Genomic DNA, 57,671 nt, shown 5'->3' with positions numbered 1-57,671 from the left:
ATAGCGTATTAGCCATGGCATCAAGTCCGAGTTATGACCCAAACCCTTTTGTTAACGGCATATCTAGCAAAGCCTACCGTGCCTTACTCAATGATCCAGCTCACCCACTTGTAAACCGTACAACGCTTGGCGTTTACCCTCCTGCTTCTACGGTAAAACCTTTTATGGCTGTCGCTGGGCTTGAAGAACACGTCATCACACCAAGTACCGTGCGCAACGATCACGGCCTCTGGCGTATTCCTGGCTCTAAACCAAATTCAAAAGCATGGCGAGATTGGAAACGTTGGGGTCACGGCAACGTGGATGTCACCAAGGCAATTGAAGAATCGGTTGATTCCTTCTTTTATCAGACCGCATTTGACCTTGGGATTGACCGCATTTCGAAATGGATGAATAAATTTGGCTTTGGCTTGCCAACGGGCATCGATATTTACGAAGAAAGCAGCGCAAACATGCCGACACGAGAATGGAAAATCGCACGTCATCGCACCCCTTGGTATCAAGGTGATACGGTGCCTATCGGTATTGGGCAAGGTTATTGGACAGCAACACCAATGCAGATAGCCAAAGCAACATCATTCCTCATTAATCATGGCGAAATGAAAGCGCCACACCTTCTCAAAGCCGTGATTGAACATGGGGAAGACTTCGAAAACCAAGTCGATGTTAAACCAAAAGTGCTGCCTTCTATCGAAGGAGTACCAGAGAAGTTCTGGGATATTCCAATCAACGCCATGCGTTTGGTAAATAATGGGGCTCATGGTTCTGGTCGCCGTGCATTTAGAGGCGCAGAGTACAGCAGTGGCGGTAAGTCAGGGACTGCGCAGGTATTTGGCCTGCGCAAAGACGAAGTCTACAACTCCAAAAAACTCGCAAACCACCTACTCGACCACGCATTGTTTACCGCGTTTGCACCATACGATAAACCCAAATACGTGGCGACCGTGGTTATCGAGCACGGTAATGGTGGCTCTAAAGTGGGCGCGCCGTTCATTCGAAATGTGTTTGATCACTTGCTTGTCCATCACGACAAAGACGACAGCAATAAGGTGAAGTCTTAAATACGCCAGAACAACACCCAATAAACAAAGCCTGAGTGGATGTCCTAGCCACTTGGGCTTTTGTTTGTTTTCCAGCACAACCCCACCCACCTAAATTCTATAAAATACAAAAAATGTGAGATAAATCAGAAGCGAATAACAACGAGAAGAACATCACTATCAATAACCACCCTTTCGTTTGCTAAAACGAAATCATCAATAGCTCACCCCTCATCACTAAGAAAATAAAGTTTTTGGATTTCACTCTTTTTAAATCGAAAGACAATTTGCGCAAATTGGAAAAGCAGAAGATTTGTGACAGCAAGCTCAACGAAAACAGGGATGGTGATTTCAAATGTAAGAGCAATAAATAATCAGTAAGGGAAAATCGATGAACTACAAGACTTTGAAAGCTAGTGGGTTGGCGGTTATAGTCTCGGCAGCTTACATAGGGAATGCGTACTCAATGGAAATAGCCAATGATGCAATGGCAATAACATTTGATAATAACTCAGGTGTCGTGTCATTGATCAATAATAATACGGATGAACAAATCACCCCAACTGAACTTTTCTTCATTACTCTACCGAATGAAACAACACTTCATACCAAAGATTTTAAGTTGGAAAAGTACAAGAAAGATGGTGACAGCATCAATCTCACTTTTGTTCGCAATGATTTTGAAGTGGATGTCACTTTGAACGTAATCAAACAACGATATGTGAGTGTTGATTACAAAATCAAAGCTGTTGGTAACGATCGCAAGATCAAAAAAATCACTTTCTTGCCAACCAAAAAACAAACGCAAGCGCCTTATGTTGACGGTAGCATTAACAGCTCACCAATTATCGCGGATACGTTCTTCATGCTGCCGCGTAAACCGATTGTAAATACCTATGCTTACGAAACGAAAACCAACCTCAATATTGATATTGTCACTCCAATAAGCACAAACGCCCCATTAAAATATACAACTTATATCGGTACGTTTAGCGAAGTCAGTCAATTAAGACGCGACTTCAACAAGTTCATTGAAGCAATGCGACCACGTCCCTACAAACCATATTTACATTACAATTCATGGATGGATATTGGCTTTTTCACTCCTTATACAGAAAGTGACATTAAAGGACGAATGAAAGAGATTTATCATGAGTTGGTGGAAAAACGCGGCGTAGTTCTTGATGGGTTCTTACTTGATGACGGCTGGGATGACTTAACAGGAAACTGGGATTTTGGCTCAGCATTTGCTGATGGGTTTGGGAGCGTAAAAGAGCTAGCCGATTCAATGAATACTAGTGTGGGTTTGTGGCTTTCCCCTTGGGGAGGCTATAACAAGCCACGTGACATTCGCGTTTCACATGCAAAGGAAAATGGTTTCGAAACGGTGGATGGCAAGTTTGCTCTCTCAGGTCCGGTGTACTTCAAAAACTTCAATGACAAAATCACCAATCTGATTAAAAACGAACATATTTCATCGTTTAAACTTGATGGAATGGGCAACGCAACATCTCACTTAAAAGGCAGTCAATTTGCTTCCGATTTTGATGCGTCAGTTCAGTTGATCGAGAACATGCACAAGGCCAATGATAAAGTATTTATCAACCTAACGACCGGGACCAACGCAAGCCCATCATGGTTATTCTTCGCTGACTCCATTTGGCGCCAAGGTGATGATATCAACCTTTATGGTGATGGCTCTCCAACACAACAGTGGGTCACTTACCGAGACGCTGAAACATATCGTTCGATTGTCCGTAAAGGTCCATTATTCCCGATGAGTTCGATAATGCTTCACGGTATTGTCAGCGCCAAAAACGCTTATTATGGACTTGAGAAAGTACAATCCGATCAAGATTTTGCCGATCAAGTATGGTCATATTTTGCAACTGGCACACAACTACAAGAAATGTATATTACGCCAGATATGCTCAATTCAACTAAATGGGACACTCTTGCAAAAGCAGCTAAATGGGCAAGAGAGAACGCCGATGTTTTAGTGGATTCACATTGGATTGGTGGCAATCCAACTAACTTAGCGGTGTATGGTTTTGCGTCATGGAATGAAAACAAAGCCGTAATTTCGTTGCGTAACCCATCGGATAAACCACAAAAATATTACTTGGATCTCAATCGTGATTTTGAATTGCCTACAGGCGCAAATGGGCAGTTCAAGCTAAAAATGGCTTACGGTGAAAACAACACAATTCCATCTCACTACACCGACCCAGTAGTTATAACCCTGCAGCCACTACAAACTTTAGTCATCAACGCGAATAAATAACCAGTAACCAAAGAAAAGGCACTGTTATGGTGCCTTTGTTCGCTTTTTCTCAGACCTTAATACCATCAAATACGATAGAGCAACGAGTGCTTAACGTATTCTTCCGGCAGATAACTTCACTTCCCCGATCGCACAGTTTTACTAAAAGTTTGTGCATCCATAAGTAGCTGTTTACAATGGTGGGATTATTGCTTTTCTCACTGGGACAGTGAGCTTTGCCTACGGGAAGTGCACATGGCAACACTAAAAGATATCGCTACTGAAGCTGGCGTCTCACTCGCGACCGTATCGCGCGTGTTAAATGATGATCCGACTTTGAGCGTAAAAGAAGAAACCAAACACCGCATCTTAGAAATCGCAGAAAAGCTGGAATACCGCACCAGCAGTTCCAAAAAAGCCACCAAAGAGGCAAGACAAAAACACCACTTCTTAGCCTTGTATAACTACAAGCAAGAAGCCGAGGTGAATGACCCTTATTACTTGTCGATTCGTCACGGGATTGAAACCCAGTGTGACAAATTGGGCATTACGCTAACCAATTGCTACGACAGCATCATCGATGTAGAAACGCAAAAGATCACCGGTATCCTTCTGGTCGGTAAAACTGACAGCGCCGTGATTCGTAAATTGCCTAAACGTCTTACTGACAGCATTTGCTATATCGACTTCTCTGACAGCGATAGCACATACGACTGTGTTGATATCGATCTTGCGCGAATCAGTAAACAAGTGGTCGACTTCTTTGTTGAACAAGGCTACGCACGGATTGGTTTTATTGGTGGTCAAGATGAACCAAACACTGCAGACATTCGTGAAAATGCATTTGTAGAATACGGCAGCTTAAAAGGCGTGGTGTCAGAAGACGATATTTATCGCGGCGACTTCTCTAGCTTATCTGGTTACGATTTAGCAAAAGCCATGTTAGCAAAAGGCGATTTTCCTAAAGCGCTCTTTATCGCTTCAGACTCAATTGCAATTGGTGTTTTACGCGCGATTCATGAATTCGGTTTGAACATTCCACAAGACATTGCCCTAATCAGCGTCAATGACATTCCAACCGCCCGATTTACCTTCCCACCACTCTCAACTGTGCGCATTCATTCTGAGATGATGGGTATTCAAGGGGTAAATTTATTAGTAGAAAAATACCGCGACGGTCGCGCACTGCCTCTACAAGTGCATGTGCCGAGCAAATTAAAACTCCGCGGCACCACTCAGTAATTCCCTTCACATTATCAAATTTATAAAGCACTGAATATTCAGTGCTTTTTTATTATCCCCTCTTTAAATCTAGCTATTTTTTATCCACTTTACCTAAGAAATCGCCTTGGGATGCCATTCCTTTATCCTGATCACATCTTGTTCAATGATCGTCCAATAAAACGTGACCAAGTTAAAGTTAAAAGTTTTCACTAATTTATTTTAGTAAAACTTTTACTAATATCTTTTCCTAGATAATTCATCACTCTTTTTCAAATGACATCGGCTGCATTTCTTTTGGATAACTTCAAGCATTGGACTCCTCCTTTGCCTGCTACCAAACTAAGCCGAGGGGAGAACAAACGTGAACAATTGGGAAAACTTCCTTCACCTGCATGAGAATCGTATGGCACCACGTGCTTACTTCTTCTCTTACGATTCAATTAAAAACGCACAAACATTCCAACGAGAACTGAGCAGCCGCTTCAAACTGCTAAGTGGTCAATGGACATTCAACTACTTCACCAATCCTCTCTTGGTGCCAGAAGAGTTTTACTCACAAAAAATGGAAGAATGGGGACAAATTACCGTTCCAAACATGTGGCAAATGGAAGGTCATGGCGACCTTCAATACACAGATGAAGGCTTCCCATTCCCTATCGATGTGCCTTTTGTTCCGACAGATAACCCGACAGGAGCTTACCAACGCACGTTCACTCTGGGTGAAAACTGGAACGACAAACAAACCATCATCAAATTTGATGGCGTTGAAACCTACTTCGAAGTTTACGTAAACGGTCATTACGTTGGCTTTAGCAAAGGCAGTCGATTGACCGCAGAGTTCGACATCTCTTCTTATGTACAACAAGGTGAAAATTTACTGTCTGTACGTGTGATGCAGTGGGCAGATTCGACTTACATTGAAGACCAAGACATGTGGTGGACGGCGGGTATCTTCCGCGATGTGTACCTTGTCGGAAAAGAGCACGTTCACGTCCAAGATCTGACTGTTCGTACTGATTTCGCCGACGATTACCAAAGTGCCACCTTAAGCTGCCAAGTTGAACTGGAAAACCTATCGACTACGGTTGCGTCTGGTTACACGCTGGAATATGCCCTTCAAGATAAAAGCACTGTGGTTGTAAGCGGTCAATGTGATTCACTGACTATCCAAGGCAACAGCCAAGCAAGCTTTGCCATTGATGTGGTGAACCCAACCCATTGGACAGCGGAAAATCCATACCTTTACCAACTGTTCATTACACTAAAAGACGCACAAGGCAATATTGTCGAAGTGATTCCGCAACGTGTTGGCTTCCGAGACATTAAAGTGCGTGATGGTCTGTTCTACATCAACAACCAATACGTGATGCTACACGGTGTAAACCGTCATGATAATGACCACCTAAAAGGTCGCGCTGTTGGCATGGATCGCATCGAGAAAGACCTGATCTTGATGAAACAACACAACATCAACTCAGTTCGCACCGCGCACTACCCTAACGACCCACGCTTCTACGAGCTGTGTGACATTTACGGCTTGTTCGTAATGGCAGAAACCGACGTAGAAACCCACGGCTTCGCTAACGTTGGCGATCTCAGCCGCATCACCAACGATGCAGCATGGGAAAGTGTGTTTGTCGATCGCGCAGAGCGCCATGTTCATGCTCAAAAGAACCATCCTTCGATCATCATGTGGTCACTAGGTAACGAGTCTGGTTACGGCTGCAATATCCGCGCTATGTACAGCGCAACTAAGGCGATTGATGACACTCGCTTAGTGCACTACGAAGAGGACCGCGATGCAGAAGTCGTCGACGTGATTTCTACCATGTACTCACGTGCTCAGCTCATGAACCACTTTGGTGAACACCCGCACGACAAGCCTCGCATCATCTGCGAATACGCACACGCGATGGGTAACGGACCTGGCGGTCTGACGGAATACCAAAATGTGTTCTACAAGCATGACCACATTCAAGGTCACTACGCTTGGGAATGGTGTGACCATGGCGTATTAGCGCGCGATGAAAATGGTCAAGAGTTCTACAAGTACGGCGGTGACTACGGCGATTATCCAAACAACTACAACTTCTGTATGGATGGTTTGATTTACCCAGATCAAACGCCGGGACCAGGCTTAAAAGAATACAAACAAGTTATCGCACCAGTGAAAATTCACGCGGTGGAAGGCACAAAAGACCGCTTTACCATAGAAAACAAATTGTGGTTCACCAACCTGAATGATTACACCATCACTGCAGATATCCGAGCGGAAGGTGAAACGCTGCGCAGCGTGCAGTTTAAGGTCGAAGAGCTTGCAGCGAACAGCGCACGTGAAATCACGATTAATTTGCCTGAACTGGACGAGCGTGAAGCCTTTATTAACTTCACCGTGCGTAAAGACAGTCGAACTCTGTACAGCGAAGCAAACCACGACATCGCGAGCTACCAGTTCCAGCTAAAAGAAAACACAGCAAGTGAAGCCGAGTTTGTTAACCACAATGCGCAAGCGTTAGTAACGACAGAAAGCCGCTTGGAACACGTGATTGAAGGCCACAACTTCACGCTGATTTTCTCTAAAGTCAACGGCAAGCTGACCTCTTGGCGCGTCAATGGTGAAGAGCTGATTCGATCTGAGCCTAGACTGAACTTCTTCAAGCCAATGATTGATAACCACAAACAAGAGTACGAAGGTTTGTGGCACCCAGCACACTTGCAAATCATGCAAGAGCACTTCCGCACGCTGCAAGTCGAAGCAACCGATGATTCGGTTTCGATCACGACCACCAGCATCATTGCACCGCCGGTGTTCGATTTTGGCATGCGCTGTACCTACCGCTACCAAATCAACGCACAAGGGCATTTAAATGTGGAACTGAGTGGCGAGCGCTACGGCGATTACCCGCATGTTATCCCTGTGATTGGTTTGGATTTGGGCATCAACGGCAGCTTTGACCAAGTCAGTTACTACGGTCGCGGTCCTGAAGAAAACTACCAAGACAGCCGCCAAGCCAACTTGATTGATGTTTACCACAGCACGGTAGCCGACATGTTTGAGAACTACCCGTTCCCACAAAACAACGGTAACCGCCAACACGTTCGTTGGGCATCACTAACGAATCGTCACGGGACGGGGTTGTTGGTGAAACCACAACAAGAAATCAACTTCAGCGCGTGGTTCTACACCAACCAAAACCTGCACGAAGCGCAACACACCATTGAGCTAGAAAAGAGCGGCTACATCACGCTCAACCTTGACCATCAAGTGATGGGACTGGGCTCAAACTCGTGGGGAAGCGAAGTGCTCGACTCATACCGCGTGTACATGGATGAATTCCGTTATGGCTTAACGCTGATACCGCTTCAAGTTGGCGATTGCAGTGCACAAGCCATGGCAAACCATGATTTCGACAATGCGTTCTTCACTCAATCCAATACTCAAACAGCAAACGAGGCGTAATCCATGATCGTGTTAGACAACTTAGACCAATTCAAAGTCGTGTACCGCAATGGGCGTAAATGGCAGCGCTGTGTCGAGGCAATTGAGAACACCGTAAACCTTAAAGATGGCGTGATGTATTCCATCGGAGACTCCTTGGTTTACATGATTCAAGACGGCACAAAACAAACTGAAATGTTTGAAGGCAACCGCCGCTACTTCGACGTGCATTACTACCTTGAAGGTCGCGAAACGGTGGAGTTCGCTGACAAGAAAAACCTACAACCTGAGCAAGCTTACCAAGATGAAACTGACCGCGAGTTCCTTTCCGGTCAAGGGGATACTCGTGAGCTTTGTGAGGGCCAAGTAGCAATTTTCGATAACACCAAAGCCTACCGCTTCCACGGTGATAACCGCGTTAGAAAGGTCGTGCTGAAAGTCACTATCGAAGATGGCTACTTCTTAAATAAATAACAAAAGCAAAGAACAAGAGAAGGGCTGCGCTCACAGCAATGCAAGCCCTTCCTCCCTACAATTCCAACGTGATTCATCGGAGATAGAAAATGTCTGAATCCAAACGTAATACGATAGGCAAATTCGGGTTGTTGTCCCTTACCTTTGCCGCGGTCTTTAGCTTCAACAACGTAATTAATAACAACATTGAGATCGGTCTTGCTTCAGCGCCAATGTTCTTCTTGGCAACCATTTTTTACTTTATTCCTTTCTGTTTGATCATCGCAGAGTTTGTATCGTTAAACAAAGACTCGGAAGCCGGCGTGTATGCATGGGTAAAAAGCTCACTTGGCGGACGTTGGGCGTTTATCTCTGCCTACACCTACTGGTTTGTTAACCTATTTTTCTTCACGTCATTGCTGCCTCGCGTTATTGCTTATGCGTCATACGCGTTCCTTGGCTATGAATACATTCTGACCCCACTCACCACAACAGCACTGAGTATGATTCTGTTTGCGTTCGCAACTTACGTATCAACTAACGGCGCGAAGATGTTAGGTCCAATTACCTCAGTCACTTCTTCTTTGATGCTGCTACTGACTATGTCGTACATCCTGCTTGCTGGCGCTGCATTAGTCGGTGGCGTTCAACCTGCTGACCCAATCACGGTAGAAGCCATGGTGCCAGACTTTAGCTGGGCATTCCTCGGCATTACCACTTGGATCTTTATGGCAGCAGGCGGTGCTGAATCGGTGGCGGTTTACGTAAATGACGTGAAAGGTGGCTCAAAGTCTTTTGTTAAAGTGATCATCGTTGCAGGTATCTTCATCGGCGTACTTTACTGTGTCGCTTCAGTGCTGATTAACGTATTCGTACCTAGCGAAACACTTAAATACACGGGTGGCTCTGTACAAGTATTTGAAGGTTTAGCGGCGCACTTCGGCTTGCCTGAAATATTGATGAACCGCTTTGTAGGCTTAGTGTCGTTTACTGCAATGTTCGGCTCTCTGCTAATGTGGACAGCGACACCAGTGAAAATCTTCTTCTCTGAAATTCCAGAAGGTATCTTTGGTAAGAAAACCGTAGAGCTAAATGAAAACGGCGTGCCTGCTCGTGCAGCTTGGTACCAATTCCTTATCGTTATTCCACTGATGATCATCCCGACTTTGGGCTCGAACACAGCGCAAGATCTGATGAACACGGTCATCAATATGACGGCTGCGGCTTCAATGTTGCCACCACTGTTTATCATGTTGGCTTACCTAAACCTACGCCTAAAACTGGACCATCTAGAACGTGATTTCAAAATGGGCTCTCGTATGACAGGTATCGCTGCGGTTTCTGTGCTTATCGTTATCTTTACTGTGGGCTTCCTAGCGTCAACCTTCCCAACTGGCGCAGACATCATGACGATTATTTTCTACAACGTTGGTGGCATTGTGATTTTCCTTGGCTTTGCTTGGTGGAAGTACAGCCAATACGAAAAATCACTCGACCAAGAAGAGCGCGCCAAAGAAGCAGCGCCAGCAACTCAAGCAATGTAAGCCTTACACATAACGCTTGATAGCACCTGACCACATTCGTCAGACCAAGGGCACCCATCGGTGCCCTTTTTTATACCCAAGTAACCTCGAAATGCTAGGTTCAGCGAGAGTGCGTTGAAGTAACGATATCTGCCACCAGCTGACGTAGCCACATCCCTTTGTCTTCATTGTTACGACTGGTGTGCCACAGCATAGCAATATCAAAATCGGCAACCGCAATCGGCGGCTGCACTGACACTAAGCCATCTGAAAAGCCTTCTGCTGATGCCATTTTTTCCGGCACAATGGCAATCAAATTACGTTGTTTAAGCAGGTTACGGATCGTCAAGAAGTTACGTGAAGCTACTGTTACCTTGCGGCTTAAACCATGTTCCGCGAGTTTTTTGTCTACCTGTGTACTTAAACTGCCATCCGGGCTCACCAAGGCTTGTTCAATATTGGCAAATGCTTCAATCGATAATTCAGTCTCACCGTTTAAAACCTGCTTATCGCATAGGCACACATGCTTTTCAGTGTAGAGATATTGGCTATCAAAGTTGTCATCGAGTACGGGCATGCTACCAAGAATGACATCGAGCTTGTCATGTTCAGTAATGGCGACATAGTTGCTACGGTTAACATTGATAAAGCTGATTTGCGCTTCTGGCGCACGCTTGCGGATTTCATCATAAAGTAGGGGTGCGAAGATGAACTCCGCGTAATCGGTAAGACCAATGCGACACACGCCAGTGTAGTTTTCTGGCTGAAACTCGGACTTAGTCAGCAAGTCTTTGGCAATGGAATCCAATAGATGATGCACTGTTGGCGCAATATGATGCGCGTGCTCAGTCGGATCCATTTTATGCCCTTTGCGTTCAAACAAAGGGTCATCAAACAGCACACGCAAACGCGATAAGCTGTGGCTCATGGCGGACTGACTGACAAAACTCTTCTCGGCAGCCAAACTCACACTGCGATAGCGATACAGATAAGAGAAGGTCACCAACAGATTCAAATCGATGTTACGCCACTGAATATCATCTTTCACAAATCACCCAATCCCATTTCATTCATAGATGAAATTAAAACTATTAATTTGAGTCATCTTAGTACATTTCATACATTAACTGGAGTGTTATTGGAGATTTAACAGGCTCAATATGTTTACCATTTTTAAAACCTTTTTTTGGCTTGGTTGGATCAGTTTCGGTGGTCCTGCAGCACACATCGGTTACTTCCGCCAAACGTTCGTAGAAAAACTCAAGTGGATTGATGATAGCGAATACGCACAAATCGTGGCGTTGAGCCAATTTTTACCGGGACCAGGGTCAAGCCAAGTTGGCTTTGCATTGGGTTACAAACGCGGAGGTCTGGGCGGCGCTTGTATGGCGTTTCTTGGATTCACGCTGCCTTCGGTGATCATCATGTTGGCACTTGCAATGGTGAGCAGCCAAATCACGGATACGGCACTGTTCCAAAACATCGTACACGGCTTGAAGTTACTGGCTGTTGTGGTGGTCGCCGATGCGACATGGGGAATGTACAAAAATTTCTGCCAAAGCAAACTAACAGCAGGATTGTGTGTAGCAACCGCAATAGCGCTATTGGTTGCACCTAGCATCATGACACAAATGTTGGTCTTAGTAGTGGCAGGCTTGATTGGTACTCAATATCTAAAGAAAGAATCAACCGCACCAGCAGAGCCGTTTAAACCGACTATCGCTCCACTCGCTCTGTTTGCCGTACTTCTCCTTGGCTTGCCTGTGGTGGCTCACACGCTACCGATGCTGGGGTTATTTAGCGACTTCTTCCAAGCCGGCAGTTTAGTGTTTGGTGGTGGTCACGTGGTTCTTCCATTGCTGCAAAACATCGTTGGCGATCAGCTCAGCCAAGATGCTTTCCTAACGGGCTACGCAGCAGCGCAAGCTGTACCTGGACCGATGTTTACTTTCGCAACTTACATTGGCTATGAGCTATCGGATACACCAATTCTAGGGGCGCTAGTTGCAACACTGGGTGTCTTTCTTCCGGGCTTTTTGCTGTTACTTGGCGTGCTGAAAAACTGGCAAGCTCTAGCTGGTAAACCTGCGGTATCTGGCGCAATTAATGGCGTGAATGCCTCAGTAGTTGGTTTACTCTTAGCGGCACTTTACCAACCAGTATTCACTAGTGCTGTGATTGCTCCGATTGATATCGCATTAGTCATTGCCGGTTTCTACCTACATAAAAAGCTCAATCTATCTGTACTTTGGATGATCGTATTCTTTGTCGCAGCAGGCATTGTGACCGGCATGATGTAGAGAGTGGCACAGACTTAATCAAGCAATAAACAACGGGCACTCAAACACGAGTGCTCGTTTTCTCAACTACGCTTATAGAATGTGGGAAAAATCAGGATGATGGACCATCTATGGCGCAAAACAATAACTATGACCTGCAACTTAACTGGCAACAGAAAGTTTCTCTTTGGCTTAGCGAACTGAAAGCAAACTTGCTCAAAGACAAAATTCTCTACTTCTATTGTGCTTCAACAACATTCCTCATCTTTTCGTGCTCTCTGTATCTTGATTCACCGATTCGTTATTCACTCACCACTTATTTCGAAACCATTGGGCTAGCAAGCTATGTCACCTTCTTAGCATGGTGCACTTATTACTACTTCTCTCTCATTTTTCGTAAAGAGCCTCATCCTGCTAAACAATTTCTCAATAAACTTAGACGGATGTTTTTTCCTCTTACCAGAACGCTGTCTGTCATCGCACTGTTATTGGTTCTTACCATTGTGTTTTCTAACCACACGTTCTTAAAGTCACTGATCCCGATATTTCACCCGTTCTCCCTCGACAGCGCATTTATCGATATTGATCGCTTCCTGCACTTTGGCATCGATCCTTGGGTTATCACCCACACAATATTGCCGGGTCCGTGGGCGTCGCTGGTTATCAACACGGCTTACAACGCATGGTTTTTCTTTATGTGGGGAATGTTGATCTTCTTTCTGATCTACAAAAAGCAACCGCTACTTCGGCAGCAGTTTTTTCTGACATTTGTGTTGTCATGGATGGTGATTGGCTTCGTGCTTGCCACGTTGTTGTCCTCAGCAGGTCCCTGCTACGTTGAACCTTTAACGGACAACACCTACTTTTCGCCATTGATGCGGACGCTACAGGAACAAAGCCAATATCTACAAGACATCCAAGTGGGTCAGTTGTGGGCGCTTGCCACGCAAGATCACCTATGGAATGACTATATTGAACAATCAAATGGCATTGGCTCAGGCATTTCAGCAATGCCGAGTATGCACGTATCCATTGCAGTATTACTGGCTCTGAGCATCTATCAAATCAATAAAGTGGCAGGTTACATGGCTTACGTATTTGCGCTGTTAATTCAAATAGGTTCCGTTCATTTGGCTTGGCATTATGCGATTGATGGATACCTTGCCACAATCCTTACTATATTGCTTTGGAAAGCCGTAGGAGCGTTTATCCATCGCTTTCCTCAACTGTTCGCTTGATAAGCCTGTCGACATAAAAAAGCCACGCTTACTAGGGCGTGGCTTTACCGAACTATTGCTTTATTGAAGGAATGCCGTAGAGGTGTCTTTTTGCTCTCTGACCATAGAAAGTGCACGCTCTAAGTTTTTATTGGCTAAATCATAATAAGCAGGGTTTTTATCAATGGCTTGTTGTAAGTAAGGGATGGCTTCATCCGGCTTACCATTGAGGATTAGGAAATAACCAACGTTATTTAACGCTTCAGGTTCAGTCATATGACGACTAAAGATGTTGAGTGCCTGTCGTGGTTGATCTTTTGCAATCGCAATTAACCCTAGGTTGTTTATCGCTTTTTCATTACTTGGTTGCAGCCCCAAAGCGGCTTTCGTAAAGTGTGTCGCTTTTGAATACTCTTTTTCCATGTAATAGGAGTAACCTAAACTCACCAATGCATTGACGTTTCGTGAATCAACATCCAACGCTTTTCGAAATAGAGTCTGAGCTAAATCGTGGTCCCCTCGAATATCGTACAAGACACCCAGCCCGGAATAAGCACCAACGGGTGATTTATCATCATAACGGTAGGTGGCAATGCTCTCTTTAGAAATGTTGTCTTTGGTGATGTTTGGATCACCACCTAAACGGATTTGATCAGCATTGAGCGCTCTTAAGTAATAGCTTTTACCTGCCTCTCGATCACCACGTTTGGTGTACATCGCGCCAAGCTCTTGTAGCGAGCCTACGTTGTCTGGGTTTTCAGCAAGCGAAGCACGGAACGATTTATCCGCAAGCTCTAAGTTATTACGTGCGAGGTGGATACGCCCAACGGTGTACAGTGTTTTGTCTTTGTGTTGCGCATTGGGGAAGGACAAAGAGCGAATATACTCGTACAGCGCTAGGTCCGCATTTTTATTACTCAAAGCGATATCACCGCGGGAAATCGCTTCTTCTTCTGTTTTCGGTGGCTCATCATTGGTCAGCGATTCAACTGGCTTACCGGAGTAGAGTTCCGAGTCAAAATCCGATGATGTATCGGTTGTTGAACATGCTGTAAGCAATAACAACGAAATAATGGCAAATCTCTTAATCCACATAACAAATCCCTTTTCTGCTCTTATTTAAATGCTTCAGCCAGTGAAATCAGCGCCGGACCTATCGCCACAATAAAAAAACATGGCCAAATAAACAGCACCATTGGAAACATCATTTTCACTGGGATTTTGGCAGCTACCTCTTCCGCTGCTTGTTGGCGCTTATCCCTATAATCTTCGGTGTATTCGCGTAAGGAGTTGACTAGGCTCCCCCCAATTCTTGATGCGTGACTGAGCATACTCACCAGCCCCATCAACTCATCTAACCCTGTTCTATAAACCAGTTCACGAAGTGCTTCAGGCATTGGCTTACCGGCCTGAATTTTGTTACATACAGTATCTACCTCGTCAGCCAACTCAGGGTGAGAAATGACCAGCTCATCTGCAACACGGCGTAACGCGGCATTAAAGCCGAGACCAGACTCTGTACACACCACCAGCAAATCCAACATATCTGGCACCCCAGCACGAATGGCCTTTTGGCGACTATTGATCATGCGGCGAAGAATAAAGTCTGGAATGACAAGTCCGACAAACACCGCCAATGCCATCAAGGTGTAGAGATATTTAGATTCTGGAATGGTTAAGTAAACGAGCACTGCGACCATCACTCCAAAGATGGTGGTCACTGACTTAATGGCGTAGAACATCGACAGCGAATTACTTTGGTGAAAACCCGCATGCATCAGTTTATTACGTGTTGTTTGACGTTCTTTTTCGCTGGTTGGAGAAGTCAGTGGAGCCAATGACTCAAGCGTGTCTGCTACTTTGCTGTTTGTGGGGGTAGCCTCTCTCTTATCACCAGACAGCTCAGCAAGTTTTCTCTTGATCGGCGAATTGACACCAATAACAATCGAGCCAACAGTCATCACCACCAATACCGTCGTAATCAAGATCAATGCAAATAACAGAGTCTCTTGATTTACAGCGAGGTCACTCAACCATCCTTGAATATTTTCTATATCCATAGTTACACCTCAATGTTGACGATTTTTCGAATCCACAAGGTACCAACAAACAAAGACACCATGCCCCCCACGACCATCTTGACTCCCATAGGCGTGGTATGAAGCAATTCAATGTATTCAGGACGTACAAGTGAAATGATGACGTAGAGCCCAAATGGCGCGAGTACAAGCACCCAGGCAGACATTCGAGATTCCGCAGAAATGGTTTTGATTTTTCGCGCCAGTTTGAAACGAGCACGTAAGATTTGAGAAAGCTTCTCAATGTTCTCAACCAAATTACCGCCGGTTTCTTTTTGCAATAGCACCGCACTCGAGAACGCCAGCATTGATACAGTGGGGGTACGCTCTGACATTTGCATTATGGCTAGCCTCAAGTCATAGCCATAGTTTAAGAGGTTGAACGTATTAAGGAACTCAGGTCCAAGCGGTGCACTCATTTCTCTCCCTACCTCACCAAACGCTTGGGTAATGGGTTGACCCGCCTGCAATACACGTTTGATGATATCCAGTGCCTCTGGCAGTTGTTCCTCAAATTTCATCAACCTATCGGCAATCATTTTTTGAAGATAAAAGTAGATAGCAACCCAGCACGCAATGGTGACGCCAACACACATGTACCAGACCTGACCAAACAAGAAGATAACCAGACCAACGGCGACACCTGCAAGAAAAGACAAAAATAAGAAGCGTGTAAAGCCCATCGAAATGCCCGCTAGTTCGAGCTTTTTCTTCAAACCATCGAAGAGACTAAAATTCACTAACCAACGCTCTAACGGAGAAAGGTGCTTCAGCGAGTTCTCTCTAAGTAACGAGATACTTTCTTCATCAATGTGCTTGTGGCTATCGTGAATCCGTTTAATTAGTTGTTTATGTTTTACTTTTTTACCTGCAGACGGAAGTATTAACGCTTGGCTAATAAAGAAAACAGACAAAAATAACAGCACAAGAAAAAGTGGGAATTGGCTTTCCATAGCGCACTCTCCTAACGGGCTTTTTCGTTAAAGATTTCGAATGGTACGTCTAAGCCTCGTTTAACAAGATGATCGTGACAGCTAGGGACAATCCCTGTGGCTTCATAGTCCCCAAGAACGTTGCCTTCTTTGTCTACCCCTTTTCGACGGAAGGTGAAGATTTCTGACATGGTGATCACTTCTCCTTCCATACCATTAATTTCCTGCAAACTGACCATACGGCGCTTACCATCTTCTTGTCGTTCCATCTGGACAACGATGTTGATTGCTGAAGCTATCTGCGCTCTTAAGTTTTTCGTTGATACGTTCCACCCTGCCATGGAAAACATGTTTTCAATTCGACTCAATGCATCACGAGGGGTGTTAGCGTGGATCGTCGCAAGAGAACCATCGTGACCCGTATTCATTGCCGAAAGCATATCCACCGCCTCAGCACCACGAACCTCACCAATAACGATACGATCAGGGCGCATACGCAGTGAGTTTTTAACGAGATCACGCTGAGAGATTTCCCCTTTTCCTTCGATATTCGAAGGGCGCGTCTCAAGGCGAATGATGTGTGGTTGTTGCAATTGAAGCTCCGCTGAATCCTCAATCGTCACGATACGCTGATCACTTGGGATAAACCCAGAAAGAATGTTCAATGTCGTCGTCTTACCTGAACCTGTACCGCCAGAGATCAAGATGTTCATTTCCCCAACAACAGCGGCATTGAGAAACTTACCCATTTCTGGCGATAGCGAGTTCAGTTCAAGCAAGTTATCCATGTTGAGCCTTTCTACGGCAAAACGACGAATAGAAACGGAAGGTCCATCAATAGCTAAAGGAGGGATGATGGCATTGAAACGAGAGCCATCCTTCAAGCGTGCATCCACCATAGGTGACGCTTCATCAATACGTCGACCTACTTGACTTACAATACGGTCAATAATATTGCGCAGGTGGCGCTCATCTAAAAAGGTGTGCGGCGTTTTCTCCAGCTTACCGAAGCGTTCAACATAAATGTTTTTCGGACCATTGACTAAAATATCGGAAATGGTTGGGTCATCTAAAAGCGGCTCAAGTGGACCAAGACCAAATACTTCATCCTCAATTTGGTGAATCACGCGGTTACGCGCTTCCGAGCTTAAGGGGTGAGTTTGGTCTTCCGCAATTAATTGAACTACAGCTTCCCTAAGCTCTTCTTTTGCTCGGTCTTCTTGCAGGTGGGAAAGTAGACCTAGATCCAAAGTATCGAGTAACTTTTTATGATAGTAATGTTTGATGGCAAGATCTTGTTCCAGCAGTTTTTTCTGCTCTTCAATCGCTTTTAGCTTAGCTTCAACCGGAGACATCGATGCTTTCTCTGCGCTCGATTCTTCACTTTCGACACGTTCAACGTCTTCATCTTTTGTTTGTGACTCTTTTTCGGCATCGACCTGACCAAACGCACTTCCGACGCTTTTTCTTTTGAAAAACATGACTCCCCCTTATTAAGAAAATAATTTCTTAATCCAACTTTGATTTTCCTTGGTTGGGCTTTCCAATAAATGTGAGATTTCAGCTAACGATGCTTTTATCGCACTGTTTTTCTTAGATTGAACAATTGGGTTACCTAAATTTGCACTCTCAATCGCGATAGCGAAATTATTTGGAACTAAGTGTATTGAGTGCCCACCAACAGCATTTTCAATATCTTTCAATGAAATGGTCGATTTTTTTTCGAATCGATTAACGATAAGTTCGACCTGATGATTATTTAAACCATAGTCCAGTTCTAAGGTTCTAATGTAATTTACTGCGTGTTTTACCGACGTGACGTTCTGTTGCATGACCAAGAATATATGGGTCGCCGGAGAGACAATCTGTTGAAAAACATGCTCAACACCATGAGACATATCAACAATAATATGTGAATAGAACTGTCTAAGAATCGGTAGTAATTTACTCACATCACTGGCATATCTATGATTATTCTGCAAATTACCCTGCTCGAAGCATAAATAATTTAACCCTGAAGGGTGCTTATGGACGAGCCCCTCTAATGAGAGTTCGTCCAAGTCATTAACGGAATCGATAACATCATGGATATTATATTTTGGCTTGCAGTTTAGGTAATCAGCAGCGTCACTGAACTGCATATCGAGATCAACCAGCAACACGTTACTCTTCGCATAACTGGATAGCTCGATCGCTGTATTGAGCGCTAGTGTTGTTGCACCTGAACCGCCTTTGGTATTGATAAATAAGGTTAGGTCACCCATTTTCTTGTTATAGACTTTTTCTTCTGCAGTGGATTTGAGCAGCGGGTAAAGCTCACCTAAATCAACCGTGCGTGAGAAGTAATCTGTCGCCCCTAATCGCAGCGCCATCTTTAAAGAGGCGGTGTCCGATTCATCACCAAAGACGATCAATGCAGTATGGTTGTGCTGCAAATTACTATCGCTAGAATAAACATGAGCGACCTTCTGAGCCCAACTTTCGCCAGTTTCAATGTAAATAAGATCTGGAATTTGCTTATTCTTAACCAAATCAAGGTTAAATAAACTGAGTTCAATCCATTCAATATTAACATTGACACATTGGGACAACTCATTCGTTAAATGCACTTTGAAATTGGACGTAGAATATACAACCCAAACTATCAAGTTTGTCTTTAAGTTTTTATAACTATCTTGGTTCATCTTTATTGACTTAAGCATATTCCCACCCCATCAGCAATTCTCTTTTACGCTAGTGCCTTCTGGTCTTAAAACACCCAAACTTTCAGCAGGCAATATTGTTTCAAAAGCAGGTGTTGTTCCTACAGCATTAATTAAAGCAGCCAAAACAAAAAACTGAAAAGTATAATTAACCGCTCGTGCTCTAACGTATTTAATCTGAGAAAACTGAGAGTTCAATGTTGCACTGTCTGCCGGTGGATTGGACAAAAAACCAGATACGTCGACATTACTGCCGTTGGAATCAAGATACGCTATCTCTAAATTTTCAGCTGTAAAACCAGAAGGATATAAGTCCGAAACTGCAGGCAAGTTTGGGATATCATCTCGATCAGCAATGTAACAAACCGTCGCTAATCGTGCCGCTCTTCTGGTGACCTCATTTACCATCTGAACAGAGAAGAAATAGAGGGCAAATTCCATAATCAAAAACAGCACCAAAATGACAGCAAGTGCAATAATGGAAAACTCTACTTGAGTGACTCCTTTCTGCTTCTTTTTCATTCGAATCATGGTCCAGTCCTCATACTTGAAGATGCCCCGATGCTGAACTGCAAAGACTCACCAGAAAAAGGCAAAGACGAAAATATAGGCACATAATCATATGTAGCTGAAACGGTGACTTGTTTTGTCGCTGCTGTCGGTTGTGTAATCGTGATATCACCTACACCAATATGATCAATTACTGGTGTCCCTCCTCCTGTAGGCTTTCCGTATACAACCACATTTTTGATACTGGACTCATCCGCTATCGCACTAAAGTCTAGCGTGCCGTAAGTATCAACCAGTGCGTACCTTGCACCATTTTGCAGCGCTTTATTTACCTCTGTGTATTGGATAAATGCACGGCATACATCGATAATTAGAACACTCATAATAAGCAATATAGGTAATGCAATAATAAACTCGATGATCGCAAGCCCCCTTTGCGATGCCATGATGTGTTTTGGTGACGAGCTGAATAGCTTTTTCATATCATGACGCTCCCGAGAACGGGTCTTTATACAACTGAATCTTGTACAGCCCTTTATCTGTAGGGTCAGTTCCTGTAGAGCCATTGTTGATCACGCAATCTTCTAAGAATTGACCAAATATTTGGGATTCATTACCTTTTTGCTTCACTTCTTGAAGAAGAAAGAAGCATCCTAACCCCAACACCGTAACTGATTGCTTACCGCCAGTAGTAGAGTCACAATCGATAATCGGAACTCTCAAAATCCTGCGACCACTGGAGCCATCAGCGTCATAATGTGAATTGTTACAAGCTCCACCAGACTCACAACTGGCTAGAGCGGCAACATAATCAGCGTAATAAAAACTACTGTTTTGGAATGTGTTCTCATTAAGATTAGGTGACGGTTCCTCAGTGTATTTATCGCTTTTAACCGTACCACCTTCTTGAGTCGGTCCATTAAACTTACCAAACCTAGTATTAATACCTTGTGCAACAGGTCCAGTCCCTTTACCCGTTTCTGTATCAATGTTATTCCCTATGGTAATGCAGTTGTTTGTAGCACCAGCAAATGCATCACGAACAGCATTTTTACCCGATGTACCAAGGTCCAATAGATGAAAATTACCTGGACCAATTCCTCCACTCTTGTGATCGGCAGGTTTCATTTGGTAAAGCGTGCTAGGAATTCTATCCACGGTAGGATCATAACCAGGTTGCGGAACATAACCCCAAGTTGTATTTGGTGAACTCGTATCAGCACACATAGCTATTGGTGATATGTTGCAAGTATATGTGATAGCAGCACTACGCCCCGCCACAGCACTTGCAGATACGTTTTTATTAATCCCGAAGAGATCACTCAGATACTGCATTAAACCAATATCTGTCACTGCTACTCGGACATAAATGTCATACTCACCTGAGATTGGAGGCGTAAAACTCGCAGCACTCACAAATGTCGATCTATCTGTCGAAAACGTCACAGCAGTATTACTATCTGTGAAGGTTAATTCCGCATTTCCTTCAGACGCTGAAATGCTCGTTAATGTTGCTCTAGCCGCATTCTCAGCCGCTGAAACATTTCCGTTATCATCAACGACAACAGCACCAGCTAGTGCTGCAGCATCAACCGCATTTTGTAAACGCGTTTTGTTTAAGACTTGGTGGTTAAGGTCAATACCAAACGCCGCCATGCCCAATAAAATCAGCAATACCATGCTGATCAACACCAAGGTAATCCCTTTTTGAGTTCGCCTTGTTGCCCTTTGCATTTTCCGTCGCATAGCCCCTCCTAAGTGAGAAAATCACTTAATCATCTTTGGCTACCCCGTTGTTGTCATATACCTCTAAACTGGTCTGCGTACGTTGTCCGCTCCCTTCTGGCAGATACCCAAGATTCTCGTACCATGCTTCCGGATTCAGTGTTTGTTCTGCACGTAGCTGACTAACAGAGATACCAAGCTCAGGGTCATTCGCACAGCCAAACAAGCCGAATGAAGTAAAACAAATGGTCATTATCATTATGTTTTTCATCTTATCCTCCACTTATAGGCTGTGCCCGAATTTGCCCTCAGAGCCACCTTCTGACGAACCGTATTGATCAAAACGATTGTTTGTTTCTTCTTCTCTAATTTCATTGAGTTGGTATCGATCAAAATCCAACTCGGCACCTTTACCTAACAGATAAAACTCCACATCGTTAGGACTAACAAAACCATCCGTCGGCAAGGTAATTCGACGGCGGTCAATTGGGGTCGCGAGCCTTGGTGTCACTAAAATAACAAGCTCGGTTTCACCGGATGTAAACTCTTCACTCTTGAACAGTCGACCTAGAACAGGAAGATCACTCGCTCCAGGGATACCATCAGCAACATTACGCGCGTTTTCACTCAATAAGCCTGCAATACCAATGGTCTGCCCATCAGCAAGCTCAATTGTTGTACCTGCGCTTCGTTTAGTAATTGGCGGGATAAAGAAAGTCGCATTGACTTCATTCGGGTTGAAGGTCAATACACCAGAGTTGGAGATTTCACTGACGTTGACATTCATCTTCAAGTTAATACGCTTATCGCTAAGGATGTACGGCACGAAATCGAGTTGAACACCGTATTCTTTGTAGTCAATTGTGATGCCATCTTCATTTGGTACTGGGATAGGAAATTCACCACCAGCAACAAATTCGGCTTGTGTTCCACTCAAAGCAGTAAGGCTTGGCTCGGCAAGGACTTTTGCAACACCATTTTGTCTGGCAACGTCTAATGCAAACGTAAACAGTGTATTGCTATCGATGAATGAACCAAGGAAACCAAAATCTTCCACTGTTGGCACGTTCAAAATAGGACCGATATTATCGATACCGCCACCAGCAGTGGTTGCTCCCCATGTAAAGTCGCCACTCTTTTGAAAGAAATGAAAGTTTGAGTCAAAACGACGAACCAGTGTGCGTTGAACTTCAGCTACCGTCACTTCAAGCGTCACTTGCTGTGCGCCACCAATGCTCAAGAGATTGATCACCATACTGTCATCTCTTGTATCATCCTCATCTTCTTTTTCATCCGCGGCATCACCTGCTGCAAACGTTTCTGCAATCTTGACGGCGATATCCATATTTTGCTGATTGCTGACTAAGCCCCTTAGTACCACTTTTTCCTGCGCACTGTGGACCTCAATACTTTCGTCTGGGAGGAATTGGTAGAGTTTCGATTTCAACGTGTTGAGATCATGGGTCACTTCGACATTAAACTGCTCAATTAAACGTCCTCTGCTATCCCAAACTGAAACGTTCGTGGTGCCAAGCTTTTTACCGACTAAAAATAGCTCGTTGGAACGCAAAACAATAATGTCTAATACCTCAGGGTCCCCTAATGTCACCTTTTTCGCCTTACCAGAAATAATTAACTGGGTTGACTGGTGATGAGCAACACTCACCACTTTCCCTGACTGCGCCGGTGCTGCATTCACAGACAAGCTGACAAAAAGTAACTGGCTAATGAGTAATATTATTCTTTTCATAAATCACCTAATTACTGACTCGGACATTGGATGCCTGAGATCCCTTAATAATGGTCACACTAGGTCGCGGTGTGTATTTTCGTGCAACGGGTGGTTTATCGACTTCATGAGGGTTGCGTAAAGCAAGCTGAATCGTGCCTTTGCTGTTTTCGGATAGCAGCTTTTCCGCCTCTTTCGGTGTCACTTCTAACGTCACAGCACGCACGATTACAGGTTTGTTATCATTGGTTTTCGCGGTTTGGTCTACGGCTAGAACTTTGATGTTTTTTAAGACTGTTTTGGTGGAAGCGTTTTTGCCTTTACCAGAACTGATGGTATTGAGAATATCGACTTTATTCCCAGGCAAAAGGAAACCGGCAACCCCAATAACGTCATTAACTCGAATAGTAATCGCACGTTTGTTCTCTGGGATTAATGCAGCGAGCGTCGCCCCTTCTCCCGGCTGAGCAAGTCGATTTGGATTCACCATTTCTCCTGAATAGATGGTGTTTGCAACAATGCGACCAACCGCTTGCTCCGGTACTTTTAATGTTTCTTCTTTAATCCAATCCACTTCCATCAATTTGGTGGTTAGGTGCTTTGCTTCTAAAACAGTGCCAGGCTCTAGTTCCATCGCAGCCACCAGTACCGGATGTCTTTCGACTTCTTCGAGTTCTACTGTTGGTTGGTTTTGACCATCAATCCATTGTTTTGCAATCAAAACAGCGGCAAGACCAAACACAATGGAGAGCAGCAATAACATGACAACTTGAGTCTTACTCATAACTAAATCTCCCTATTCATCCACTGTAAAATACAGCGCCCAAGCTCGGGTTAACGTGTCTGGAGAGACAAGCTTCTTTTTATCTTCAAACACTAAAATATCGCGACTGATTCCCAACAAATCTTTCGGTAAACAAGGGAAGAAAGGAACATGATTGTCGCGGTGTAATTGATGTAATGTGTCAAAAAAATCAGGACCAAGTGCCATCTTGAGGTCGCCAGATAAAGACAACCACAGAGCTTTGTAGTCTTCAGGGCTCAAAGGCTTAAACTCTATTTTGTAACCGAGTCGACGCAAGAAGGCTGGATCGGCCAACTGGCTCGGTGCAAAGTTAGAAGAGAAGGCTAATGTCAGCATGAAAGGAACAGTGACTTGTTGACCATTGGGAAGTGCTAGGTGGTCGAATAAATATTCCATCGGAACAATCCAACGGTTTAACAACGCGTCAACTGGCATAGCTTGGCGACCTAAATCATCAATGACGAGAATTCCGTTGTTAGCCATCATCTGCAGAGGGGCATTCCAGACCCGATTATGCTCACTATGGTTAACTTCCAGCATGTCCATGGTGAGCTCGCCACCAACTTGAATATTTGGTCGCTCACATAAAACCCAACGCTTGTCGTAATGGGTTTCAAGCTTTACAAACACTTTGGAATGAGAGTTATCCAGTCGGCGATGGTGTTGCTCAGAGAAGACTTTAATGATGTTGCCGTCTGCATAAACTGCATAAGGGATGAACACGGATGTACTCATGGCATTGAGAACTCTCGCAGCGACAAAACTTTTACCCGTACCAGCATGTCCATATAACAACATTGCTCGACCTGAATTGATGGCAGGACCTAGAATGGGGATTAGACGCTCAGAGCCAAAAACATCTGAAAGTGCGCGCTCAACATCGGCACGAGTAATGGGATGCTTGCGAAGATCTTGCCCTTCGACCACCTCCCAATATTCTTCCAAGGAAACGGGTATCGGACCAACATAGGCATCTTTTCTAAACGCAATATCGGCTTCCGCCAGACCAAGCTCTGTCAGGCTATATCGAACGTTTGTGTAGGTGTTGCTGAGCTTGTCACTGGTCGGTTGATAGACCTCAACCCAACTGCGCTTTCTCAGTTGTGCTAGCGCTAAATCTACAATCGTGGAGACCACTCCCAACCGTTGAGTCAACTCGACTAAATCGATTTTAGGATATGCAGACAAGTGTTTTAACACTAAATTTTCGACAACCGAAACTGGTATGCCAAGCCCTTCAATATTTGATGGGACTTTCGGCGGCGTTATTTGCGGCACAAGTTTTTCCCAATACACAGACCCCATTACAATTCCCCTCTGTACGTTGCCTAGTCAACTGAATATCTAACGCCAGTCTTTGTAATTTTTGTTGTTTTAATGTGTGTAGGAGAAATACGCTAATCCAATAACGATTACAGGTGCGAAAGGAATAACCAGCGGTTGTGCCGATTTCAATCCGGGAGTCACTTTGTATAAGCAATATCCCTTCACTTGATCTGAAAACTTCACGTAGGAGGATGAAACATGGAGAGCTAAGTAAAATAAGCTCACCACTCCTCCAGCAAGAATGATTCCGATAGATGCGTCCCCTAAATTACTCAACCCTATCCAAGCCCCTAATACGGCGAGTAACTTAACATCTCCTCCAGCCATTACTTTAAACAGATAAAGAACAAAGCAGACTGCAAACGCAACCAACCCGCCATAGAAATGATCTAGACTATTAGTACTAGGACTGAGTAATGCGCTTGCAGCAACAACGATTAACAGCAATAAAACGGCTTTGTTTGGTATCCGATGCTTTTGCGCATCAGACACGCCTATCGCAAAAAGTAATGACCAAATGACAATCTCTAGCGTCATTACGAATTGTTGATTTGAGATGCCACTGATGTGAACTTACCAGACAGCGTAGTCCAGAAGCCTGATGTCAAAAATGCAGTCACAATAAGTGCAGCACCTAGGATGTACTCAAGTAGAGTTAGACCTTCTTCATCTTCCATGAAGTCCTTGATTAGGTTGCGAAAGTTTTCCATAAGATATCCCCTTTTTAATGATTCTCGCTCGTTGATGACTCGGCTTACATGTGCGCCTAAATCATGTCTAAACCTTAGTCATCGAAAAATTGGGGAGTTAGGACTTTCTTGCCAAGCACTAGCACTTTCTTGCTAGAGAGGGCAACAAAATGCATTTGTAGCAAATGTGAGACACTCACTACATCAATATGTGACACCTTTCACACTTGCAGGATATCTATATAAGCCTAAGCTTAATAAACGAAAGGTTTAGTTTTTAGCCTCACGGATCGAGGTTAGTTGAAGCCTTTTACGATCGACCTTCGGCAAAGTTCAAAATAAATGGAAGCAACATGACAGAACTTATAAAGGCCTACTGGATTGGAGACGCTCCTCAATCCCTGCCCAACACCTTTCGCTCAGTATTAGAGAGTACCTTCACCCTGATTAAGAGTGGTGATGACGTCTCGGTATTGAGTGACAGAGCATTCACTTATTTCTTTTACTGCCAATCATCAGAACACCATAGACCTCAGAAAAGCCTCCTTACTCTTTGCAAGAACCTTGATAAAAAGCTTATCGTGATCCATCAAGGTCAGCAGGAAAGCAATTTGCCACCAGAGCATATTGTGGCTGAATATCATCGCGTAGAAATGGACTCGACGTACGAGTGGATATCTCAAGTCAAACTCAAATACTTTTCTCCTGAAAATTTCGATGAACAATTTCTTTCGTCGGAGAGCGCTTTAACTAAAAACGGTAAGTCTAATTTTGTCGATGTTGTCCACTATATCGCGAACAATGTACACAAAGATCTAAGAGAGGAAGAAGCCGCAGCACTTTGCCATTATTCCCCGAATTACTTTTCTAAACTCTTTCACCAAAAAGTTGGAATGTGTTTTCGCGATTACATCACGGAAAAGCGCATCTCTCTTGCCAAGAAAATGCTTACAGAAGAAGACTCAATGAAAATTGCCTATATTGCGTATCAATGCGGCTACCGTGACGTCTCGTATTTTTCTCGCATCTTCAAAAAGAAAACTGGACTTTCACCCGCAAGCTATCGGCAACAGTTTTAAAGAATGACGACTTGGGCAACTTTGCCTTCTCTAACGTAACCTTTCCCACAGATTTCATCAAAATGCATTCCCGTATAATGATTTAACATGCTAAAGTTAACAATGTTTTAACAACTATAAATACAAACGAGAGAAGACATGGAGTCATCTACAATGAATCAGCCTAACCTAGAACAGACCGCTGGTTGCGCTCTCCCGCCGCCAAATGAAATGATCCTTAAATGGGCAGAGGAACGCCCAAATGAGGTTTACTTAAAACAAATCATTAATCGACAGTTTGTTGAATTTACTTATGCCGAGGTCGCCGATAAGGCGCTTAAACTGGTTACCGCTCTGCGCAACTTGGGTGTTCAACCCGGTGAAAAAGTCGCATTGGTTTCGAAGAACTGTGCCGAATGGTTTATCTGCGATTTAGCCATGATGCTTGGCGACTACGTGAGTGTGCCAATTTTCCCGACAGCTGGCGCTGACACCATTGAGTACTGTGTTACCCACAGCGAAAGTAAAGCACTGATTGGCGGTAAGTTAGATGATCCAGCGGCAACGCAACAAGTAATCGATTCAATGCCAGATTTAATTAGCATTGCACTTCCTTACGATACTGCGCCGAAATGCCAATATCAGTTTACTGAGATTATTGCCGACGTAGAGCCAAGCGCAGAGCGTCCACAACACCATGATGACAAGCTTATGTCTCTCGTGTACACCTCAGGTACGTCAGGGCTGCCGAAAGGGGCAATGCTGACATACGGCGCGTTCAGTTGGTCTGTTCAACAACTGATCAATCACATTGGCATCCAAGAAAACGATCGATTGTTCTCTTATTTACCACTCGCTCATATCACAGAACGAGTTTACATCTTCGGTTCATCAATTATGGGTGGCGTAACAACGGCTTTCCCTGAGTCACTCGATACTTTCATTGAAGATGTCAAAATGCATCGCCCGACACTCTTCATCTCTGTACCGCGATTGTGGACACTGTTCCAGCAACGTATTCAAGACAAACTTCCTCAGAAAAAGCTCAATATCCTGCTGAAGATCCCATTCGTTAATTCACTGATTAAGAAGAAATTGGCTGATGGTCTCGGCTTGGATCAAGCCCGCGTCCTTGGTTGTGGTTCTGCCCCAGTGTCGCCAGCACTGCTTGAGTGGTACCGCAGTGTTGGTCTAAACATCACTGAAGCTTGGGGGATGACAGAGTCTTTCGCCTACAGCACACTAAACTACCCATTCCGCGCCGATAAGATTGGCTCTGTGGGCAATGCCGGACCAGGTATTGAACTTAAGATCGCTGACGATGATGAGATCATGGTTCGCGGCAAAGGGCTGTTCTCTGGCTACTACAAAAATGACATCGCGACACAAGAGTCGTTTGACTCAGAAGGATGGCTTCACACTGGTGACATCGGTTCAATAGATGCGGATGGTTACCTCACCATTCAAGGTCGTAAAAAAGACACCTTCAAAACTGCCAAAGGTAAGTTTGTTGCTCCGGTTCCTATCGAGAAGAAACTGTTTGAGTATAGCCGCGTCGAAATGATGTGTTTGATCGGCTTAGGCTTGCCAGCACCCATTTTATTAGTTGTGCCACATGACTTCCCGAACTTTGATAAAGAACGTTACGCCCGCACCACACGCAAGGTTGTCGCTCGCATGAACCAAGAACTTGAATCGCACGAGCAAATCAAAGGGGTGTTGATGATCCAAGACCCGTGGAGTATTGAAAACGGCATTCTAACACCGACCTTGAAGATCAAACGCCACGTTCTTGAGCAGAAATATCATGAAATCGGACACAACTGGCCAAAAGGCGAACTGGTTGTATGGGAAGAAGATTTATAATCTCTTACTCACACTCCGAGAACCAACAATTCAAACGCTCCCATAAAGGGAGCGTTTTTCATTTTCGACGATGATCAATCACGCCAAAATGGTTTCTGAATTTCCTTTTGGACTTCAGTTTCGTTGTAGCCGATATCATCCAAAAGGTGGGGAGGTAACTCAGACAAATGACGGCGTGTACGGTAGTTTTTTCTCCATACGGCTAATTTAGAAAAGATATACTGAACTAAGCTCTTGCGTGGCTTCGATGCTAAGTGACCACAGGTTTGCGTTGCATTGTTCATATATCCTCCTTGATTCATTCACATTGACCACTTAATAATCAGTGACTACCCTGTTATTCTCAAACGATAGAATCTGACATTGAGTTAAGGAAAACTAATGTGAAAGAACGTATGCCTCCGCTACAAGGGCTGTATTATTTCTACATCGCGGCAAAGGAAGGCAGTTTTAAAGCGGCTGCCAAATACTTATTTGTCACACCAGCAGCGATTAGCCAACAGATACGTCAATTGGAAGAGTTTCTGGGTACCGACTTGTTTGTGCGCCAACATCGAAAGATACTGCTCACCGCAGAAGGCGACTTGCTGTTTGCCCAAGCCGAACGAGGTTTCAATCACCTCCAACAGGGTGTGCGATTAATTAACCAAGATCCCAACCCAAATCATCTCTCCATCTCAACACTGCCTTCTTTTGCTCATCATTGGTTAGTACCAAGGATTGCTGCATTTCGACAACGACATCCAGATATCTCGCTACTCATGGAGCCAACGAATGAACTGGTTTCATTTCAAGATAGCCAGATAGATCTCTGTGTCCGTTATGGCCATGGATACTACCCGAATCTGGAATCACAATGGCTGATGGATGAAGTATTCTACCCTGCCTGCCATCCTATCTACCAAAAAGAACATGGTATCTACAGCGTCCAAGATTTAAATAAAGCAGAGTTGATCGAAGATTTATGGCCGGACTTAGACTGGAATATGTGGCTCAACACATTAGGTCATAAAGCGGCAAAACCAACGCTCAAGTACAGTGGCTCGCATTTGGTTTTAGAAGGTGCTCTTTCGTTGCAAGGCGTAGCGTTGGTCAAGCACAGCTTGGCTTATCGATACATCCAAGAAGGAAAACTGGTAAGAATTGGTGACATAGGCATTCAGCCTAAGTATGCCTATTACCTTTGCGCGCCGACAGGATATTTGAAGCGTCAAAAAACACAGTTATTTAGTCAATGGATAAAAGAAGAGATTGCTGAATTTGAACGCAGTACCGTTCGAGACTTTGAAACGATTCAATTAAAAGAAGAATGAAGTAAGCAATAAATTTTGGAAAACATCAGCTCCGTTCAGATAGACAAGTAAACAGATGCTAGATAGTAAAAAGCCCCGCACTAGGCGGGGCTTTGATGTCTTACAGAGTTAACTTAAGAATTACTTCTTAGCGTTACGCTCTTTAACGTCAGCAATTACTTGCTCAGCAACGTTGTTTGGACATGGCGAGTAGTGTGAGAACTCCATAGAGAACTGACCACGGCCAGAAGTCATAGTACGTAGAGTACCGATGTAACCGAACATTTCTGATAGAGGTACATCACCCTTGATACGTACGCCAGTAGTACCAGCTTGTTGGTCTTTGATCATACCACGACGACGGTTAAGGTCACCGATTACGTCACCAACGTGATCTTCTGGAGTGAACACGTCAACTTTCATGATTGGCTCAAGAAGTTGCGCGCCAGCTTTAGGCATAGACTGACGGAATGCGCCTTTAGCAGCGATTTCGTAAGCGATAGCTGAAGAGTCAACTGCGTGGAAGCCACCGTCGAATAGTTCAACTTCTACGTCTAGAGTTGGGAAGCCAGCTAGAACACCGTGTTCCATCATGCTAGCGAAGCCTTTCTCTACTGCAGGCCAGAATTCTTTAGGTACGTTACCACCAACAACTGTTGATTTGAACGTGAAGCCTGAACCAGTTTCGCCTGGTTTGATACGGTAGTCGATCTTACCGAACTGACCAGAACCACCAGACTGCTTCTTGTGCGTGTAGCTGTCTTCGATTGCTTGAGTGATTGTTTCACGGTAAGCAACTTGAGGAGCACCTACTTCTAGCTCAACGCCGTAAGTACGTTTTAGGATATCTACTTTGATATCTAGGTGAAGTTCACCCATACCACGTAGGATAGTTTCGCCAGATTCTTCATCAGTCTCTACTTGGAATGATGGATCTTCTGCAACCATCTTACCGATCGCGATACCCATCTTCTCGCTGCCGCCTTTATCTTTAGGCTTAACTGCGATAGAGATTACTGGATCTGGGAAGATCATTGGTTCTAGAGTACATTCGTGCTTAGGATCACATAGAGTGTGACCAGTTTGAACGTTCTTCATACCAACTACAGCGATGATGTCACCAGCTTGAGCTGAATCGATTTCGTTACGCTCGTCTGCGTGCATCTCAACCATACGGCCGATACGCTCAGTTTTACCAGTTGCAGAGTTAAGGATTGTGTCACCCTTCTTCATGCGGCCTGAGTAAACGCGGATAAACGTTAGAGCACCGAAGCGGTCGTCCATGATCTTGAACGCAAGCGCTTTTAGTGGCTCGTCTGCAGATACTTTTGCTACTTCGCCAGTTGGCTCACCAGTTTCTGAATCTGTTAGAGGCTGTGGATCAACTTCTGTTGGTGATGGTAGGTAATCTACTACCGCGTCAAGAATAAGTTGGATACCTTTGTTCTTGTACGCTGAACCACAGTAAGTTGGGAAGAATGCTAGGTCACGTGTACCTTTACGGATACAACGTTTGATGTCTTCTAGAGATGGCTCTTCGCCTTCTTCTAGGTAAGCCATCATTAGATCTTCGTCTTGCTCTAGAGCAGTTTCGATTAGCATTTCACGGTATTCAGCCGCTTTCTCAACTAGATCAGCAGGGATGTCTTGAACTTCGTAGTTCTCTGGCTGGCCAGACTCGTCCCATACGTAAGCTTGTTGGCTTAGTACGTCAACAACACCTACGAAATCTTCTTCGATACCGATAGGTAGAGTCATTACTAGTGGAGTAGCACCTAGAACGTTTTGTACTTGGTCAACAACTTTGTAGAAGTCTGCGCCCATACGGTCTAGTTTGTTAACGAAGATCAGACGAGATACGTGTGATTCGTCAGCGTAACGCCAGTTAGTTTCTGACTGAGGCTCAACACCACCAGAACCACAGAATACACCGATACCACCGTCAAGTACTTTTAGAGAACGGTAAACTTCGATAGTGAAGTCAACGTGTCCAGGAGTATCGATGATGTTTAGACGGTGATCGTTCCAGAAACAAGTTGTTGCTGCAGACTGGATTGTGATACCACGCTCAGCTTCCTGCTCCATGAAGTCAGTAGTAGTTGAACCGTCGTGAGTGTCACCGATCTTATGGATCTTACCAGTTAGCTTTAGGATACGCTCTGTAGAGGTAGTTTTACCCGCGTCTACGTGAGCAAAAATACCAATGTTTCTGTATTTTGATAAATCAGTCATTGTCTTACTCTGTTAATAAGGTATAAAGTGCGCGCAGAGTATATCACATTCTGTCAATACTGATACCCTTGCGTGCGGATGGAAGAAAAAAAATTTTAACGTCGATTTTCCGTCCTCAAATAATAGTCAAACTTCGCAATATGTGTGCTTAATTCGACAATAATGAGGACAGATTCAACATTATTGTTACCCCTAGAATTGGGGCACAAGATAGCGTTTACAACTCATCAAATGCTTCGATAGCTTCCGATAGTTTTTTCACGCCGTGGATTTGCATACCAGGAATACCGCCCTTGGGCATATTCGCTGCAGGAACGATTGCTTTCTTAAAGCCGTGCTTAAACGCTTCATTCAAACGCTCTTGCCCACTTGGTACAGGTCGAATCTCACCCGCCAAGCCCACTTCCCCAAACACCACCACATCTTTTGGTAGTGGACGGTCGCGGAAACTCGATAAAAGCGCCATAACTAACGCAAGGTCAGCACTGGTCTCTGTGACTTTGACGCCACCAACGACATTCACAAATACATCTTGGTCTGCCATTTGTAGACCACCATGCTTATGCAGTACCGCTAGTAATAAAGAGAGACGGTTTTGTTCTAAGCCAACCGCGACACGACGTGGGTTTGCCAGTTGTGAATAGTCTACTAGCGCTTGAATCTCTACTAGTAGAGGGCGCGTACCTTCCCAAACAACCATCACGGAGGAACCCGACGTCTCCTCTTCACCACGAGAAAGGAAGATCGCCGATGGGTTGTTCACTTCTTTTAACCCTTGCCCTGTCATGGCAAAAACACCGAGCTCGTTCACTGCACCAAAACGGTTTTTGTGACTACGAAGCGTACGGAAACGGCTATCAGTCCCACCATCTAGCAACACGGAGCAGTCAATAATGTGCTCAAGTACTTTAGGTCCCGCAAGGGTACCATCTTTTGTTACGTGACCAACAATAAAGACAGCAACATTGTTTTGCTTTGCGTAACGCGTCAAGGCGGTTGCCGATTCACGTACTTGAGCGACACTCCCCGGTGAGGATTGAACATCAGAAACGTGCATAACCTGTATCGAGTCGATAACCATAATGCGTGGTTGCTCTTTCTCTGCAATTTGACAGATCTTATCGACATTCGTTTCTGACAGCATCTTTAAATGCTCTTTTGGCAAACCAAGACGGGAAGCACGCATCGCAACTTGCTGAAGTGATTCCTCACCCGTTACGTACAGCGTAGGCATTTGCGCCGACAACAAACACATGGTTTGTAGAAGTAACGTTGACTTACCTGCCCCTGGGTTACCACCAATCAAAATCGCCGCACCAGGAACCACACCACCGCCAAGTACACGATCGAGTTCTTTAAACCCACTGGTGAAACGCGGTACTTCTTGCAGATCAATCTCGGAAAGCGTCTGAACTTTTGATTCCGTCGCTGAGCCTGCATAACCAGATAAGCGTTCATTGCGCGCTACCGTTGGCGATGCAGCAATACGAACTTCAGTAATCGTGTTCCATGCACCACACGCATTACACTGCCCCTGCCAACGTGGGAAATCTGCGCCACAATCATTACAAACATACGCTCGTTTTGCTTTCGCCATGATGCCTCGATCTTTTCAACACTCGGTTTTTTCAACAAATGTGACCAAACACTGCCATGTCTGACCTTATTGGACATGAACTCTTGATATACTCAAGTTTTGCTTTGCTTAGCCGATATAATTCGAATAACGACATACTTTAACAGAAATAATGCAGCAATCTGAAATTCTCTCGCTCGCAGAACGACTCATCCCAGTTTATGGCTCTGATGACTTTGACTTCGTCCTTGGTCAATTGACCGAGGGGGAACCGCCATCGGCCAAAATTCTTGTAAAGATGGAACTCAACCGTGTCATGGCACCTTGCAAGAAAAGCATTGATTTGCGAGGTCGAGTGAAAGGTGAATGTCGTGAATACTTATTAGATGGCATCCCTCATTGGTTGGATGACGTCGCTTTCAACGCTTACCACAAAAACTTAAAAAAATTCGGTGCTTACACTGAAGGCATGTGGGAAGCCTTGGTCAATACACGTAACAACTTTCGTGTAATGAGTAAAAACAACGGTAAGAATGAAGAACAATCGCTGACCGACCCTAAAAGTCCATTCCTTGCCGAACCGGTTCATCTTGGTTACGACTTAAAGCGCCAAGAAAAGCGCTTAAAAGTACAGTCTCAGGTAGAAATCATTCGCTCAAAAAGCCAAGTGATCCACGGTCTGAGTATTGACCTTTCTAGCTCTGGAGCAAAATTCAAAGTCCCAAGTGCATTCAAATACAGCTTGGGCGAAGTCATTCAAGTTACCTTTACCGAGTTTGCCAGCAAATCTCAGGTTGCCGGCGTTGAAAAGCCAATCACTTATCGTGTGCTCGCAGTGGATGATTGCTACGAGAACGATGCTGTTCGTTATCTAAGAACCATTCGCTTGACCGAGACCAATGTCGTTGCTCGCTTGATTGATGAAGCTCTCAACAGCGCTGCAAAACGTGCTCGTCATGATAACCAAGATAAAATCATTCGCGCTCGCACGCGTGGTTACGAACATATAGCCCTGAAGCACACCAGCAACCTCCCTCTGTTTTTTGAAGGCAGCGAACTCAAGCTCGCAATGCTGACACCAAATAACCAAAAGATGTGGCAATACTGGCATGATGAGCGTAACCAGCAAGTATTTGGTTCGTTGTTCAATCCGAAAAGGATGGCTTCGTTAATTGCGCCAGGGGTCAAAGGGGCTACCAACGTGCTCTATTCCTTTACTCATGAGCATGACAACAAAACGTACTTCTATTCAATGCTGCGCCCAGAAGCGACCAGAGAGCAGCGTCAATTGTTCTGGCACCTGGGAGCCAAACGCGCCAGTTGGCGTGCTTTCCGCATTTCGATTTTTGAACTGTCTCAACAAGAAAAAGAAGACCTTGCTGCGTTTTCTTCTGAGTTAGCCGAAAGTTCGCAAAAACTGACCCACGTAGGCATTTTGCAAGAAATTGCCGATGAGAAGTCTGGACAGGATTATTTGCTTACTGAAAAGCCTCGCGTGCCCGCGAATACACTTAATGCTTTTCGCCATCCACGTAAGATCATCGGCAATCCAAAAGGTATTTACTTTGACGCCCAATCTCGTCGAAAAGAGCCCCGTTATCGCTTCAAAACCCCTTTAGTGCTTAATACCGGAAGTGCGAAAGCTGCAGGCTTTACCATGGATATCTCTAAGCGAGGCTTGGGCTTACGCTTGGATGAGCCGACGGAATTACGCTCAGGGCAAGAAGTACGCATCAACTTCCGAGAGCTACAGTTATACGATAAGAAATTGCCTCTTTCAGAAGTCCCTTATCGGATTATTCGGGTGAGTCCCGATGGTCGTAGCGTGCAACTGGTCATAGATGAAGACAGCAAAACCATGCGTGTTATTGCTTTCTTCAACAGCATTATCGAGCACAACCAAGACAAACTCATCCCACAAAAAGAGATGCTGCCAAGTAACGCATTGTTGGAAAGGCTGCACAGTGTCCTACTCTCACGTATTTTGAGTACGCCAATCTTTATTAGTAAAAGCGCAGCCTCTTCGGTGAAAACTCCCGTTATTGGTGTCAACTTCCCATTAGCGAAGCACATCGAGTTATACGCACGCCTTGGTCACAATCAGCAGTTCTCTCTCGAACCATTATTTAAGGGACGATCTAGCACTCTGATCGCCGAACCAATTAAACGTATTGATGGCGCTCAGGCGAGACATCAAGATGTTTACATCAGCGTGGCGAAAGTTGGTAGCAAAATCACTGGGCTAGAGTCGAAGCTGCAACAAGATTTTACCAGTGTCAAAGAACGTATTCAGTTCATAAAGAAAGCCCGCATGATGGGTGAGTTTTACGCAACCCGTATTTCTACCGCGCCAATCTTTGATCCGATGACTTCTTTGCTGCGCCAGGACTTGAGTGATTTAACCCAATTTGGGGTTCATCAAGCCAGTAAACTAGAAAAAGAGCTGACCGCACTAGTTGGCTACAGCGAATTTGAAGACATTACTGAAGAAGTGATCGTGCGATTAGAACTGACTGAATAACAAAACACCGCCAAACTGGCGGTGTTTTTCTATCGTGTTTCGTCGTGAAAACCCAGATTATGGTTTCGCTTTCCAACTGATTTTCTGCTGCTTAACTAAAGCGCCAGAAAGAATACACAGCACACCACCTAGACCTGCGAATCGAACGGCAGTTTGCGCTTGCTCTTCAACTTTAGGTTTAGCGTGATAAGCCACACCCAGCCCTGCAGCAGACATCATCACCAGATCATTTGCACCGTCACCGACTGCGACGGTATTGTGTTGCTCAATCTCGTACTCTTCTGCAAGCTCTACCAAAATGTCAGCTTTGGTTTGGGCAGATACAACATCGCCAAGCACTTCACCCGTCAATTTGCCATCAACAATTTCTAGTTGGTTGGATTGCGCAAAATCCAATCCCACTTTGTCTTTAATAAAGTCGGAGAAGTAAGTGAATCCACCAGAGGCAATCGCAGTCTTCCAACCCAATGCATTGAAGGTTGTAATCAACGCTTCGAAGTCTGGCATGAATGGCAGTTGGCTTCGTACCTGCTCAAGAATGGCTTCATCAGCCCCTTTCAGCTTACCAACGCGCTGACGTAAACTTTGTTCAAAGTCCAGCTCACCTTGCATGGCTCGTTCGGTGACTTCGGCGACTTCTTCGCCTACACCGGCAAGTTTAGCAATCTCGTCGATACACTCGATTTGAATCGCAGTTGAATCCATATCAAACACAACCAAACCCGGCGCAGAAAGATCCGGTACTTCGTTTAAAGAAGCGTAATCCAGATTTAAGCTTTTCAGAATGGTTTCATGCTCTGGCGTAAGGTTACCCGCCATCAATGCCACTTCATACTGACCTACCTTCCAAGTATCTAAAATTGGGTTGTAGAAGCCGGTAAAAAAATCGATGTCTTCAAAATTGCGAGGCTCAAGGTGCTCACCAAATACAATCCAGTTAGCCTTGGCTTTATCGAGCTGAGTAGCAAAGCGAGTTTCGGGTAGTCGTTTTAAAAGAGTCGTATGCCTTCTGATAGGCAAGCTTTTTGACGCGTCCATGTATATAATCCCTTGTGACTTTGCTAAAACGTTACCTCAACAAGCTAAAAAGGCAAGTCTTTGTTTTGTTTTGAATGGACGAGTAAAGAGCATGAGTGAATCCTTATTCTCAGTAAGGAATGCCCTACGAATTCTGGCGCTGATACTGCTGTGTGTGATGCTATTTGTCACCATCAAAAACAGTGTCGTCATCAGTAAGGGTAATGAGAAGATACAAGCGCAGCAGCTTGAAACCCTGACCAAAGTTTTGATTTCGCAGGCGTCGTTATCTGCCAGTGAAATGATCATAAATAAAGACCAAGAACGTCTGCTTAAACTGACGAATCAGTTAGCACAAGACCGTCTGGTATTCGATGCGACCATCTATGACGCGCAAGGTGTGCGTCTTGCATCCAGCAAAGAAGCGCTGTCTGTACGAGAGGTACTTGGATTAGATACGCCACTTGCGACAGCGTCGATTGGACGTCAGCAGCTCGTTGAACCGGTACTGGCAGATGGCGCAGTGATTGGCTTTGTACGAGTGACTTTTGAAACCGGTCGTGTAACGGCAATCTCTGATCATCACTACCGTAAAAGTGACCGTTACATGTACATGATGGTACTGATGAGCTTTGCATGTGGCATGCTGTTCATCATGATTTTACGCAGACAGCCGATCCGCCGTAAAAAAGGTGAAAACCTATTGCTAACCAAGTAATTCAAAAACCAATTTATCAAAATAAAACAGCCCGCATGATGCGGGCTGTTTTTTTATGCTGATAAGCAAAAGAATAGAAGGCTGTTCGCCCTTACTCTTCATCACCTAGCAATACTGAATCAAGTGCGATTAGCATCATGTCGTTGAACGTAGTTTGACGTTCGTCAGATGTGGTTTGCTCGCCAGTTTTGATGTGGTCAGAAACAGTACAGATAGTCAGAGCTTTCGCGCCGTACTCAGCAGCAACGCCGTAGATACCAGCCGCTTCCATTTCAACACCTACGATACCGTACTTGTCCATTACGTCGAACATTTCTGGATCTGGCGTGTAGAACAGTTCTGCTGAGAACAGGTTACCTACTTTTACGTCTACGCCGCGAGCTTTCGCTGCTTCTTCTGCTGCGCGAACCATTTTGTAGTCAGCAATAGCGGCAAAGTCATGACCTTTAAAGCGGATGCGGTTAACTTTAGAATCAGTACAAGCGCCCATGCCGATAACAACATCACGTACTTTGATATCTTCGTTCACTGCGCCACAGCTACCTACACGAATCACTTTCTTCACACCGAAGTCTTTGATTAGCTCAGTCACGTAAATTGAACATGATGGAATACCCATACCGTGACCCATTACTGAGATCTTACGACCTTTGTAAGTGCCGGTGTAACCGAACATATTACGAACGTCACATACTTGAACTACATCTTCAAGGAAAGTCTCTGCAATGTATTTAGCACGTAGCGGGTCACCCGGCATTAGAACGACGTCTGCGAATGCACCCATTTCTGCGTTGATATGTGGAGTTGCCATGTTTCTTTTCCTTAACCTGTCTCTAGCGATCCGCACTGCTACTGGCGGTTTTGGCTAGAATATTCTCATTTCCGACAAGCAACATTTTCATGCTGCCAACATAAAACTAGGAGCAATCAAGCTCCTAGTTTTCAAAACCTACCTAATTATAGGAAGTTCTTACCGTAATCCATTGGTGATGTACCGAAGTAACTTGCCAATGTTTGACCGATATCTGCAAAGCTATCACGACGACCTAGTGAGCCCGCTGGTACTTTCTTACCATAAACAATTACTGGAATGTGCTCACGAGTATGGTCAGTACCAGACCATGTTGGATCACAACCGTGGTCTGCCGTTAGGATAAGAACATCGTCTTCTTCCATTAGCTCTAGCACTTCGTTGATGCGACCATCGAAATACTCAAGTGCCGCAGCATAACCCGCTACGTCACGACGGTGACCGTACGCTGAGTCGAAGTCTACAAAGTTAGTGAATACGATAGTATTGTCACCCGCTTCTTTGATTTGCTCTAGTGTTGCTTCGAACAATGCAGGGATACCTGTCGCTTTCACTTTCTTAGTGATGCCGCAGTTCGCGTAAATATCAGCAATCTTACCGATAGAAACCACATCACCTTGCTTCTCATCAACTAGCTTCTGAAGAACAGTTGCTGATGGTGGCTCAACAGAAAGGTCACGACGGTTACCCGTACGTTCAAATTGACCTTTACCAGGACCAATGAAAGGACGCGCAATAACACGACCGATGTTGTAATCTTCTAGCTCTTCACGTGCAATTTGGCAAAGCTCTAGTAGACGGTCTAGACCGAAAGTCTCTTCGTGACATGCAATTTGGAATACAGAGTCAGCAGACGTGTAAAAAATTGGCTGACCTGTCTTCATGTGCTCTTCACCAAGGTCATCCAATACTTGAGTACCTGATGCATGGCAGTTACCTAGGAAGCCGTCTAAACCCGCACGCTCAAGGATGCGGTCAGTCAGCTCTTTCGGGAAGCTGTTCGCTTTATCAGTGAAGTAGCCCCAATCAAACAGAACAGGCACACCAGCGATTTCCCAGTGACCAGATGGAGTATCTTTACCTGAAGAAAGCTCTGCTGCGTGACCGTACGCACCAATGATTTCTGCATCTGCGTCTAGGCCAGGTGCGAAGCGACCTGTTGACTCTTTATGTGCCATTGCCAAACCTAACTTAGATAGGTTTGGAAGACGAAGTGCACCTTTACGTTGATCGTTATCTGCTAAGCCTTGCTCACACTGGTCTGCAATATGACCTAATGTGTCTGAACCTACATCACCAAATTGTTCTGCATCTGCAGCTGCGCCGATGCCGAATGAGTCTAGTACTAAAATAAATGCTCTTTTCATTGCTCGTTCCTTAGGCCCACTCGGCTTCTTATTATGGTTGAGTAGGCCTTGTGTAATTACTTATTCGATTAAAGATCTTCTGCACGGATTTGACGGTAAACCTCTGGAGTTGGTGTGTACTCACCACCTACAGTGATTGCACTGCGAAGTGCTTTAGCGGCTTCTTCCCATTGCTCTTCAGTGCGAGCATGAATAACCGCAAGAGGTTTATCGCTATCTGCTACTTCACCTAGACGGATGAAGTTATCGAAACCAACTGCGTAGTCGATTTCATCTGTCGCAACGCGACGACCGCCGCCCATTGAAACAACAGCCATGCCGATAGCACGAGTGTCCATCGCAGATACAACGCCAGTTTCTGTTGCGTACACAGGTTTAATAATTTCTGCTTTTTCTAGGTAGTTATCGTAGTTTTCTACGAAGTCCGCAGGACCACCTAGACCAGCAACCATCTTACCGAAGCACTCAGCAGCTTTGCCGTTGTCTAGCGCTTCCATCAGTTTTGCACGTGCGTCTTCTGTGTTCTCAGCAAGTTTGCCAAGTACCAGCATTTCTGCACATGACGCCATTGTTACTTCAAGTAAACGTGGGTTACGGTATTCACCTGTTAGGAAGCGAACCGCTTCACGTACTTCCACTGCGTTACCCGCAGAAGACGCCAAGACTTGGTTCATGTCCGTTAGGATAGCGGTTGTCTTAGTGCCTGCACCGTTTGCTACCGCAACGATTGATTTTGCTAGCTCTTCAGACGCTTCATAAGTTGGCATGAATGCACCAGAACCAACTTTTACGTCCATCACTAGAGATTCAAGACCAGCAGCAAGCTTCTTCGATAAAATCGACGCCGTGATTAGTGAAATGTTGTCTACAGTAGCCGTGATATCGCGAGTCGCGTAAACACGCTTATCCGCAGGAGCAAGATCACCCGTTTGACCGATGATAGCCACACCAGCATCTTTGGTCACTTGACCGAAAACATCGTTTGTTGGCGTGATGTTGTAGCCAGGGATAGACTCAAGCTTATCCAACGTACCGCCAGTATGGCCAAGACCACGACCAGAGATCATTGGTACGAAACCACCACATGCAGCCACCATTGGACCAAGCATTAGAGAAGTTACGTCACCCACACCACCGGTAGAGTGCTTATCGACAATTGGACCACCAAAGTTCATGTGGCTCCAATCGATAACCATACCTGAATCACGCATTGCACACGTTAGTGCGATACGTTCTGGCATCGTCATTTCATTGAAGAAGATTGTCATAGCAAATGCAGCGATCTGACCTTCAGATACACTGTTGTTCGCTACGCCTTGAATGAAGAAGTTGATTTCGTCGGCTGTTAGAACTTCGCCGTCACGTTTTTTACGGATAATTTCTTGTGGTAAATACATTAGTGCCTCCCAAGCTCATTTTGAGCCATGGTATAAGTAGGATAGAAGAGGTTTGGTAGCACCAAAGTTGGTGCTACCGTTCAGACGTATTGTTGGAATTAGTACGCTGTTGGATCAGCGACTTCGTCCGATACTTCTAATGTATTTAGTAGGTTTGTAAGCAGGCTAGACGCACCGAAACGGTAATGACGAGCATCAACCCAGTTATCACCTAGGATTTCGTCAGCCATTGCTAGGTATGCCGCTGCATCTTCAGCAGTACGCACACCACCTGCTGGTTTGAAACCAACAGTTTCTGCAACACCCATGTCACGAATAACTTCAAGCATCATGCGAGCGTATTCAGGCGTTGCGTTTACTGGCACTTTACCAGTTGAAGTTTTAATGAAGTCAGCACCTGCTTCAATACAGATTTGAGATGCTTTCTTGATTAGCGCTTCTTCTTTAAGTTCACCAGTTTCGATGATCACTTTAAGAAGGATGTCACCACAAGCTTCTTTACATTGCTTAACTAGCTCGAAGCCCACTTTCTCATCACCCGCCATTAGAGCGCGGTATGGGAAAACTACGTCAACTTCGTCTGCACCGTAAGCGACAGCCGCTTTTGTTTCAGCAACAGCGATTTCAATATCGTCGTTACCGTGTGGGAAGTTCGTTACTGTTGCGATACGAACTTCTGGCGTGCCTTGCTCACGAAGTGTCTTCTTAGCAATAGGAATAAAGCGAGGGTAAATACAAATTGCAGCTGTGTTGCCTACTGCAGATTTCGCGTCATGACATAGTGAGATCACTTTTGCATCAGTGTCATCATCATTTAGCGTAGTAAGGTCCATAAGTTTCAGTGCACGTAGCGCTGCTGCTTTTAAATCGCTCATTTCTATCTCCGATCAATATTCAAAAAATTCACTACTCAGCCTCACATCACTTCTCTAACTATAATCAACAAGTCGAGACAGTGTGAGAAATTGGCTAAACAGTCTATTTATGAACGGACTTGGTTCCCTGAAGACTCGGCATATACTGCGAAAAAGTCATATGCCAATTGCTATCCTTGTCACCGCACAGTACCAGTTTGGCCTATGGCACAACAATCTATGATTGCGGTGTCTTTAATATCACATCAAACAATAAAACGCTTGTTTGATTTGATATTGAGGGCAATTCATTTGCCCATCGAGTATGTAATATTCACTCTATGATTAAGTGGTTATCATAACCACGATCTCGTGATTACTACATTATAGATATTCACCGCAAAACTGTAGCACCAAATAGAGCGCAAACGGTTTGTATCTCAAAATTTTCCAGCCCCTATTCCACCGACTGCGTAAGCCACTCACGTAGACCTACGTGCGGTTAAGTTTTCAGGTCCAAAAAACGAAAAATGCCCCGCAGCAATCTCTTGCTACAGGGCATGGTTTAAAACGGCGTCTATATATTAAGAACCGATTCTAATTAAAATGCTGCAAGGCTAAGGCAGAAGCCTGCGATAGTCGCTGCCATTAGGTTAGACAACGTACCAGCAAGAACTGCTTTAATACCCATGCGAGCGATATCTGAACGACGGTTTGGTGCAAGGCTACCTAGACCACCAAGTAGGATCGCGATAGAAGAAAGGTTCGCGAAGCCACATAGTGCGAATGAGATGATAGCTGTAGTCTTCTCAGACATTACTTCACCAGTTGCCGCAACTACTTGAGCGCTGTCACCTAGGTAAGGTGTGAAGTTCAAGTAAGCAACGAATTCGTTAATAACTAGTTTCTGACCGATGAATGAACCAGCAACAACTGCTTCGTCCCAAGGAACACCGATTAGGAATGCTAGTGGAGAGAACGCGTAACCTAGGATTAGTTCTAGAGTCAGTTCAGGCATACCGAACCAACCGCCGATGCCACCTAGCATACCGTTAACAAGCGCAATCAGACCTACGAACGCGATTAGCATTGCACCAACGTTTAGTGCTAGTTGTAGACCAGAAGCCGCACCGCCCGCTGCTGCGTCGATTACGTTAGCTGGTTTGTCGTCGCCACCGTCCATTGCTTCTTCGATGTCTTCGTGAGGCTGATCAGTCTCTGGGTGAAGAATCTTAGCGAATAGTAGACCACCTGGTGCTGCCATGAATGATGCTGCTACTAGGTACTCTAGAGGTACACCCATTGAAGCGTAACCTGCTAGTACACCACCAGCTACAGATGCTAGACCACCACACATTACCGCAAATAGCTCAGATTGAGTCATTTTTGGAACGAAAGGACGAACAACAAGAGGTGCTTCAGTTTGACCTACGAAAATGTTAGCTGCTGCAGACATTGATTCCGCACGAGAAGTGCCAAGCGCTTTTTGTAGTGCACCACCAAGAATCTTGATAACCCACTGCATTACGCCAATGTAGTAAAGAACTGAAATCAGTGCTGAGAAGAAGATCAGTGTAGGAAGAACGCGGAATGCGAAGATGAAGCCGCCGCCGCCGAATACTTCGAACATCTTGTCAGAAACAAGACCACCGAATAGGAATGATGAACCGTTGTTACCGTAGTTGATAACGTTAGAAACACCAGTAGAGAAACCGTTTAGTAGATCACGGCCCCAAGGTACGTAAAGAACGAATGCACCTAGGATGAATTGGATAGCAAATGCGCCACCCACAGTTCTTAGATTGATAGCTTTACGGTTATTGGAAAATGCAAATGCGATAGCAAGAAGCACTACCATACCGACTAGGCTCATAAACAGGCTCATAGTTTATGACTTCCTTATAAGTTATTTGTTGGCGTGTTACAAAATGGAGCTATAAAGCGGGGGCAATTATACTCATGCAGAATCAATTAAAGTAATGCCACCCTCACACTTTCTTATAAGATTCATCATTGATTCACTCTCGTTTGTGAGTCAACTCACAATAAGCAGGAAAACGTTTTCGCTTTTAAACAGCTTCTTTAGATTTTATTCACATATAAAGAAAGCAGAATTGCTATTTTCCCACAGCTGAGAAGCAATCGATTGCTTGCTTTTGCTATGTAAAGAAGCTAATTCATTGAGAATATGAATAAGTTGTGAGGGATGATTCGGCTCACCCTGATAGCCAAGTATAGGCATATCTGGGGCATCCGTTTCTAAGACGAGATGTTCAAGGGGTAATCTTTGAATTGCGTCGCGAGTTTTGTTAGCTCTCGGATACGTAATGGTGCCTCCGACGCCAATCGAAAAGCCTAATCGAACCCATTCCATCGCCTGTTGGTAGCTGCCTGAGAACGCATGCAACACCCCACCTTTTGGTAAATGTGCCGCTTTAACCATCTGAATAAGTCGATTGTGCGCTTTGCGGCTGTGCAGGATCACCGGTAAATCAAACCGCTTTGCTAGCTCAAATTGCAACTCAAGCGCGCGCTCTTGTCGCTCAACTGGCACTTCGATGGCGAAATCCAAACCGCACTCTCCTATTGCAACGCATTGCTGGTTGGACGAAGAAAGCAATGATTCCAACTCTGGAGCAAATAGCTCAAACTCTTGTTGGAGAAAATAGGGATGAAAACCCAGTGCATAATAGAGATGAGAATATTGATTGGCGAGGTCTTGAATGCGAGTCCAATTACTTGGCCCGACAGACGGAATAAGGATGCGCTCTACTCCTTGCTCACGCGCAAGCTCAACTTGATATGCAAAGTCATCTTGGAAGACATCGAAGTCAAAGTGGCAATGAGTATCAAATAGTTTCATTACTTGGCTTCTCTTGCTCTTCTTTCTTTGTTGAAGATGGCTCATTAGCTGGGTCTTGTTTGAACGGCACGCAACTGCGCTTTTGGTCGGGTGTTAGTCCCATCTCTTTGCACCAATCATCGTAGCGTTTAAGTCCTTTTTTAAACCAGTTCATTGCCCACCCTTTTTTAGCTCATAGAGTTCTTTGTAAACCAAATAAAAAAACCGCCGTTAACTAAGTGTATAGCTAACGGCGGCTTATAATCTAGTACGCGATGTAAAGCGAGTTAGATTCGATTAGTGCTCACGTGTCGCACGGAAATCGATATCAGGGAAACGCTCTTGCGCTAGGTTTAGGTTAACCATGGTCGGTGCAATGTAAGTTAGGTTATCGCCACCGTCCAATGCTAGGTTCGTTTGGTTCTTACGCTGGAACTCATCCAGTTTCTTCGCATCGCCACACTCAACCCAACGAGCAGTTGCCACGTTCACGCCTTCATAGATCGCTTCAACGTTGTATTCTGACTTCAAACGAGCTACAACCACGTCAAACTGAAGTACACCAACCGCACCTACGATAAGATCGTTGTTTTGCAATGGACGGAATACCTGTACCGCACCTTCTTCAGACAGCTGAACCAGACCTTTTAGTAGCTGCTTCTGCTTCAATGGATCTTTTAGACGAATACGACGGAACAATTCCGGAGCAAAGTTTGGAATACCAGAGAACTTCAGCGCTTCACCTTGAGTGAAAGTGTCACCAATTTGGATAGTGCCGTGGTTGTGTAGACCAATGATGTCACCCGCGTAAGCGTGCTCTGCACGAGAACGGTCACCCGCCATAAAGGTTACCGCATCTGAAATACTCACTTGCTTGCCAAGACGAACGTGGTTCATCTTCATGCCTTGCGTGTAAGTGCCCGATACGATACGCATGAAGGCAATACGGTCACGGTGTTTTGGGTCCATGTTTGCTTGGATCTTAAATACGAAACCAGAGAACTTGTCTTCTGTTGCTTCAACATCACGCTCAACTGCTTGACGCGTTTTCGGTGCAGGAGCCCACTCCGTCAGACCATCTAGCATGTGGTCAACACCAAAGTTACCCAGTGCCGTACCAAAGTAAACTGGCGTTAGTTCACCCGTTAGGAATAACTCTAAGTCAAACTCAGGGCATGCGCCCATGACAAGTTCAAGCTCTTCACGAACGCTTTCTGCTAGGCTTTCACCTACTTTTTCGTCTAGCTCTGGATTGTCTAGACCTTTGATGATGCGAACTTCTTGGATCTCATGACCATGACCTGATTCGTACAGAATCGTCTCGTCACGGTGAATGTGGTAAACACCTTTAAACTCTTTACCACAGCCGATTGGCCATGTGATTGGCGCACACATCATGCCCAATTCGTTTTCTACTTCATCCAATACTTCCATTGGATCACGAACGTCACGGTCAAGTTTGTTCATGAAGGTTACGATTGGCGTGTCACGTAGACGTGTAACTTCCATTAGTTTACGAGTACGGTCCTCAACACCTTTCGCTGCATCGATAACCATCAGACATGAGTCAACTGCCGTTAGAGTACGGTAAGTATCTTCCGAGAAGTCTTCGTGTCCAGGAGTATCAAGTAGGTTTACCAGACAATCGTTGTAAGGGAACTGCATTACAGAAGTAGTAACCGAGATACCACGTTCCTTTTCCATTTCCATCCAGTCTGATTTTGCGTGCTGTGCGTTACCACGACCTTTAACCGTACCTGCTTTTTGGATCGCGTTTCCGAATAACAGTACTTTTTCAGTAATGGTGGTTTTACCCGCATCCGGGTGAGAAATAATAGCGAACGTTCTACGCTTAGAAACTTCGCCTAGAAAAGGTGTATTTGACATGAAACTGGTCTTCTTTGATGTCTGATGACTTGCTCGAAATTCAAACAAGCTTTATTCGATTCAATATTGCGCGGTATTCTCGCTTATTATTGCTTTAGGGGCAACTTTCCTCGTGAGTTTGTCCTCGCGAGTTTATAGATAACTACGTTGCTGAGCTTCGTCCTGCCAGTCCAGCAATTCGACTTCAGCAGCAATGGTAGAAGCCACTACAATTTGGTCCCGCCCATTTTGCTTTGCATCGTACAAAGCAATGTCAGCACGCTTTAGCCAAAGATCTGGTGTGTCATCATCGAGCAAGCACTCAGAAATGCCCACACTCAAAGACACTTTTGCATGGCGAGGATAATGTTTGGCGCGCACCTTATCGCTGATGCTACTCATCATAAATTGCGCGGTTTGATCGGAAAGTCCTTCAAACAAGATCAAGAACTCATCTCCCCCCAATCGAAACAGCAAATCGTACTCTCTTGAATAGTCATTGAGCGTTGTAACGATCTGACTGATCACCTCATCCCCAACATCATGACCGTACAAATCATTTACCTGTTTAAAATGGTCAATATCAATGACTGCTATTGAAGAGGTGGTACCGCTTCTTTTTTCATCTAAGGCTCGTAGAAGAAAAGCTTCTAACTGCCCTCGATTAAGAGCACCTGTCATCGAGTCTCTAGTAGAAAGAAACTTCAACCTATCCTGCAACTCAACAATTTTATGCACTGCCACATGCGCAACTATGGCGCAGCAAATTACCGCAACAACAAAACGTAAAGTGATGCTCCATTCAAGTTGATACCAAGCAGAGAATGTACAGCCAGCTATGATCCACCCATTGGTAACCAACGCATCTTTACTCGGGATGATAAATACCAAAGCCACAATGACCGGAAATACCCAATACGTCGCGATGATGCCAAAGATATGCACACTTAAAACCACTGATAACCAAAGCAAAAACAGTGGAATACGATATCCAATTTTACTTTCACCAAGGATAAACAATGCAGCAAACTCAATAATGAAACTCAGTTGGAAAGCCAGTAAAACACACCCAAGGAATGTCTCCCCAATCAGGAGATTTTTAATACCAAGTGGCACAAATGTCGCCAAGGTCACCAACATTAAGACTGTTAGAACAGTTCCCCTACTCTGCTCATCAAACAACTGAGCAACAGGAGTATCGAATTTTTGCGGATACGGCATCGTAAATTCTTCCTCCCGACAAGATCTTGTTTCATATAATTTATAAACTTATAACCTACATGGTAATAAAGCGAACAAAAATAAGCTTGGCAAATCGGTCAAAAGGATGAAGTAAAATGCCAGAAAGTAAAAAGCCTCGGGAATTCCGAGGCTTATTAATGTGACGATGAACTTAAGGTGTGTGCAATTTATTTGCTATCCACAGACCTTACTCATTAAAAAACAGGTAGCTCATGATGATGGCATCTTCTTTCCCATTACCCGTTTTAGCTGGGTAATAGTTATAACGACGATCCACTTCATTAAAACCCGCTTGCTCATAAATATGGATTGCCGGGTGGTTGCTTTCACGTACCTCCAACCAAGCGCTTTCTGCTTTGGCTTGCTCGCAGTATTCGATAAACGCATCCAGTAATTTTTGCCCAAGCCCTTTGCCTTGATGAGATGGCGCTACGGCAATATTCAATAACGTCACTTCCCCAACAATATTCTGCCCATAGAAGTAACCCACCACCTGAGTACCTTCCAGCATCACATGATGACAAGCACCGCGACTGGATAAATCACGAACCAAAGATTCTGCCCAAGGGTGAGAATGCGCTTGCTGTTCGATTTGCCAAACTTGGTCAAGGTGCTCCGCACCCATCGGCGTAATTTCAATTGTCACGCGTTAGCTCCGTTAAGAGTACGAACAGATTTGTTGCCACAATGCACGGCGTTGTTCGTTGTTGCCATCAATATCTTGTAATAGCGGTGAAATCAGTTGCTTGGCATTGATGCTGGCATCTGCCTCACAGCCTGCGAACCACACCCACTCTAGTTGATGCTCACCCAGCATGGATAAGCGTTCAGGCTCTAGGTGCAGCGCGTCGTCAAGCGTGAGCTTAATGCTTTTTAAAACACGCTCAAACATCAAAGCTGTCTCGTTTTCTGGACACGTTGGCGATACCAATAGGAGTTTACAAGAACTTTGCAAATCCAATAATGGCGATTGATAGCCTTCCAGCCTTTCTGGGTGACTCAGCTCCCAAGTGCTGATCCCCATTTCATGTAAATATTGTTTCTCGTTAATTGACATCTTTTGTCACCTATTTGAACGAGGCAATCCTATCAAAATTTCGCATTTAAAGTCAGAGGTGTTATGAAGCTTTTCCAATCAATCGCTATTACGTTACTTATCGCCACCACCAGCTTTACCGCATTCGCTAAGGATAGCAACGATGGTTGGGAGCTGATCGCAGAGAAAACCGTGAACTTCCAAACAGAAACCGACACAGTAGAGCCAAACGGTCTGTTTCAAAACCGTAAATTCAGCAAGATCAAAATTAAGTGCACTCAAGGCACCATGAGTATTAAGAACATGAAAGTGACCATGACCGATGGCAGCGAGAAAAAACTCAAAACCATGGTTGGCACTCTGACCAAAGGCATGTCGACGCGCGCTTGGACACTGCCGGGTTCTGAAGATGCGAAATTCAAACGTTTAGAGATGGAATACAAAAGCTGGGGTAACATGACATTGAATGCTGCTGGCATGAGTAAAAAGGCAAAAATCGAAGTTTGGGGTAAAAAACGCGTCCAAGAACAGGATTAATCCACCTTTCCTCTTTTGCCAGTCAAAAAATCGGCTCAAAAACAAAGCCCGCTTTTTTCAGCGGGCTTTGTCATTCAATATTGGCGATTATAGCTCAGAAAACTCTGGCGAATAATCGATACGACCAGAGCGTCCGTCACACTGACCTTCGACCAATTCTGCTACACGGAACGCACCTTGCGGTACTTCCCACGCACAGTCGAAGCCCATCTCTTCGCTGGCTGTAAAGCCTTGGCGCGCATAGTAATCCGGCTCACCCAATACCACACACACTGGGTAACCAAAATCACGCAGTGAATCAAAGCCTTCTTTGATTAACTCAGCGGCAATGCCTTGGCGGCGGTAATCTTCATGTACGGCCAAAGGCGCAAGACCTTGCCATGACAAATCTTCACCATTCAACGTCACAGGGCTAAACAACGCGTGACCAACCACTTCACCTTCATCGGTACATGCCACCAAAGACAGAGTGAGCTTACCGTTTTCACGTAAACGCATCACTAGGTTGGCTTCCGCATCCGTTGGGAAAGCGTGTTTTAATAAGCGGTCAATGGTGAGAATGTCCGCAGGGGCTTCAGTTCGAATAAGCATTCGCTACTCCGGTTTCTTGTGCAGGCGCTTGAACCCCTTTCTGAACAAAGTCAGCCAATTGGTTCAGTGCTACTTGCATCGCTTTTGGTAACTGCTCTAAGTCGACACTGTCCATCAGGTTTTTCACTTCTAAGCCAAGCTCAGTGTCGCCCTCGATAGAAAGACGACGTTGGAAGAACAGCGTATCAGGGTCTTCTTTGCGACCAGCAATAAGTACTAGGTCGTTAAGGTTACCACTAAAGCTTACATCTTCCTGAACCGGTTTCTCTGCTACCACTAATTTTTCATCTTGGTAGCTGATGTACCATGCTAAGTTCAAGTCTTTAATCGCAACTTTTAACCACTTGTCTTCAAGGAACTCAAAATCGCCATCTTCTAGGGCTTCTTTGAACACCATTTTCAAACCTTCCAATAAGGCTTTTTTCTGAACAGTTTGTGGCAATAACTGGACTGGAGATCGCAAAATTGATGCTGCGTTCTTTACTAGTTGACTGCGAATCTTGTTTAACACGCTAATTATCCGTTACTTTGTCATAAGGTTGTCTATCTTACGCAATAGAGTAATACCAGTACCTGTTATGTATCAATAAATCTGTTTGTTTTAGAAATAGGCAGTTTTACTCACCCAAGCGTCGTTTTTTTGACCTTACGTGTATTATTGACGCGAAGACGTGGATAAACGCTTTAATAACGGTATGTTCAAAGTTATAGTTATCAAAATAGCGTTTTTATTACACGGACGAATAATCAGGCTCATTGGAGATCGGTAACACCTTAATGCCTTCCCAGCAATTACAACATTGGTTTGCAACGCTTACCTCAAATAGCCCATTCTTTTTTGCCATTCTTGATAAGAAACACAATTATCGAATGGTAAGTGATCGCTATTGTGACATTGCAGGCTTAGGACACGACGACATCGTTGGTCTGAACGACAGCCAAGTACTGGGAGAGCAGTTCTATAAGAAGCTCGCGCCCTACTACCAACGCGCGTTCAAAGGCGATCATGTTGAAGCGGAAATCACGCTTGACGAAACGGACCTTGAAACCAGCCTTCACTTTAGCCTTTCTCCAGTTCATGAAGAAAATGAAATCCGCTTCGTGGTCTTCCACGCCATCGATACGTCTGAGAAACAAATTCTGGTTCGTTCTTTAGAAGAGTCAGAAAGTAAGTTCGCCAAATTAACCCAATTACTGCCTGACGGTTTGTTATTGGTAGAAGATGACATCATCATCTCTGCCAACCCAGCCTCCGCACGTTTACTCGGGTTGAACTCGCCTCATGAGCTACTTGGTGAAGAGCTGACTCGCTTGTTTATCGATGAAAACAGCAAAAAAGTCTTCACCCATCGCATCAGCACATTACTTTCTGAAAAACCTTTTGTGTGTCTGACCAGCGCCCGCTGTGGCTTCGAACGGAAAGTTCAGTTGCATGCTGATACCACAGCAATTCTTGGGAGTGAATCTCAAATCATTTTGATCCAAGATGCCGATGACGCGCCCAAGCTGCTCTCTTCTAATTCCAATGAAGACGCACACATCGATTCACTGACCAAACTGTATAACCGCTTTGGCTTTACGAAACGATTAGAGCAACTGATTAAGAGCCAGACACCGTTGCTGGTTTTCTACCTCGACATCGATAACTTTAAGAACATTAACGACTCACTTGGTCACCACATCGGTGACAAAGTGATTCAAGAAGTCTCCGCCCGCTTAAAACGATCTTTACCTAATCAAGCCATCATTGGGCACTTGGGCGGCGATGAGTTTGGCATCATTCTACCTGAGCCAGAAAACACTCGCATGGCGGAGATTCTCTCTGAGCGCATTATTTCTCTGATTAACCAACCTTTCGATCTCCATCACTTCAGTAAACGCCTTGCATGCTCTATCGGTAGTGTGCGTTACCCAGAAGATGGGCAAGATGCACGCATTCTGCTGCAAAATGCTGACACTGCAATGTATGAAGCGAAAGATCGCGGTCGGAACCGTCTGATTAAATTCAACGATCAGATGAACAAAGAAGCGCGCATGCGTTTATGGCTAGAAATTGAACTGCAGAAAGCCTTGCAGCAAAACGGGTTGGAAGTCTGGTACCAGCCGAAGGTTAACGCGCGCGACTTCAGCATTAACGGCGCCGAAGCGCTTGTACGTTGGAAGCACCCAGTCGAAGGCTACATCAGTCCGGGCGCATTTATCCCTGTCGCCGAGCGTGCAGGCTTAATTGAACACCTTGGTCGCGTGGTCATGCGCGATGTGTTTAACACAGTAAAACGCTGGAAACTGCAAGGCATTCTACCGGGACGCGTGGCGATCAACCTCTCTCCAGAGCAGTTCGGTAATCCACAACTGATCGACTATATGGAGAAGTTACTGCGCACTACTGAACTTGACCCAAGCTGCATTACCTTTGAGCTCACCGAAAGTGCGGTAATGAGCGATAGCGAACACACTTTGCAAATGCTTAATGCGATCAAGAAGCTTGGTTTCGCGCTGTCTATCGATGATTTCGGTACTGGTTACTCTTCCCTTTCCTACTTAGCACGCTTCCCTATCGATGAATTAAAAATCGACCGTGCGTTTATCAACGACATCGATACACTACCGAAACAGGTGACGGTGATTGAGAACATCATCAATCTTGGTAAATCATTAGATTTGACCGTTGTTGCCGAAGGTGTAGAAACCCACCAGCAAGCAACACTGCTATCGAACCTACAATGTAACTCGATTCAGGGCTTCCATTTCTACCGTCCTCAACCTAAACACGAAGTGGAAGAGTTGTTTGCGCAAAACCGCCGTCATAAGAACTGATCTCAACTGCAACAAAATCTGAGTGTTACCCCTTACTCTCAAGGGGTAAATCTCAACTTTATTGAGCTAAACCTAACTTAGGTCAATTTCGCTATTCATAATTCTTCATAAAATGCGGGCACCTTTTTATTCTCTATGATTGTGAGCATATGGAACTCTTGTGTCCTGCGGGTAACCTGCCTGCGTTAAAAACTGCGATTGATTGCGGTGCAGATGCCGTATACATCGGCTTTAAAGACGATACCAACGCTCGTCACTTTGCTGGTCTGAACTTCAACGGCAAGAAGCTAGAAAAAGCGGTGCAATACGTTCATGACCGCAACAAAAAGATCCACGTTGCACTCAACACCTTTGCCCATCCAAATGGTTTCGAACGTTGGACAAACGCTGTCGACAATGCAGCAGCACTGGGTGTCGATGCACTGATCGTGGCTGACATTGCGGTACTTGAGTACGCTGCTCGCAAATACCCAGAGCTCGAGCTGCACCTTTCTGTGCAAGCTTCAGCAACCAACGTTGCAGCCGTTGATTTCTACAAACAAAACTTCAACGTAAAACGCGTAGTACTGCCTCGCGTACTGTCTATCCATCAGGTAAAACAGCTTTCTCGCAATATCACCAGTGATGTCGAGCTAGAAGTCTTTGCTTTTGGTAGCCTGTGTATCATGTCAGAAGGTCGTTGCTACCTATCGTCATACATGACAGGTGAATCACCAAACACCGTTGGTGCATGTTCTCCAGCAAAATACGTCCGCTGGCAAGAGACTGAGAATGGTCTGGAGTCTCGTCTTAACGACATTCTGATCGATCGCTACAGCGCAGGTGAAAACGCGGGCTACCCAACCTTATGTAAAGGTCGTTTTGAAGCTGAAATTGAAGGCGAGAAAAAACGTTATCACGCACTGGAAGAACCAACCAGTTTGAACACCCTGTCGATGCTGCCAGAGCTATTTGCCGCTAATGTCGCTTCAGTAAAAATTGAAGGTCGCCAACGGAGTCCTGCGTACGTAGAACAAGTAACGCGCACATGGCGTGCAGCGATTGATCGCTACCAAGCAAACCCAGAAGCTTACCAAGTAGAAGCTGCTTGGGATGCAACGTTGGCAAACGTGTCTGAAGGCACGCAAACCACTCTTGGTGCTTACCACCGTAAATGGCAGTAGAGGTTAAGATGGATAACTCAATGAAATACGCGCTTGGTCCACTGTTGTACTTCTGGCCAAAGCAAGATGTTGAAGCGTTTTATGAACAAGCAAAATCAAGCTCTGCGGACATCATCTACCTTGGTGAAACCGTATGTTCGAAACGTCGTGAAATGAAGCCTGCACATTGGTTCGATATCGCGAAAGAACTCTCTGCATCTGGCAAACAAGTCGTGCTATCAACGATGGCACTATTAGAAGCGCCAAGTGAAGTGAACATCATGAAGAAGTACATCGACAACGGTGACTTCGCGATTGAAGCCAATGACGTGTCCGCGGTTCAACTGGCTTCTGAGCATAAAGTGCCTTTCGTCGTTGGCCCTGCAGTTAATACTTACAACGCTCACACGCTTAACTTGTTTCTAAAACAAGGCATGATCCGCTGGTGCATGCCAGTAGAACTATCACGCGAATGGCTCAGCAACACGCTGGTTCAATGTGATGAACTTGGTATTCGTAATAAGTTTGAAGTAGAAGTCTTCAGCCATGGTTATCTGCCTCTGGCTTACTCGGCGCGCTGCTTTACAGCTCGTGCAGAAAACAAAGCCAAAGATGACTGCGAAACCTGCTGTATTAAGTACCCAACGGGCATTAAAGTAAGCAGCCAAGAGGGTCAGGAAGTATTTAACCTAAACGGTATCCAAACTCAGTCTGGTTACTGCTACAACCTGATCAACGATCTGCCAAGCATGGAAGGTCTAGTTGACGTGGTACGTTTGAGCCCACTTGGTCTTAGCACCTTCTCTGAACTGGATCAGTTCCGTTCCAATGAGAAAGGTACTAACCCAGGCAAGATCCAAGACCGCCAATGTAACGGTTATTGGCATCAACTTGCGGGTCTGGAAGTGAAGAACATCTAACTCTTTCTCACGGGCTTCAAAGCAATAAAAAAGCGAGGTTATAACCTCGCTTTTTTATTTTTATTCGTCGTTAAGACGCTTGAATACTTGCCTCTACAGAGCTCTCGTTCATTAGCTTCTTAATATCGCGCCACAGCATTGTCATCACCACTAAGCTCAAAGCTATGTTAGATAATGGGAACGCAATCCAGATACCAGTAACACCGAATAGCTTTGGCATAATGAATAAGAACGGCAATTGAATCACCATATTACCAATGGTCACGAACATCGCTTTGCTGCCTTTGTTCACCGATTGGTAGTACGCTGCGGCAACCACCAAGAAGCCATCTAAGAACAGCGCAAACATATGGAGACGAATCCCCACCACCGTCGCATCAATAAGATGTTGGTCGGCGTTGTTAAACACGGACACAAACTCGTATGGGAAAATGTTCATCAGAATAACAAACGCAACCCCTCCTAGCACCGAAGTCCCCATTGCGACCTTCAACAGCTTACGAATATTGTCTTGATTACGCGCACCATGGTTGTAGCTCACTAGAGGTTGCATACCATTGGCAATGCCTTCCGCAATCAAATAGTAAACCGTCACTATGTAGCCCAAGATAGCGTAAGCGCCAATAAGCAATGCACTGCCGTATTGGGCAAATAGCGCATTGTGCAGTGCGACCATCATTGAGCCATAGGCATACATAAAGAAGCTCGATGTGCCGATCATGACAATCTTAGGGATGACATCAAACTGCATTTTCAGATCGCCAGTCGACAGGCGCATCTTCGCTCTTGCAGTAAAGAAGTAACCAACACCAAGAATCGTCACCACCATCTGCGCTAACGCAGTTGCGATTGCCGCTCCTTTAAGCTCCCAGCCAAGCCAAGCGATAAAGATATAATCGAGCACGATATTGATGACAGCACCAATCACCATCAAAATGGTGGCTAAATTCGGGCTATCGTCATTGCGCAACAAGAACGGCACCGCAATTGACCCAAGCGAGAACACACACGCGACGCTTAAGATGTGCAGATACTGCAAACCAAGCTCATAAACACGACCTTCCGCGCCTTGCCAGCGAATAAAATCATCGGCGAAGAAGAACAATGTTGTTGCAACAACTGGCATCAAAGCAACTAAAAGCAATAAACCAGTAGAAAGGATGCGTTTCGCGCCCTCACGGTCTTTTTCACCCTGCTTGATAGAGGCTAGAGCGCCCGTCCCCACCCCCACCATCATACCAATACCGAGTATCGAGCCAATGATCGGCCACGCAACGTTGATCCCCGCTAATCCATCAGCACCTACATAACGACCAATAAAGATACCATCAACGACTTGGTATAAACCGTTGACCAGCATGGCTGCGACGGTCGGAATTGTGTATTTCCAAAACTGTTTATAAATAGAGTTTTGCATGACTACCACCAATAGTTAGCAAGGCTAACTAAATAGATAAAAGAATAAAAAATAGGTTTAGTTTCCGAGCGCTTTATCTAATAGCGCTTTCAATTGCTGTGCTTCTTTCGCATCCAACTTACACATAAGCTGCTGTGAAATGTCTTTATATACCACCTGTTCCAATGACATTTCTTCGATTACTTCTTCTGTTAGCAGCACGCGCTTAGAACGAGCATCTTCATTACAAGCAATACGCTTCACCAAGCCCTTTCTCTCCAAACGAACCACCATGTTTGAAGCCGAAGGCTTGGTAACATGAAGCTCTTCCGCCAAGTCAGTAATGCGTATACCTTCTGGATGAAGCTGGATCACTCGCAAGTAATCAAACTCATTAAAGCTCAGATGCGAAAGCGGATCCTCTTTGGCATACACTCGCCACGCCTTTGCACAAAAGCGCTCTAAATCGATCAGGCTTTTTTCTAATGCCATTACGTTCCGCCCATTTAGTTAGCAAGGCTAACTATTTTAGAGAAGCTCACCAAATTCTTCAAGCACAAAAAAGCCGCTCTAGTTGAGCGGCTAATGGCTATTTTTCTTCTTGCTTCTGTTGCTCAGCTTTGAGCTTAGCAAGTTGTT

52 protein-coding genes (2 of these 52 running past the window's edge) are annotated in these 57,671 nt (G+C 44.9%); 17 read left to right on the top strand and 35 right to left on the bottom strand.

Annotation, left to right across the window (positions count from 1 at the left end; genetic code table 11):
* The 6 genes from mrdA to OH463_RS13810 all read left to right on the top strand — a co-directional run.
* On the top strand, nt 1-1,061 hold the 3' portion of the coding sequence (mrdA, locus tag OH463_RS13835) for a penicillin-binding protein 2 (RefSeq protein WP_188014863.1). It extends 844 nt beyond the left edge of the window; only the last 1,061 of its 1,905 coding nucleotides appear in the window; its start codon lies beyond the left edge, outside the window; it ends in the stop codon at nt 1,059-1,061.
* A gap of 370 nt (nt 1,062-1,431) precedes the next feature.
* Nucleotides 1,432-3,324, top strand: coding sequence for an enterotoxin (locus OH463_RS13830; RefSeq protein ID WP_017817716.1), 1,893 nt, complete (start codon nt 1,432-1,434; stop codon nt 3,322-3,324).
* A gap of 234 nt (nt 3,325-3,558) precedes the next feature.
* On the top strand, nt 3,559-4,545 hold the full coding sequence (ebgR, locus tag OH463_RS13825) for a transcriptional regulator EbgR (protein WP_187992729.1): 987 nt from the start codon (nt 3,559-3,561) through the stop codon (nt 4,543-4,545).
* Nucleotides 4,546-4,888: 343 nt separating this feature from the next.
* Nucleotides 4,889-7,987, top strand: coding sequence for a beta-galactosidase subunit alpha (gene ebgA / locus OH463_RS13820; RefSeq protein ID WP_269991496.1), 3,099 nt, complete (start codon nt 4,889-4,891; stop codon nt 7,985-7,987).
* Nucleotides 7,988-7,990: 3 nt separating this feature from the next.
* Nucleotides 7,991-8,440: a beta-galactosidase subunit beta gene (locus tag OH463_RS13815; protein ID WP_009698695.1), complete on the top strand. Its 450-nt coding sequence runs from the start codon at nt 7,991-7,993 to the stop codon at nt 8,438-8,440.
* A gap of 89 nt (nt 8,441-8,529) precedes the next feature.
* Nucleotides 8,530-9,963: an amino acid permease gene (locus OH463_RS13810; protein ID WP_005449069.1), complete on the top strand. Its 1,434-nt coding sequence runs from the start codon at nt 8,530-8,532 to the stop codon at nt 9,961-9,963.
* 100 nt (nt 9,964-10,063) lie between these two features.
* Here the strand turns inward: OH463_RS13810 and OH463_RS13805 are convergent, their stop codons facing one another.
* Nucleotides 10,064-10,990 carry a LysR family transcriptional regulator gene (locus OH463_RS13805; protein WP_009698696.1) on the bottom strand — a complete coding sequence of 309 codons (927 nt, stop codon included), beginning with the start codon at nt 10,988-10,990 and terminating at the stop codon, nt 10,064-10,066.
* Nucleotides 10,991-11,102: 112 nt separating this feature from the next.
* Here OH463_RS13805 and chrA point away from each other — a divergent pair, with 112 nt between their 5' ends.
* Both chrA and OH463_RS13795 read left to right on the top strand, forming a co-directional pair.
* On the top strand, nt 11,103-12,242 hold the full coding sequence (gene chrA / locus OH463_RS13800) for a chromate efflux transporter (RefSeq protein WP_269991495.1): 1,140 nt from the start codon (nt 11,103-11,105) through the stop codon (nt 12,240-12,242).
* 110 nt (nt 12,243-12,352) lie between these two features.
* Nucleotides 12,353-13,459: a phosphatase PAP2 family protein gene (locus OH463_RS13795; RefSeq protein ID WP_269991494.1), complete on the top strand. Its 1,107-nt coding sequence runs from the start codon at nt 12,353-12,355 to the stop codon at nt 13,457-13,459.
* Nucleotides 13,460-13,519: 60 nt separating this feature from the next.
* Here OH463_RS13795 and OH463_RS13790 read toward each other — a convergent pair whose 3' ends face one another.
* From OH463_RS13790 to OH463_RS13725, 14 genes are all read right to left on the bottom strand, one after another.
* Nucleotides 13,520-14,533 (bottom strand): tetratricopeptide repeat protein, encoded by a 1,014-nt coding sequence (locus OH463_RS13790; protein ID WP_017189178.1) that lies wholly within the window; start codon nt 14,531-14,533, stop codon nt 13,520-13,522.
* Between the two features lie 20 nt (nt 14,534-14,553).
* On the bottom strand, nt 14,554-15,498 hold the full coding sequence (locus OH463_RS13785) for a type II secretion system F family protein (protein ID WP_009698700.1): 945 nt from the start codon (nt 15,496-15,498) through the stop codon (nt 14,554-14,556).
* Between the two features lie 2 nt (nt 15,499-15,500).
* A complete protein-coding gene (locus tag OH463_RS13780; protein ID WP_005449080.1) occupies nt 15,501-16,469 on the bottom strand; it encodes a type II secretion system F family protein in 969 nt (322 codons plus the stop codon).
* Between the two features lie 11 nt (nt 16,470-16,480).
* A complete protein-coding gene (locus tag OH463_RS13775; protein WP_053052963.1) occupies nt 16,481-17,929 on the bottom strand; it encodes a CpaF family protein in 1,449 nt (482 codons plus the stop codon).
* Between the two features lie 12 nt (nt 17,930-17,941).
* Nucleotides 17,942-19,150 carry an AAA family ATPase gene (locus OH463_RS13770; RefSeq protein WP_017817712.1) on the bottom strand — a complete coding sequence of 403 codons (1,209 nt, stop codon included), beginning with the start codon at nt 19,148-19,150 and terminating at the stop codon, nt 17,942-17,944.
* Nucleotides 19,151-19,162: 12 nt separating this feature from the next.
* Nucleotides 19,163-19,681: a TadE/TadG family type IV pilus assembly protein gene (locus tag OH463_RS13765; RefSeq protein WP_017817711.1), complete on the bottom strand. Its 519-nt coding sequence runs from the start codon at nt 19,679-19,681 to the stop codon at nt 19,163-19,165.
* Complete coding sequence (locus tag OH463_RS13760; RefSeq protein WP_053052961.1) at nt 19,678-20,142, bottom strand: TadE/TadG family type IV pilus assembly protein; 465 nt, start codon at nt 20,140-20,142, stop codon at nt 19,678-19,680. Before OH463_RS13760 ends, OH463_RS13765 begins: the two co-directional genes overlap by 4 nt.
* A 1-nt stretch (nt 20,143) precedes the next feature.
* Complete coding sequence (locus OH463_RS13755; protein ID WP_020480864.1) at nt 20,144-21,406, bottom strand: TadE/TadG family type IV pilus assembly protein; 1,263 nt, start codon at nt 21,404-21,406, stop codon at nt 20,144-20,146.
* A gap of 25 nt (nt 21,407-21,431) precedes the next feature.
* On the bottom strand, nt 21,432-21,656 hold the full coding sequence (locus OH463_RS13750) for a hypothetical protein (protein ID WP_009707503.1): 225 nt from the start codon (nt 21,654-21,656) through the stop codon (nt 21,432-21,434).
* Nucleotides 21,657-21,668: 12 nt separating this feature from the next.
* Complete coding sequence (locus OH463_RS13745) at nt 21,669-23,135, bottom strand: type II and III secretion system protein family protein (RefSeq protein WP_017817708.1); 1,467 nt, start codon at nt 23,133-23,135, stop codon at nt 21,669-21,671.
* Between the two features lie 7 nt (nt 23,136-23,142).
* On the bottom strand, nt 23,143-23,898 hold the full coding sequence (gene cpaB / locus OH463_RS13740; protein ID WP_005449090.1) for a Flp pilus assembly protein CpaB: 756 nt from the start codon (nt 23,896-23,898) through the stop codon (nt 23,143-23,145).
* Nucleotides 23,899-23,910: 12 nt separating this feature from the next.
* Nucleotides 23,911-25,224 (bottom strand): ATPase AAA, encoded by a 1,314-nt coding sequence (locus OH463_RS13735; RefSeq protein ID WP_017817707.1) that lies wholly within the window; start codon nt 25,222-25,224, stop codon nt 23,911-23,913.
* A 69-nt stretch (nt 25,225-25,293) separates the two neighbouring features.
* The gene (locus OH463_RS13730) at nt 25,294-25,782 is read right to left on the bottom strand and encodes an A24 family peptidase (RefSeq protein WP_269991486.1); all 489 of its coding nucleotides are present in this window, start codon (nt 25,780-25,782) and stop codon (nt 25,294-25,296) included.
* The gene (locus OH463_RS13725) at nt 25,782-25,955 is read right to left on the bottom strand and encodes a Flp family type IVb pilin (RefSeq protein ID WP_005449099.1); all 174 of its coding nucleotides are present in this window, start codon (nt 25,953-25,955) and stop codon (nt 25,782-25,784) included. The genes OH463_RS13730 and OH463_RS13725 overlap by 1 nt, the downstream gene beginning before the upstream one ends.
* A 332-nt stretch (nt 25,956-26,287) precedes the next feature.
* Here OH463_RS13725 and OH463_RS13720 point away from each other — a divergent pair, with 332 nt between their 5' ends.
* Together OH463_RS13720 and OH463_RS13715 are read left to right on the top strand one after the other, a co-directional pair.
* A complete protein-coding gene (locus OH463_RS13720; protein ID WP_269991484.1) occupies nt 26,288-27,013 on the top strand; it encodes a helix-turn-helix domain-containing protein in 726 nt (241 codons plus the stop codon).
* Between the two features lie 153 nt (nt 27,014-27,166).
* On the top strand, nt 27,167-28,858 hold the full coding sequence (locus OH463_RS13715; RefSeq protein ID WP_005449101.1) for an AMP-binding protein: 1,692 nt from the start codon (nt 27,167-27,169) through the stop codon (nt 28,856-28,858).
* Between the two features lie 74 nt (nt 28,859-28,932).
* Here OH463_RS13715 and OH463_RS13710 read toward each other — a convergent pair whose 3' ends face one another.
* A complete protein-coding gene (locus OH463_RS13710) occupies nt 28,933-29,142 on the bottom strand; it encodes a DUF1127 domain-containing protein (RefSeq protein WP_050923260.1) in 210 nt (69 codons plus the stop codon).
* A 99-nt stretch (nt 29,143-29,241) separates the two neighbouring features.
* On the opposite strand from OH463_RS13710, the gene OH463_RS13705 reads away from it, so the two are divergent.
* Nucleotides 29,242-30,171 carry a LysR substrate-binding domain-containing protein gene (locus OH463_RS13705; protein ID WP_029790383.1) on the top strand — a complete coding sequence of 310 codons (930 nt, stop codon included), beginning with the start codon at nt 29,242-29,244 and terminating at the stop codon, nt 30,169-30,171.
* A gap of 120 nt (nt 30,172-30,291) precedes the next feature.
* On the opposite strand, the gene fusA is transcribed toward OH463_RS13705, so the two are convergent.
* Together fusA and radA are read right to left on the bottom strand one after the other, a co-directional pair.
* The gene (gene fusA, locus OH463_RS13700; RefSeq protein WP_005449112.1) at nt 30,292-32,382 is read right to left on the bottom strand and encodes an elongation factor G; all 2,091 of its coding nucleotides are present in this window, start codon (nt 32,380-32,382) and stop codon (nt 30,292-30,294) included.
* Between the two features lie 217 nt (nt 32,383-32,599).
* Nucleotides 32,600-33,979 (bottom strand): DNA repair protein RadA, encoded by a 1,380-nt coding sequence (radA, locus tag OH463_RS13695; protein ID WP_005439523.1) that lies wholly within the window; start codon nt 33,977-33,979, stop codon nt 32,600-32,602.
* A 151-nt stretch (nt 33,980-34,130) separates the two neighbouring features.
* On the opposite strand from radA, the gene OH463_RS13690 reads away from it, so the two are divergent.
* Nucleotides 34,131-36,479, top strand: a complete 2,349-nt coding sequence (locus OH463_RS13690) for a PilZ domain-containing protein (RefSeq protein WP_005449113.1) — start codon at nt 34,131-34,133, stop codon at nt 36,477-36,479.
* A 57-nt stretch (nt 36,480-36,536) separates the two neighbouring features.
* Here the strand turns inward: OH463_RS13690 and serB are convergent, their stop codons facing one another.
* On the bottom strand, nt 36,537-37,517 hold the full coding sequence (gene serB, locus OH463_RS13685) for a phosphoserine phosphatase (protein WP_005449114.1): 981 nt from the start codon (nt 37,515-37,517) through the stop codon (nt 36,537-36,539).
* Nucleotides 37,518-37,608: 91 nt separating this feature from the next.
* Between serB and OH463_RS13680 the strand changes: the two genes are divergently transcribed.
* Nucleotides 37,609-38,214 carry a YtjB family periplasmic protein gene (locus OH463_RS13680; RefSeq protein WP_009698713.1) on the top strand — a complete coding sequence of 202 codons (606 nt, stop codon included), beginning with the start codon at nt 37,609-37,611 and terminating at the stop codon, nt 38,212-38,214.
* Nucleotides 38,215-38,305: 91 nt separating this feature from the next.
* Here the strand turns inward: OH463_RS13680 and deoD are convergent, their stop codons facing one another.
* The 11 genes from deoD to OH463_RS13625 form a co-directional block, all read right to left on the bottom strand.
* A complete protein-coding gene (deoD, locus tag OH463_RS13675) occupies nt 38,306-39,025 on the bottom strand; it encodes a purine-nucleoside phosphorylase (RefSeq protein WP_005449118.1) in 720 nt (239 codons plus the stop codon).
* 146 nt (nt 39,026-39,171) lie between these two features.
* On the bottom strand, nt 39,172-40,392 hold the full coding sequence (locus tag OH463_RS13670) for a phosphopentomutase (protein ID WP_269991480.1): 1,221 nt from the start codon (nt 40,390-40,392) through the stop codon (nt 39,172-39,174).
* A 68-nt stretch (nt 40,393-40,460) separates the two neighbouring features.
* A complete protein-coding gene (gene deoA / locus OH463_RS13665) occupies nt 40,461-41,789 on the bottom strand; it encodes a thymidine phosphorylase (RefSeq protein WP_005449121.1) in 1,329 nt (442 codons plus the stop codon).
* 98 nt (nt 41,790-41,887) lie between these two features.
* Nucleotides 41,888-42,664: a deoxyribose-phosphate aldolase gene (deoC, locus tag OH463_RS13660; protein WP_005449122.1), complete on the bottom strand. Its 777-nt coding sequence runs from the start codon at nt 42,662-42,664 to the stop codon at nt 41,888-41,890.
* A gap of 580 nt (nt 42,665-43,244) precedes the next feature.
* Nucleotides 43,245-44,528 (bottom strand): NupC/NupG family nucleoside CNT transporter, encoded by a 1,284-nt coding sequence (locus OH463_RS13655; RefSeq protein ID WP_005449124.1) that lies wholly within the window; start codon nt 44,526-44,528, stop codon nt 43,245-43,247.
* A 204-nt stretch (nt 44,529-44,732) separates the two neighbouring features.
* Nucleotides 44,733-45,506, bottom strand: coding sequence for a TatD family hydrolase (locus OH463_RS13650; RefSeq protein ID WP_269991478.1), 774 nt, complete (start codon nt 45,504-45,506; stop codon nt 44,733-44,735).
* Nucleotides 45,493-45,660, bottom strand: a complete 168-nt coding sequence (locus OH463_RS13645) for a DUF5363 family protein (RefSeq protein WP_269991476.1) — start codon at nt 45,658-45,660, stop codon at nt 45,493-45,495. Before OH463_RS13645 ends, OH463_RS13650 begins: the two co-directional genes overlap by 14 nt.
* Before the next feature lie 122 nt (nt 45,661-45,782).
* The gene (gene prfC, locus OH463_RS13640) at nt 45,783-47,372 is read right to left on the bottom strand and encodes a peptide chain release factor 3 (protein ID WP_005449129.1); all 1,590 of its coding nucleotides are present in this window, start codon (nt 47,370-47,372) and stop codon (nt 45,783-45,785) included.
* A 132-nt stretch (nt 47,373-47,504) separates the two neighbouring features.
* The gene (locus tag OH463_RS13635; protein ID WP_009698716.1) at nt 47,505-48,572 is read right to left on the bottom strand and encodes a GGDEF domain-containing protein; all 1,068 of its coding nucleotides are present in this window, start codon (nt 48,570-48,572) and stop codon (nt 47,505-47,507) included.
* 208 nt (nt 48,573-48,780) lie between these two features.
* On the bottom strand, nt 48,781-49,239 hold the full coding sequence (gene rimI, locus OH463_RS13630; RefSeq protein ID WP_017189163.1) for a ribosomal protein S18-alanine N-acetyltransferase: 459 nt from the start codon (nt 49,237-49,239) through the stop codon (nt 48,781-48,783).
* A 12-nt stretch (nt 49,240-49,251) separates the two neighbouring features.
* Nucleotides 49,252-49,650, bottom strand: a complete 399-nt coding sequence (locus tag OH463_RS13625; RefSeq protein ID WP_050923253.1) for a DNA polymerase III subunit psi — start codon at nt 49,648-49,650, stop codon at nt 49,252-49,254.
* Nucleotides 49,651-49,713: 63 nt separating this feature from the next.
* On the opposite strand from OH463_RS13625, the gene OH463_RS13620 reads away from it, so the two are divergent.
* Nucleotides 49,714-50,166, top strand: coding sequence for a hypothetical protein (locus tag OH463_RS13620; RefSeq protein WP_005449133.1), 453 nt, complete (start codon nt 49,714-49,716; stop codon nt 50,164-50,166).
* Nucleotides 50,167-50,253: 87 nt separating this feature from the next.
* Here OH463_RS13620 and OH463_RS13615 read toward each other — a convergent pair whose 3' ends face one another.
* A complete protein-coding gene (locus OH463_RS13615; RefSeq protein ID WP_038898002.1) occupies nt 50,254-50,757 on the bottom strand; it encodes a GNAT family N-acetyltransferase in 504 nt (167 codons plus the stop codon).
* On the bottom strand, nt 50,741-51,268 hold the full coding sequence (gene ubiT, locus OH463_RS13610; RefSeq protein WP_005431915.1) for a ubiquinone anaerobic biosynthesis accessory factor UbiT: 528 nt from the start codon (nt 51,266-51,268) through the stop codon (nt 50,741-50,743). The genes OH463_RS13615 and ubiT overlap by 17 nt, the downstream gene beginning before the upstream one ends.
* 266 nt (nt 51,269-51,534) lie before the next feature.
* On the opposite strand from ubiT, the gene OH463_RS13605 reads away from it, so the two are divergent.
* The 3 genes from OH463_RS13605 (at nt 51,535) to OH463_RS13595 (ending at nt 55,636) form a co-directional block, all read left to right on the top strand.
* Nucleotides 51,535-53,574: a sensor domain-containing protein gene (locus tag OH463_RS13605; RefSeq protein WP_005449136.1), complete on the top strand. Its 2,040-nt coding sequence runs from the start codon at nt 51,535-51,537 to the stop codon at nt 53,572-53,574.
* 149 nt (nt 53,575-53,723) lie between these two features.
* A complete protein-coding gene (ubiU, locus tag OH463_RS13600; protein WP_005449137.1) occupies nt 53,724-54,737 on the top strand; it encodes a ubiquinone anaerobic biosynthesis protein UbiU in 1,014 nt (337 codons plus the stop codon).
* Between the two features lie 20 nt (nt 54,738-54,757).
* Nucleotides 54,758-55,636, top strand: a complete 879-nt coding sequence (locus OH463_RS13595; protein ID WP_005449138.1) for a U32 family peptidase — start codon at nt 54,758-54,760, stop codon at nt 55,634-55,636.
* A gap of 70 nt (nt 55,637-55,706) precedes the next feature.
* Here the strand turns inward: OH463_RS13595 and vmrA are convergent, their stop codons facing one another.
* From vmrA to nlpI, 3 genes are all read right to left on the bottom strand, one after another.
* Nucleotides 55,707-57,053: a sodium-coupled multidrug efflux MATE transporter VmrA gene (gene vmrA, locus OH463_RS13590; RefSeq protein WP_005449139.1), complete on the bottom strand. Its 1,347-nt coding sequence runs from the start codon at nt 57,051-57,053 to the stop codon at nt 55,707-55,709.
* 57 nt (nt 57,054-57,110) lie between these two features.
* Nucleotides 57,111-57,524: a MarR family winged helix-turn-helix transcriptional regulator gene (locus OH463_RS13585; protein WP_005449142.1), complete on the bottom strand. Its 414-nt coding sequence runs from the start codon at nt 57,522-57,524 to the stop codon at nt 57,111-57,113.
* A gap of 97 nt (nt 57,525-57,621) precedes the next feature.
* Nucleotides 57,622-57,671, bottom strand: partial view of a lipoprotein NlpI gene (gene nlpI, locus OH463_RS13580; protein WP_005449143.1) — the end only. Its footprint extends 874 nt past the window's final position; 50 of the gene's 924 nt are visible here — the last part of the coding sequence; the start codon falls outside the window, past its right edge; it ends in the stop codon at nt 57,622-57,624.

It is taken from the genome of Vibrio sp. NFR (assembly GCF_027587095.1).
GTDB lineage: Bacteria > Pseudomonadota > Gammaproteobacteria > Enterobacterales > Vibrionaceae > Vibrio > Vibrio harveyi.
The sequence above is the reverse complement of the archived record's forward strand: the minus strand, read 5'-3'. Positions and strand labels throughout refer to the sequence as shown.

Coding starts and splice junctions, on each gene's coding strand:
- OH463_RS13830 (WP_017817716.1), top strand. CDS start 1,432: ATGAACTACAAGACTTTGAAAGCTAGTGGGTTGGCGGTTATAGTCTCG.
- ebgR (WP_187992729.1), top strand. CDS start 3,559: ATGGCAACACTAAAAGATATCGCTACTGAAGCTGGCGTCTCACTCGCG.
- OH463_RS13815 (WP_009698695.1), top strand. CDS start 7,991: ATGATCGTGTTAGACAACTTAGACCAATTCAAAGTCGTGTACCGCAAT.
- OH463_RS13810 (WP_005449069.1), top strand. CDS start 8,530: ATGTCTGAATCCAAACGTAATACGATAGGCAAATTCGGGTTGTTGTCC.
- chrA (WP_269991495.1), top strand. CDS start 11,103: ATGTTTACCATTTTTAAAACCTTTTTTTGGCTTGGTTGGATCAGTTTC.
- OH463_RS13795 (WP_269991494.1), top strand. CDS start 12,353: ATGGCGCAAAACAATAACTATGACCTGCAACTTAACTGGCAACAGAAA.
- OH463_RS13790 (WP_017189178.1), bottom strand. CDS start 14,533: ATGTGGATTAAGAGATTTGCCATTATTTCGTTGTTATTGCTTACAGCA.
- OH463_RS13785 (WP_009698700.1), bottom strand. CDS start 15,498: ATGGATATAGAAAATATTCAAGGATGGTTGAGTGACCTCGCTGTAAAT.
- OH463_RS13780 (WP_005449080.1), bottom strand. CDS start 16,469: ATGGAAAGCCAATTCCCACTTTTTCTTGTGCTGTTATTTTTGTCTGTT.
- OH463_RS13775 (WP_053052963.1), bottom strand. CDS start 17,929: ATGTTTTTCAAAAGAAAAAGCGTCGGAAGTGCGTTTGGTCAGGTCGAT.
- OH463_RS13770 (WP_017817712.1), bottom strand. CDS start 19,150: ATGCTTAAGTCAATAAAGATGAACCAAGATAGTTATAAAAACTTAAAG.
- OH463_RS13765 (WP_017817711.1), bottom strand. CDS start 19,681: ATGATTCGAATGAAAAAGAAGCAGAAAGGAGTCACTCAAGTAGAGTTT.
- OH463_RS13760 (WP_053052961.1), bottom strand. CDS start 20,142: ATGAAAAAGCTATTCAGCTCGTCACCAAAACACATCATGGCATCGCAA.
- OH463_RS13755 (WP_020480864.1), bottom strand. CDS start 21,406: ATGCGACGGAAAATGCAAAGGGCAACAAGGCGAACTCAAAAAGGGATT.
- OH463_RS13750 (WP_009707503.1), bottom strand. CDS start 21,656: ATGAAAAACATAATGATAATGACCATTTGTTTTACTTCATTCGGCTTG.
- OH463_RS13745 (WP_017817708.1), bottom strand. CDS start 23,135: ATGAAAAGAATAATATTACTCATTAGCCAGTTACTTTTTGTCAGCTTG.
- cpaB (WP_005449090.1), bottom strand. CDS start 23,898: ATGAGTAAGACTCAAGTTGTCATGTTATTGCTGCTCTCCATTGTGTTT.
- OH463_RS13735 (WP_017817707.1), bottom strand. CDS start 25,224: ATGGGGTCTGTGTATTGGGAAAAACTTGTGCCGCAAATAACGCCGCCG.
- OH463_RS13730 (WP_269991486.1), bottom strand. CDS start 25,782: ATGACGCTAGAGATTGTCATTTGGTCATTACTTTTTGCGATAGGCGTG.
- OH463_RS13725 (WP_005449099.1), bottom strand. CDS start 25,955: ATGGAAAACTTTCGCAACCTAATCAAGGACTTCATGGAAGATGAAGAA.
- OH463_RS13720 (WP_269991484.1), top strand. CDS start 26,288: ATGACAGAACTTATAAAGGCCTACTGGATTGGAGACGCTCCTCAATCC.
- OH463_RS13715 (WP_005449101.1), top strand. CDS start 27,167: ATGAATCAGCCTAACCTAGAACAGACCGCTGGTTGCGCTCTCCCGCCG.
- OH463_RS13710 (WP_050923260.1), bottom strand. CDS start 29,142: ATGAACAATGCAACGCAAACCTGTGGTCACTTAGCATCGAAGCCACGC.
- fusA (WP_005449112.1), bottom strand. CDS start 32,382: ATGACTGATTTATCAAAATACAGAAACATTGGTATTTTTGCTCACGTA.
- radA (WP_005439523.1), bottom strand. CDS start 33,979: ATGGCGAAAGCAAAACGAGCGTATGTTTGTAATGATTGTGGCGCAGAT.
- OH463_RS13690 (WP_005449113.1), top strand. CDS start 34,131: ATGCAGCAATCTGAAATTCTCTCGCTCGCAGAACGACTCATCCCAGTT.
- serB (WP_005449114.1), bottom strand. CDS start 37,517: ATGGACGCGTCAAAAAGCTTGCCTATCAGAAGGCATACGACTCTTTTA.
- OH463_RS13680 (WP_009698713.1), top strand. CDS start 37,609: ATGAGTGAATCCTTATTCTCAGTAAGGAATGCCCTACGAATTCTGGCG.
- deoD (WP_005449118.1), bottom strand. CDS start 39,025: ATGGCAACTCCACATATCAACGCAGAAATGGGTGCATTCGCAGACGTC.
- OH463_RS13670 (WP_269991480.1), bottom strand. CDS start 40,392: ATGAAAAGAGCATTTATTTTAGTACTAGACTCATTCGGCATCGGCGCA.
- deoA (WP_005449121.1), bottom strand. CDS start 41,789: ATGTATTTACCACAAGAAATTATCCGTAAAAAACGTGACGGCGAAGTT.
- deoC (WP_005449122.1), bottom strand. CDS start 42,664: ATGAGCGATTTAAAAGCAGCAGCGCTACGTGCACTGAAACTTATGGAC.
- OH463_RS13655 (WP_005449124.1), bottom strand. CDS start 44,528: ATGAGCCTGTTTATGAGCCTAGTCGGTATGGTAGTGCTTCTTGCTATC.
- OH463_RS13650 (WP_269991478.1), bottom strand. CDS start 45,506: ATGAAACTATTTGATACTCATTGCCACTTTGACTTCGATGTCTTCCAA.
- OH463_RS13645 (WP_269991476.1), bottom strand. CDS start 45,660: ATGAACTGGTTTAAAAAAGGACTTAAACGCTACGATGATTGGTGCAAA.
- prfC (WP_005449129.1), bottom strand. CDS start 47,372: ATGTCAAATACACCTTTTCTAGGCGAAGTTTCTAAGCGTAGAACGTTC.
- OH463_RS13635 (WP_009698716.1), bottom strand. CDS start 48,572: ATGCCGTATCCGCAAAAATTCGATACTCCTGTTGCTCAGTTGTTTGAT.
- OH463_RS13625 (WP_050923253.1), bottom strand. CDS start 49,650: ATGTCAATTAACGAGAAACAATATTTACATGAAATGGGGATCAGCACT.
- OH463_RS13620 (WP_005449133.1), top strand. CDS start 49,714: ATGAAGCTTTTCCAATCAATCGCTATTACGTTACTTATCGCCACCACC.
- OH463_RS13615 (WP_038898002.1), bottom strand. CDS start 50,757: ATGCTTATTCGAACTGAAGCCCCTGCGGACATTCTCACCATTGACCGC.
- OH463_RS13605 (WP_005449136.1), top strand. CDS start 51,535: ATGCCTTCCCAGCAATTACAACATTGGTTTGCAACGCTTACCTCAAAT.
- ubiU (WP_005449137.1), top strand. CDS start 53,724: ATGGAACTCTTGTGTCCTGCGGGTAACCTGCCTGCGTTAAAAACTGCG.
- OH463_RS13595 (WP_005449138.1), top strand. CDS start 54,758: ATGAAATACGCGCTTGGTCCACTGTTGTACTTCTGGCCAAAGCAAGAT.
- vmrA (WP_005449139.1), bottom strand. CDS start 57,053: ATGCAAAACTCTATTTATAAACAGTTTTGGAAATACACAATTCCGACC.
- OH463_RS13585 (WP_005449142.1), bottom strand. CDS start 57,524: ATGGCATTAGAAAAAAGCCTGATCGATTTAGAGCGCTTTTGTGCAAAG.